This window comes from Vibrio sp. 1641, from assembly GCF_033339995.1.
Lineage (GTDB): Bacteria > Pseudomonadota > Gammaproteobacteria > Enterobacterales > Vibrionaceae > Vibrio > Vibrio alginolyticus.
The window spans coordinates 1-57,671 of the sequence record NZ_JAWOVP010000010.1 but is presented as its reverse complement, the minus strand read 5'-3'; the positions used below and the strand labels follow the sequence as shown (position 1 = coordinate 57,671).

48 protein-coding genes (1 of these 48 running past the window's edge) are annotated in these 57,671 nt (G+C 43.3%); 23 read left to right on the top strand and 25 right to left on the bottom strand.

Translation table 11 applies throughout. The annotated features are described in order from the left end of the window. Both R7Z47_RS17685 and R7Z47_RS17680 read right to left on the bottom strand, forming a co-directional pair. A protein-coding gene (locus R7Z47_RS17685) for a tripartite tricarboxylate transporter TctB family protein (protein WP_170890265.1) crosses the window boundary here: on the bottom strand, positions 1 to 282 show its 5' portion. It extends 213 nt beyond the left edge of the window; the window shows 282 of its 495 coding nt (coding positions 1-282); the start codon lies at positions 280 to 282; its stop codon lies off the left edge, out of view. 238 nt (positions 283 to 520) lie between these two features. Beyond that, complete coding sequence (locus R7Z47_RS17680; protein ID WP_005388181.1) at positions 521 to 1,492, bottom strand: tripartite tricarboxylate transporter substrate binding protein; 972 nt, start codon at positions 1,490 to 1,492, stop codon at positions 521 to 523. Positions 1,493 to 1,758: 266 nt separating this feature from the next. Here R7Z47_RS17680 and R7Z47_RS17675 point away from each other — a divergent pair, with 266 nt between their 5' ends. From R7Z47_RS17675 to R7Z47_RS17630, 10 genes are all read left to right on the top strand, one after another. Next, positions 1,759 to 2,157, top strand: a complete 399-nt coding sequence (locus R7Z47_RS17675; RefSeq protein ID WP_017633774.1) for a GFA family protein — start codon at positions 1,759 to 1,761, stop codon at positions 2,155 to 2,157. A gap of 264 nt (positions 2,158 to 2,421) precedes the next feature. Further along, entirely contained in the window at positions 2,422 to 3,135 is a 714-nt protein-coding gene (locus tag R7Z47_RS17670; protein ID WP_005377279.1) for a GntR family transcriptional regulator, read from the top strand. Between the two features lie 12 nt (positions 3,136 to 3,147). After that, a complete protein-coding gene (gene prpB / locus R7Z47_RS17665; RefSeq protein ID WP_005388185.1) occupies positions 3,148 to 4,044 on the top strand; it encodes a methylisocitrate lyase in 897 nt (298 codons plus the stop codon). Between the two features lie 132 nt (positions 4,045 to 4,176). Then, positions 4,177 to 5,319, top strand: a complete 1,143-nt coding sequence (prpC, locus tag R7Z47_RS17660; protein ID WP_005377283.1) for a 2-methylcitrate synthase — start codon at positions 4,177 to 4,179, stop codon at positions 5,317 to 5,319. Between the two features lie 156 nt (positions 5,320 to 5,475). Further along, positions 5,476 to 8,067: a Fe/S-dependent 2-methylisocitrate dehydratase AcnD gene (gene acnD, locus R7Z47_RS17655; RefSeq protein ID WP_262606990.1), complete on the top strand. Its 2,592-nt coding sequence runs from the start codon at positions 5,476 to 5,478 to the stop codon at positions 8,065 to 8,067. A gap of 9 nt (positions 8,068 to 8,076) precedes the next feature. Further along, on the top strand, positions 8,077 to 9,273 hold the full coding sequence (gene prpF, locus R7Z47_RS17650) for a 2-methylaconitate cis-trans isomerase PrpF (protein ID WP_054575019.1): 1,197 nt from the start codon (positions 8,077 to 8,079) through the stop codon (positions 9,271 to 9,273). A gap of 77 nt (positions 9,274 to 9,350) precedes the next feature. After that, complete coding sequence (locus tag R7Z47_RS17645) at positions 9,351 to 11,228, top strand: propionyl-CoA synthetase (protein WP_170890264.1); 1,878 nt, start codon at positions 9,351 to 9,353, stop codon at positions 11,226 to 11,228. Between the two features lie 189 nt (positions 11,229 to 11,417). Next, positions 11,418 to 11,897, top strand: a complete 480-nt coding sequence (locus R7Z47_RS17640) for a GNAT family N-acetyltransferase (protein ID WP_005377290.1) — start codon at positions 11,418 to 11,420, stop codon at positions 11,895 to 11,897. 191 nt (positions 11,898 to 12,088) lie between these two features. Beyond that, entirely contained in the window at positions 12,089 to 13,420 is a 1,332-nt protein-coding gene (locus tag R7Z47_RS17635) for a trypsin-like serine protease (protein WP_054728521.1), read from the top strand. A 385-nt stretch (positions 13,421 to 13,805) separates the two neighbouring features. Then, the gene (locus R7Z47_RS17630) at positions 13,806 to 15,251 is read left to right on the top strand and encodes a bifunctional NUDIX hydrolase/phosphatase PAP2 family protein (RefSeq protein ID WP_170890263.1); all 1,446 of its coding nucleotides are present in this window, start codon (positions 13,806 to 13,808) and stop codon (positions 15,249 to 15,251) included. A gap of 160 nt (positions 15,252 to 15,411) precedes the next feature. Here the strand turns inward: R7Z47_RS17630 and R7Z47_RS17625 are convergent, their stop codons facing one another. Continuing rightward, positions 15,412 to 16,221: a Cof-type HAD-IIB family hydrolase gene (locus R7Z47_RS17625; RefSeq protein ID WP_017821691.1), complete on the bottom strand. Its 810-nt coding sequence runs from the start codon at positions 16,219 to 16,221 to the stop codon at positions 15,412 to 15,414. 216 nt (positions 16,222 to 16,437) lie between these two features. On the opposite strand from R7Z47_RS17625, the gene queE reads away from it, so the two are divergent. Next, on the top strand, positions 16,438 to 17,088 hold the full coding sequence (gene queE / locus R7Z47_RS17620) for a 7-carboxy-7-deazaguanine synthase QueE (protein ID WP_262606989.1): 651 nt from the start codon (positions 16,438 to 16,440) through the stop codon (positions 17,086 to 17,088). 310 nt (positions 17,089 to 17,398) lie between these two features. Here queE and queC read toward each other — a convergent pair whose 3' ends face one another. The 3 genes from queC to eamB form a co-directional block, all read right to left on the bottom strand. Continuing rightward, entirely contained in the window at positions 17,399 to 18,055 is a 657-nt protein-coding gene (gene queC, locus R7Z47_RS17615; protein ID WP_005377298.1) for a 7-cyano-7-deazaguanine synthase QueC, read from the bottom strand. A gap of 67 nt (positions 18,056 to 18,122) precedes the next feature. Continuing rightward, entirely contained in the window at positions 18,123 to 18,464 is a 342-nt protein-coding gene (locus R7Z47_RS17610; RefSeq protein WP_025768136.1) for a helix-turn-helix domain-containing protein, read from the bottom strand. 308 nt (positions 18,465 to 18,772) lie between these two features. Further along, the gene (gene eamB / locus R7Z47_RS17605; protein WP_005388201.1) at positions 18,773 to 19,357 is read right to left on the bottom strand and encodes a cysteine/O-acetylserine transporter; all 585 of its coding nucleotides are present in this window, start codon (positions 19,355 to 19,357) and stop codon (positions 18,773 to 18,775) included. A gap of 112 nt (positions 19,358 to 19,469) precedes the next feature. Here eamB and R7Z47_RS17600 point away from each other — a divergent pair, with 112 nt between their 5' ends. Further along, on the top strand, positions 19,470 to 20,369 hold the full coding sequence (locus R7Z47_RS17600; RefSeq protein ID WP_005388203.1) for a LysR family transcriptional regulator: 900 nt from the start codon (positions 19,470 to 19,472) through the stop codon (positions 20,367 to 20,369). Between the two features lie 426 nt (positions 20,370 to 20,795). Here the strand turns inward: R7Z47_RS17600 and R7Z47_RS17595 are convergent, their stop codons facing one another. The 4 genes from R7Z47_RS17595 to R7Z47_RS17580 form a co-directional block, all read right to left on the bottom strand. Then, positions 20,796 to 21,407: a hypothetical protein gene (locus R7Z47_RS17595; protein WP_262606988.1), complete on the bottom strand. Its 612-nt coding sequence runs from the start codon at positions 21,405 to 21,407 to the stop codon at positions 20,796 to 20,798. A 194-nt stretch (positions 21,408 to 21,601) separates the two neighbouring features. Then, the gene (locus R7Z47_RS17590; protein WP_054579510.1) at positions 21,602 to 22,531 is read right to left on the bottom strand and encodes a LysR family transcriptional regulator; all 930 of its coding nucleotides are present in this window, start codon (positions 22,529 to 22,531) and stop codon (positions 21,602 to 21,604) included. 145 nt (positions 22,532 to 22,676) lie between these two features. Continuing rightward, positions 22,677 to 25,817 carry an efflux RND transporter permease subunit gene (locus R7Z47_RS17585; RefSeq protein WP_054579511.1) on the bottom strand — a complete coding sequence of 1,047 codons (3,141 nt, stop codon included), beginning with the start codon at positions 25,815 to 25,817 and terminating at the stop codon, positions 22,677 to 22,679. A 12-nt stretch (positions 25,818 to 25,829) separates the two neighbouring features. Then, positions 25,830 to 26,999: an efflux RND transporter periplasmic adaptor subunit gene (locus R7Z47_RS17580; protein ID WP_054579512.1), complete on the bottom strand. Its 1,170-nt coding sequence runs from the start codon at positions 26,997 to 26,999 to the stop codon at positions 25,830 to 25,832. 378 nt (positions 27,000 to 27,377) lie between these two features. On the opposite strand from R7Z47_RS17580, the gene R7Z47_RS17575 reads away from it, so the two are divergent. After that, the gene (locus tag R7Z47_RS17575; protein WP_017821684.1) at positions 27,378 to 28,301 is read left to right on the top strand and encodes a LysR family transcriptional regulator; all 924 of its coding nucleotides are present in this window, start codon (positions 27,378 to 27,380) and stop codon (positions 28,299 to 28,301) included. Between the two features lie 140 nt (positions 28,302 to 28,441). Beyond that, positions 28,442 to 29,416, top strand: a complete 975-nt coding sequence (locus tag R7Z47_RS17570) for a porin (protein WP_033906143.1) — start codon at positions 28,442 to 28,444, stop codon at positions 29,414 to 29,416. A gap of 610 nt (positions 29,417 to 30,026) precedes the next feature. Here the strand turns inward: R7Z47_RS17570 and R7Z47_RS17565 are convergent. Continuing rightward, complete coding sequence (locus R7Z47_RS17565; protein ID WP_031781266.1) at positions 30,027 to 30,371, bottom strand: DUF3316 domain-containing protein; 345 nt, start codon at positions 30,369 to 30,371, stop codon at positions 30,027 to 30,029. A gap of 461 nt (positions 30,372 to 30,832) precedes the next feature. On the opposite strand from R7Z47_RS17565, the gene R7Z47_RS17560 reads away from it, so the two are divergent. The 4 genes from R7Z47_RS17560 (at position 30,833) to R7Z47_RS17545 (ending at position 34,632) form a co-directional block, all read left to right on the top strand. Then, entirely contained in the window at positions 30,833 to 31,621 is a 789-nt protein-coding gene (locus tag R7Z47_RS17560) for a transporter substrate-binding domain-containing protein (protein ID WP_005377324.1), read from the top strand. A 135-nt stretch (positions 31,622 to 31,756) separates the two neighbouring features. Beyond that, entirely contained in the window at positions 31,757 to 32,704 is a 948-nt protein-coding gene (locus R7Z47_RS17555; RefSeq protein ID WP_005377325.1) for an amino acid ABC transporter permease, read from the top strand. Between the two features lie 14 nt (positions 32,705 to 32,718). Then, on the top strand, positions 32,719 to 33,453 hold the full coding sequence (locus tag R7Z47_RS17550) for an amino acid ABC transporter ATP-binding protein (RefSeq protein ID WP_005377326.1): 735 nt from the start codon (positions 32,719 to 32,721) through the stop codon (positions 33,451 to 33,453). 276 nt (positions 33,454 to 33,729) lie between these two features. After that, complete coding sequence (locus R7Z47_RS17545; protein ID WP_005388906.1) at positions 33,730 to 34,632, top strand: homocysteine S-methyltransferase family protein; 903 nt, start codon at positions 33,730 to 33,732, stop codon at positions 34,630 to 34,632. A gap of 147 nt (positions 34,633 to 34,779) precedes the next feature. Here R7Z47_RS17545 and R7Z47_RS17540 read toward each other — a convergent pair whose 3' ends face one another. Further along, positions 34,780 to 35,772: a zinc-binding dehydrogenase gene (locus tag R7Z47_RS17540; RefSeq protein ID WP_005388905.1), complete on the bottom strand. Its 993-nt coding sequence runs from the start codon at positions 35,770 to 35,772 to the stop codon at positions 34,780 to 34,782. A 345-nt stretch (positions 35,773 to 36,117) separates the two neighbouring features. Here R7Z47_RS17540 and R7Z47_RS17535 point away from each other — a divergent pair, with 345 nt between their 5' ends. Further along, complete coding sequence (locus R7Z47_RS17535) at positions 36,118 to 37,191, top strand: permease (protein ID WP_245398179.1); 1,074 nt, start codon at positions 36,118 to 36,120, stop codon at positions 37,189 to 37,191. Positions 37,192 to 37,289: 98 nt separating this feature from the next. On the opposite strand, the gene R7Z47_RS17530 is transcribed toward R7Z47_RS17535, so the two are convergent. Further along, the gene (locus R7Z47_RS17530) at positions 37,290 to 38,051 is read right to left on the bottom strand and encodes a transporter substrate-binding domain-containing protein (protein WP_086046774.1); all 762 of its coding nucleotides are present in this window, start codon (positions 38,049 to 38,051) and stop codon (positions 37,290 to 37,292) included. 120 nt (positions 38,052 to 38,171) lie between these two features. Then, a complete protein-coding gene (locus R7Z47_RS17525) occupies positions 38,172 to 38,690 on the bottom strand; it encodes a cysteine hydrolase family protein (protein WP_054577005.1) in 519 nt (172 codons plus the stop codon). Positions 38,691 to 38,810: 120 nt separating this feature from the next. On the opposite strand from R7Z47_RS17525, the gene R7Z47_RS17520 reads away from it, so the two are divergent. Further along, positions 38,811 to 39,722 carry a GlxA family transcriptional regulator gene (locus R7Z47_RS17520; protein WP_054579521.1) on the top strand — a complete coding sequence of 304 codons (912 nt, stop codon included), beginning with the start codon at positions 38,811 to 38,813 and terminating at the stop codon, positions 39,720 to 39,722. Positions 39,723 to 39,924: 202 nt separating this feature from the next. Here the strand turns inward: R7Z47_RS17520 and R7Z47_RS17515 are convergent, their stop codons facing one another. The 3 genes from R7Z47_RS17515 to R7Z47_RS17505 all read right to left on the bottom strand — a co-directional run bounded on the left by R7Z47_RS17515 (position 39,925) and on the right by R7Z47_RS17505 (position 42,817). Continuing rightward, positions 39,925 to 40,974 (bottom strand): alcohol dehydrogenase family protein, encoded by a 1,050-nt coding sequence (locus tag R7Z47_RS17515; protein WP_005388897.1) that lies wholly within the window; start codon positions 40,972 to 40,974, stop codon positions 39,925 to 39,927. Beyond that, positions 40,971 to 41,492 carry a TetR/AcrR family transcriptional regulator gene (locus R7Z47_RS17510; protein WP_031781264.1) on the bottom strand — a complete coding sequence of 174 codons (522 nt, stop codon included), beginning with the start codon at positions 41,490 to 41,492 and terminating at the stop codon, positions 40,971 to 40,973. The genes R7Z47_RS17515 and R7Z47_RS17510 overlap by 4 nt, the downstream gene beginning before the upstream one ends. Positions 41,493 to 41,635: 143 nt before the next feature. Then, positions 41,636 to 42,817, bottom strand: coding sequence for an MFS transporter (locus tag R7Z47_RS17505; RefSeq protein WP_017635963.1), 1,182 nt, complete (start codon positions 42,815 to 42,817; stop codon positions 41,636 to 41,638). 159 nt (positions 42,818 to 42,976) lie between these two features. On the opposite strand from R7Z47_RS17505, the gene R7Z47_RS17500 reads away from it, so the two are divergent. Further along, on the top strand, positions 42,977 to 43,861 hold the full coding sequence (locus tag R7Z47_RS17500) for a LysR family transcriptional regulator (protein WP_042523726.1): 885 nt from the start codon (positions 42,977 to 42,979) through the stop codon (positions 43,859 to 43,861). Between the two features lie 115 nt (positions 43,862 to 43,976). Here R7Z47_RS17500 and R7Z47_RS17495 read toward each other — a convergent pair whose 3' ends face one another. Both R7Z47_RS17495 and R7Z47_RS17490 read right to left on the bottom strand, forming a co-directional pair. After that, positions 43,977 to 44,882, bottom strand: a complete 906-nt coding sequence (locus R7Z47_RS17495; protein WP_017635965.1) for a TIGR03571 family LLM class oxidoreductase — start codon at positions 44,880 to 44,882, stop codon at positions 43,977 to 43,979. Between the two features lie 132 nt (positions 44,883 to 45,014). Then, the gene (locus R7Z47_RS17490) at positions 45,015 to 45,920 is read right to left on the bottom strand and encodes a LysR family transcriptional regulator (protein WP_017635966.1); all 906 of its coding nucleotides are present in this window, start codon (positions 45,918 to 45,920) and stop codon (positions 45,015 to 45,017) included. Between the two features lie 112 nt (positions 45,921 to 46,032). On the opposite strand from R7Z47_RS17490, the gene dkgB reads away from it, so the two are divergent. Further along, complete coding sequence (dkgB, locus tag R7Z47_RS17485) at positions 46,033 to 46,833, top strand: 2,5-didehydrogluconate reductase DkgB (RefSeq protein ID WP_053304418.1); 801 nt, start codon at positions 46,033 to 46,035, stop codon at positions 46,831 to 46,833. A 198-nt stretch (positions 46,834 to 47,031) separates the two neighbouring features. On the opposite strand, the gene R7Z47_RS17480 is transcribed toward dkgB, so the two are convergent. The 6 genes from R7Z47_RS17480 to R7Z47_RS17455 form a co-directional block, all read right to left on the bottom strand. After that, on the bottom strand, positions 47,032 to 47,724 hold the full coding sequence (locus R7Z47_RS17480) for an SDR family oxidoreductase (protein WP_262606986.1): 693 nt from the start codon (positions 47,722 to 47,724) through the stop codon (positions 47,032 to 47,034). 106 nt (positions 47,725 to 47,830) lie between these two features. Beyond that, a complete protein-coding gene (locus tag R7Z47_RS17475) occupies positions 47,831 to 48,529 on the bottom strand; it encodes an IclR family transcriptional regulator (RefSeq protein ID WP_017635969.1) in 699 nt (232 codons plus the stop codon). An 87-nt stretch (positions 48,530 to 48,616) separates the two neighbouring features. Then, positions 48,617 to 50,587, bottom strand: coding sequence for a diguanylate cyclase (locus tag R7Z47_RS17470; RefSeq protein WP_262606985.1), 1,971 nt, complete (start codon positions 50,585 to 50,587; stop codon positions 48,617 to 48,619). A 187-nt stretch (positions 50,588 to 50,774) separates the two neighbouring features. Next, a complete protein-coding gene (locus tag R7Z47_RS17465; RefSeq protein ID WP_005377352.1) occupies positions 50,775 to 51,128 on the bottom strand; it encodes a DUF2750 domain-containing protein in 354 nt (117 codons plus the stop codon). Positions 51,129 to 51,303: 175 nt separating this feature from the next. After that, positions 51,304 to 51,918 carry an OmpA family protein gene (locus tag R7Z47_RS17460; protein ID WP_005377354.1) on the bottom strand — a complete coding sequence of 205 codons (615 nt, stop codon included), beginning with the start codon at positions 51,916 to 51,918 and terminating at the stop codon, positions 51,304 to 51,306. Positions 51,919 to 51,920: 2 nt separating this feature from the next. Continuing rightward, the gene (locus R7Z47_RS17455; protein WP_017635971.1) at positions 51,921 to 53,231 is read right to left on the bottom strand and encodes a TolC family outer membrane protein; all 1,311 of its coding nucleotides are present in this window, start codon (positions 53,229 to 53,231) and stop codon (positions 51,921 to 51,923) included. 400 nt (positions 53,232 to 53,631) lie between these two features. Between R7Z47_RS17455 and R7Z47_RS17450 the strand changes: the two genes are divergently transcribed. Beyond that, on the top strand, positions 53,632 to 57,671 hold a 4,040-nt coding region (locus R7Z47_RS17450; protein WP_318130331.1), incomplete at its 3' end, for a tandem-95 repeat protein.

The window sequence follows — 57,671 nt, the reverse complement described above, 5'->3', positions numbered from 1 at the left end:
TAAAAAGGCAATCAGTAACTTCCAATTGAAGGTCAGCACTGCGCCACTTTGTTTATCTGGTTGTCCTGTCACCAGCAATATCAAAGAAAGGCCGACACCAACGTAAGTCAAGATGGTTGGCAGAGTACGTGCGGTGAATGGTTCATACTCATCACCTGGAAACAATGGAATCTGCGAGGTTTGATAACCGTAGCAAAGACAGAAGAGTAGAAAGATCATTGCGCCGACACGGTCACGACAGAGCAAATATTCTTTGGTGAAAAAGTTGGTTGAACGAGACATATTCAACTCCTAACAAAAATAAAAAAGACCGCATATGGACGTTAATGAATAAACTAAACCATTAACAATTAAGCATTTCGCTGCTAGTCGAGCTGCTTTGGGTATATAAACAAAGGAGTGTGCATGCCGATTGTCGACAATGTCCATATGCGGTGAAACTTAGAGTGCAAATACAATGGGGAAATACCAACCTACGTTATTCATTGAGGTTGGTATCTGAGGGACCCCAATTCGATTGTTACTTCAGGAAGCCTAACTCGCGCATTAAGTCACCCATCTGTTGCTCTTGATCTTCAAGAAACGCGAAGAATGCTTTATCCGCTTTATAGTTGTCGATCCAACCATTGCGGTCTCGAACGACTTGCCATTCGTCGGTGTTATACATTTTAGTAAATGCGGCATTCCATTCATCTAGCTTTTCTTGGCTTGTGCCTGGTGCTGCAAAGAATCCACGCCAGTTAGCAAAGACAGTTTCATTACCATATTCGGTGAGAGTTGGAATGTTAGGCGCAGCTTCTAAACGTTTTGGTGCTGTAATCGCTAACACTTTCACTTGCCCAGACTTAGACATTTCGAGTACTTCACCTAGCCCTGTAGAGAGCAGTTGTGTTTCGCCTGAAAGTAGGGCTGCCATGGCTTTTCCACCTGCATCATAGGCAATGTAACGAACTTTACGCGCATCAAAACCTTCACCTTTGAAAGCTGCTGCTATAACCAAATGATCCATAGAACCACGAGCAGAGCCACCAGCAACCTTCACCTTACGTGGGTTTTCTTTAAAAGCTTTAACGACATCTTCCCAAGAGCTATAAGGAGAATCGGCTGATGTAACAATGGCGCCATAATCGGCAACCGTTGCGGCAACAGGAGTCAAGTCGCGGAAAGATTGTGGGAAGATCCCACTGAGCGAGCGAACGACGATCGGTGTTGAGTTCACCATGAGTGTATCTTCTTGACGATCAGCCGTTTCAATCAAATGTGCGATTGCTTTGCCACCGCCACCACCAGATAGGTTTTGAAATGATACGGTTTCGACGATGTCTGATTTTATTAATACATCACCAGTACCTCGGGCGGTCATGTCCCAACCGCCACCGGCACCTCCAGGGATAAGAAAGTGCATTTTTTCAATATCTGCAGCAAGAGCGTTGAATGAAAATGAAGCTGCGATGATTGAAGCGGCGAGCGTTGGTTTGAGTACCTTTAACATGTTCACGTTCCTTATGTTAGCGACTCTATTTAGTTGAGCCTTATTGTTTTTGCTCAGTTGTCATGCCTTGTAAGCGTTAAAGCTGAACTTGGTGTAAAGGTTAATTAAGTGTTAAATATCTGTCTGTAAAAGAGATATAAAGAGAATATTGAGCATTTCGGTTATTTTGTTCATAAAGTTCACGGCGAGAAGTTGGTGTTAGGTCACGCGGCTTTACGCTTTGGTAGGCCATAATAAAATGACGGAAAATGAACGAGGAAAAGAGAATGAAAGGGACGTGTTTGTGCGGCGCAATTGAAGTCATCGCTGAGGTTAAAAATGAGGTTAGCCTGTGCCATTGCTCTATGTGTCGAAAATGGTCGAGTGGCGCACTTCATGCGGTGCATTGTGGGCCTAACGTGACGTTTAAAGGTGGTGAACCTAAACGTTATCAGTCGTCAGACTGGGGAGTGAGGGGGTTTTGCGGTGAGTGTGGCACAAACCTTTTCTACCATTTGTTGCCGACAGGTGAGTACATTCTTTCCGCTGGTTTGTTCGATAACCCAGATTTCAAACTCACTTTAGAGATTTTTACCGATGAAAAGCCAGCTTATTATGACCTCAATTCCGCTTCACAAAAGATGACTTCGCAACAAGTCTTTGATCAATTTGTACCTAAAGAATAGTTTTTTATCCGATTATTGTTCGACAGCTGAGCTTTTAGTTTTTAGATCATAAGCTTAAAGGTTTATAAGTTGTCGACAATATGAACTCACCATTCTTTATTTCTGCTAAAAAAGGCACTTAATGGGCATTTTAGGCCCATTTAAATTACGACCTTAGTCTAAATTGTCGACAATTTACTTGATTGTCGACACTTTGATCGACTACTTTATATTCAGGTTAAGAAATTGTAGACATTTCGATGTCGGTAACAAGAGTATCTGAATATGAACTCTGAGTTGAAAGCTCGTTATAAAGTGCTGGGTTCTGAGAAAGAACACACCAAATCCGAAACGCTGACCGAAACACTGATTGAAGTCATTGTTAATGGCGATGTGAAGCCTGGCCATAAGATATCAGAGCCTGAGCTAGCAAAGAAATATCAAGTCAGTCGTGGGCCTTTGCGTGAAGCATTGATGCGCTTAGAGGGGCTAGGGCTCATCGAGCGAATTCCTCATGTTGGGGCCAGAGTGACCACTTTTTCTCCGGAAAAGCTGATAGAACTTTATGCCGTTCGAGAAGCATTGGAAGGCATGGCAGCAAGGTTAGCTGCGCGACACATTACGCAAGAAGAGCTCTTAAGCTTGGAAATGCTATTGTCGACACATTCCAAGCATATAGACCAAATGGAAGGCGCGTCTTACTTCCATCAACATGGTGACTTTGATTTTCACTATCGCATCATCCAAGCGAGCAGAAACAGTAAGTTAATATCTCTGCTGTGTGATGAACTCTATCACTTATTACGGATGTATCGTTACCAGTCGCCACGTGCGCAATCTCGCCCGAATGAGGCGCTCACCGAACACAAATTCATTTTGGAAGCCATTCGCAATCGCGATGAAGAGCTTGCAGAAATGTTGATGAGAAGACACATATCAGGAAGTCGAAAGCTCATCCAATCTCAAATTATACATACAGAAAGTTTAGACAAAGACTAGAAGGAATTCGTCATGAGCTTAACACCGGGAGCGAAATTCAGACTCGCCATTGAACAAAATAATCCACTACAAATTGTCGGCACTATAAACCCGTATTGCGCCATGATGGCAAAAAACTTGGGTCACCAAGCGATCTACTTGTCTGGTGGCGGTATCGCAAATGCGTCATACGGATTGCCGGATCTCGGTATCACAACATTAAACGACGTTTTGGTTGATGTTGACCGCATTACTAACGCATGTGATTTGCCTCTTTTGGTTGATATTGACACGGGCTTTGGCGGTGCATTTAACATTGCTCGCACGATCAAAGCGATGGAAAAAGCAGGCGCGGCAGCGGTGCACATGGAAGACCAAGTCGCACAGAAACGTTGTGGTCATCGTCCGAACAAAGCAATAGTCAGCCAGCAAGAGATGGTTGATCGTGTAAAAGCCGCGGTTGATGCACGCAATGATGAAAGTTTCGTGATTATGGCTCGTACTGACGCGTTAGCTGTTGAAGGCATGGACAGCGCAATCGAGCGCGCGATTGCGTGTGTGGAAGCTGGCGCAGACATGATCTTCCCCGAAGCGATGAACAAGCTGGACCAGTACCTTCAGTTTTCAAATGCGCTTGAGCAAGCGACCGGAAAGCACGTTCCTATTCTGGCGAATATTACAGAGTTTGGCGCGACACCGCTGTATGGCTGCGATGAGCTAGCGAAAGCAAAAGTGGACATGGTGCTTTATCCATTAAGTGCGTTCCGTGCCATGAACAAAGCTGCTGAAACGGTCTACAAACATTTGCTAGAAGTGGGTAATCAGGAAGCACTGGTTGATTCGATGCAAACACGTAAAGAGTTGTATCAGCACCTGAATTACCACGACTATGAAGACAAACTTGACCAGTTATTCTCTGAAGGGAAATAGCGGGGGAAAAGCAAAAATAGACGGAAGCCCAAGAAAAAGATAATCGGAATTTATCTCATCTAATAACGTGAAATTCATTTGGCTAAAAACACCCCAGAGAGGGAAAAGTCAGACAGAAAAGGAGTTCAAACAATGTCTCAAACTGCAGAAAAGAAAGCAGAATTAGGTGGCGCAGGCCTTCGTGGTCAAAGCGCAGGAAGCACAGCTTTATGTACTGTCGGAAAAACGGGAACTGGTTTAACTTATCGTGGATACGATATTACTGATCTTGCGAACAACGCACAGTTTGAAGAAGTGGCTCACCTTCTGTTACGCGGTCACTTGCCGAATCAACAAGAACTTGATGCGTACAAGACACATCTACTCAGCCTTAGAGGTTTGCCAGCCGAGCTAAAACAAGCTTTAGAGTTGATTCCTGCAAGCGCACACCCAATGGACGTAATGCGCACGGGTTGTTCTGTATTGGGTAACCTAGAGCAGGAAATGAGCTTCGAGGAGCAACTGAAAGCAACCGAACGTATGCTTGCCTTGTTCCCTGCCATCATCTGTTACTGGTACCGCTTTAGTCATGATGGCGTGCGTATCAACACCGAGGATCAGACTGAAGATTGCATCGGTGGTTACTTCTTACGATTACTTACAGACAAAGCGCCATCTGCGCTGCACAAACAAGTGATGCATTGCTCGCTCATTCTTTATGCTGAACATGAGTTTAATGCTTCTACATTCGCAGCACGCGTTTGTGCATCAACGTTGTCAGACATCCATTCTTGTATCACGGCAGCAATCGGTACGCTTCGTGGACCACTTCACGGCGGTGCGAACGAAGCGGCGATGGAAATGATTGAAGATTGGCAAACGCCCGACGAGGCGGAAGCGAACATCATGAAAATGCTAGCCAATAAAGACAAGATCATGGGCTTCGGTCATGCGATTTATCGTGAAAGTGACCCTCGCAACGCCTTAATAAAACGATGGTCCAAAGAGCTATCGAAACAAGTTGGTGATACTCATCTATATGCGGTTTCTGAGCGTGTTGAATCAGTGATGAAGCGAGAGAAAGGTCTGTTCTGTAATGCGGACTTCTTCCATGCATCGGCTTACCACTTCATGGACATTCCAACCAAACTATTTACCCCAATCTTTGTGATGAGTCGTTTAACGGGCTGGGCTGCACATGTTTATGAACAGCGTGCCAATAACCGTATTATTCGCCCAAGTGCCGATTATACGGGCCCAGATCATCAAGAATGGGTGCCTATCGAGAATCGCTAGCGCGAAGGTTAACGAGGGCATTATATGCTTTGGTTGACCACCTCCTTCCTTTGTCATTCTTTCTAACAGAGGAAGGAGATCCTCTCATCACTGTGTTTCTGGAGCAATGGAAAACCTTGATGAAGGCAAGATGTAAAGACTGAATGGAAGCAAACCATGAACACAAATATTAATACCCAATATCGTAAGCCGCTTCCGGGAACTCAACTGGATTATTTTGATGCACGCGAAGCCGTCAATGCCATTTCTCCTGGAGCCTATGAAACACTCCCTTATACCTCTCGCGTGCTAGCTGAGCAGCTGGTCCGCCGCTGTGACCCGAACACATTGACAGATAGCCTGAAACAGTTAATAGAACGCAAACGCGATCTTGATTTTCCTTGGTATCCAGCACGCGTTGTTTGTCATGACATTCTTGGTCAGACCGCTCTAGTCGATTTAGCGGGTCTGCGCGATGCCATTTCAGATCAGGGCGGCGATCCTGCAAAAGTGAACCCAGTGGTTGAGACACAATTGATCGTTGACCACTCTTTAGCGGTTGAACATGCGGGCTTTGACCCTGATGCCTTCGACAAAAACCGCGCGATTGAAGAGCGCCGTAATGAAGACCGATTCCACTTTATCGAGTGGTGTAAAACAGCGTTTGAAAACGTCAGCGTGATTCCAGCTGGGAATGGCATCATGCACCAAATCAACTTGGAAAAAATGTCTCCTGTGGTACAAGCAAGGCAGGGCATTGCCTACCCAGACACCTGTGTGGGTACGGACAGTCACACACCTCACGTAGACGCTCTTGGTGTTATTGCGATAGGTGTCGGTGGTCTGGAAGCAGAAACCGTCATGCTTGGCCGACCATCAATGATGCGTCTACCAGATATTGTCGGTGTCAAACTGACGGGTAAACGTCAACCGGGCATTACCGCAACGGATATTGTCCTCGCGATTACTGAGTTTCTGCGTAATGAGCGTGTGGTATCTTCATATCTTGAATTCTTCGGAGAAGGCGCACGTGATCTAACGATCGGAGACCGCGCAACGATTTCAAACATGACACCAGAATACGGCGCAACAGCTGGCATGTTTTATATTGATGAGCAGACCATCAATTACTTGAAACTAACTGGTCGAGATGAAGAACAAGTTGCTTTAGTAGAAAATTACGCAAAACAAACCGGTCTTTGGGCAGACGATCTTGATAGCGCAGTTTATGAGCGCGTACTTGAGTTCGATTTATCATCAGTTAGCCGTAACTTGGCTGGTCCGTCAAACCCTCATCGTCGTTTACCAACTTCTGAGTTGGCACAGCGCGGTATTTCTGGAGCGTGGGAAGAGAAAGAAGGCGAGTTGCCAGATGGTGCAGTGATCATCGCTGCTATTACCTCATGTACGAATACCAGTAACCCAAGAAACGTGGTTGCTGCTGGCCTTGTGGCGAAGAAAGCCAACGAACTTGGTCTTGTACGTAAACCGTGGGTGAAATCGTCTTTTGCTCCGGGTTCTAAAGTTGCACGCTTGTATCTGGAAGAAGCGGGCTTATTACCAGAGCTAGAGAAGCTTGGCTTTGGCATTGTTGGTTACGCATGTACAACTTGTAACGGTATGAGTGGTGCGCTGGATCCAAAAATCCAACAAGAGATCATCGACCGTGATTTATATGCAACAGCGGTGCTTTCTGGTAACCGTAACTTTGATGGTCGAATCCATCCGTACGCCAAACAAGCTTTCTTGGCTTCACCACCATTGGTTGTCGCTTATGCACTAGCCGGTACCATTCGTTTTGATATCGAGCGCGATGCGCTTGGCACGGACCAAAACGGCAAACCAATTTATCTCAATGATTTGTGGCCAAGCGATGAAGAGATCGATGCAGTTGTCGGTACTCATGTTAAACCAGAGCAGTTTAAGCAAGTTTACATTCAGATGTTTAAGCTGAATGATCAAGAGCAAAATCCCAACCCGCTGTACGACTGGCGTCCGATGAGTACCTATATCCGCCGACCACCGTACTGGGAAGGTGCGCTAGCGGGAGAAAGAACATTGTCTGGTATGCGTCCATTGGCGATTCTGGGCGACAACATCACCACTGATCACTTATCACCATCCAACGCGATTCTCGCAAGCAGCGCAGCAGGTGAATACTTAGCGAAAATGGGTGTGCCAGAAGAAGATTTCAACTCTTACGCGACTCACCGTGGTGACCACTTAACGGCGCAACGCGCGACCTTTGCTAACCCGAAACTATTTAACGAAATGGTGAAAGAGAACGGTGAAGTGGTTCAGGGTTCTCTGGCGCGAATCGAGCCGGAAGGTCAGGTTGTACGCATGTGGGAAGCGATTGAGACCTACATGAACCGCAAGCAACCACTGATTGTTGTTGCAGGTGCTGACTATGGTCAGGGTTCATCTCGTGACTGGGCAGCAAAAGGCGTTCGATTGGCTGGTGTAGAAGCAATCGTTGCAGAAGGCTTTGAGCGTATTCACCGAACTAACTTGGTTGGCATGGGCGTGTTACCACTGCAATTTAAGCCGGGTGTTAATCGCAATACATTAGAACTGGATGGTACTGAACTGTATGACGTGGTTGGTGAAATCAAGCCGGGTGCAGATTTAGCCTTGGTTATTACACGTAGCAATGGTGAGAAAGTCGATGTTCCGGTCACCTGTCGCTTAGATACCGCTGACGAAGTTCACGTGTACAACGCGGGCGGTGTTCTGCAGCGTTTCGCGCAAGATTTCTTGGCACAATAAGGAGTGCGTATGTCAAATAATACTCCGAATCAAACAAGCCAAATAAAAGTGCCCGCGACGTACATGCGTGGCGGCACGAGTAAAGGTGTCTTTTTCAACCTAGAGGATTTACCTCAAGAAGCGCAAGTGGCTGGAGCCGCACGTGACAAACTGTTGCTACGCGTTATTGGCAGCCCTGATCCTTACGCGAAGCAAATTGATGGCATGGGGGGCGCGACGTCAAGCACCAGTAAAACAGTGATTGTTTCGCGCAGCAGCAGAGCCGATCACGATGTTGACTACTTATTTGGCCAAGTGTCGATCGACAAACCATTCGTCGATTGGAGTGGTAACTGCGGCAACTTGTCTGCCGCTGTCGGTCCTTTCGCCATTCATGCTGGTCTGATCCCACAAGACCGTATTCCAGAAAATGGCATTGTGACGGTGCGTGTTTGGCAGGTGAACATAAGCAAAACGATTTTGATTCACGTGCCAATCGTCAATGGTTTCGTCCAAGAAACCGGAGAGTTTGAACTCGATGGTGTCACGTTTCCAGCGGCAGAGATTCAAGTGGATTTTGTTGATCCTTCCGATGGCGAAGGAAGTATGTTCCCAACGGGCAACTTAGTTGATGATTTGGTGGTGCCGGATGTGGGTACGTTCAACGCGACCTTTATTAACGCGGGCATACCAACCATTTTTATTGATGCTGAATCGATAGGATATCAGGGCACCGAGCTGCAAGACGATGTCAACAACGATGACACAGCATTAGCGATGTTCGAATCCATCCGCGCATATGGCGCGTTAAAAATGGGCCTGATTTCTGATTTAGAAGAAGCTCAAACACGCCAACATACGCCGAAAATAGCGTTTGTTTCTAAACCGAAAAGTTACCTGTCTTCAAGTGGTAAAGCCGTTAATGAGTCGGATATTGATGTGCTCGTTCGCGCGCTGTCGATGGGCAAGCTACATCATGCAATGATGGGAACAGCAGCCGTTGCTATTGCTTCTGCTGCGTGTGTGCCCGGAACGTTAGTGAATTTAGCCGCTGGTGGCGGTGAAAAAGAGTCCGTGACTTTTGGTCACCCGTCAGGAACGTTAAAAGTTGGGGCACAAGCGAAGCAAACTGAGCAGGGCTGGGTGGTGCAAAAAGCCATTATGAGCCGAAGTGCGAGAATACTGATGGAGGGATTTGTGCGTGTACCCTTCTATGTCTTCGATTAAAAGAGACGATCTTTGGATTAAAAGAGCGATCTTTGAGTAGAACGAGAGCAATGTCAGGACATACTGGAGGAAGCAATATGTCTTCATACGAAAAAGAATACTTATGGGCGAAGAATGAACCGGAGAGTTTTTGGCGCGCTCAAGCGGAGAATCTCGATTGGTTTGAATCTCCTAAAACTATCTTGAAATCTGATGAAAACGGCATAGAACGTTGGTTTCCAGATGGTGTAATGAATACGTGCTGGTTAGCATTAGATTACCATTGCGAGCAAGGACGCGGTGATAATACTGCACTCATTTATGACTCGCCAGTGACAGGTCGTAAAGCCACGTACACCTATAGCGATCTACGTGACCAAGTAGCAAAAATTGCTGGCATGCTGTCTGCTCAAGGTGTTGAAAAAGGCGACCGAGTCGTTATTTATATGCCGATGATCCCAGAAGCCGCAATGGCGATGCTTGCCTGCGCGCGTTTGGGGGCGATTCATTCCGTAGTATTCGGTGGTTTTGCACCTAATGAGCTTGCTGTACGAATTGAAGATGCAGAGCCGAAAGTGATCATGACGGCGTCGTGCGGGATTGAGATCAACAAAGTCATTCCATACAAACCAATGGTAGACAAAGCCATTATGGACAGCCGTTGGAAGCCTGAGAAAGTGTTTGTTTTCCAACGTCCAGAGTGCGACGCTGAGCTAAACCAAGAAAGAGACTTAGATTGGCAGCGAGAGTACAAACAAGCGCTGCCACATGGTTGTGTTCCGGTGTTAGCAACCGATCCGCTCTACATACTTTATACATCGGGCACGACAGGTAAGCCGAAAGGCGTTGTGCGTGATAACGGTGGCCATGCTGTCGCGATGAAGTACTCCATGAGCGCAATCTATAACATTCCTCAAGATGGCGTCTTTTGGGCGGCATCTGATGTGGGCTGGGTAGTAGGGCACTCTTACATTGTTTACGCCCCACTGATTCACGGTTGCACTACTATCCTATTCGAAGGCAAGCCTGTTCGAACACCGGATCCTGGCGCATTTTGGCGAGTGTGTGATGAATATAAAGTAGATGCGTTGTTCTCTGCACCAACGGCGTTTCGTGCGATTAAGAAAGAGGACCCGGAAGGCGAGCACTTAAAACAGTACGACTTGTCGAATCTGAAAAACATCTTTATGGCGGGAGAACGCCTTGACCCTCCGACACTGGAGTGGGTTCAGAGCAAAGCGGACAAGCCCGTTATTGACCACTGGTGGCAAACCGAGACGGGCTGGGCCATCGCTGGCAACCCGACAGGTGTCGAAATGATGCCAGTTAAAGCTGGTTCTTCGACGAAGCCCATTCCGGGTTATCAGGTCGAAATTCTGAATGAACTTGGAGAGGCTGTCGGGCCTAACCAACAAGGCTTTGTCGCATTAAAACGTCCGCTACCACCAAGTTGTCTGCCAACGGTTTGGCGTAATCATGACCGTTTTGAAACTGGTTATCTTAGCCAGTTCCCAGGCTACTACGTGTCTGGTGATGGTGGCTATCTGGATGAAGACGGTTACCTGTTTATTATGGGACGTATTGATGACGTGATTAATGTCGCGGGACACCGATTGTCGACAGGTGAAATGGAAGAAATAGTAGGAGGCCACCCAGCGATTGCAGAATGTGCGGTGGTCGGTATCCACGATGATCTAAAAGGTCAGCTTCCACTTGGTTTTGTTGTACTGAAAGACGGCGTCAAAGTGGATGAGCTAGACCTTGAAGGTGAGCTTGTTGGCAAAGTGCGTAGTGAGATAGGTGCAGTTGCTTGCTTCAAGCATGCGTTGGTTGTAGACCGTTTACCGAAAACACGTTCAGGTAAAATTTTGCGTCGAACTATACGTCAAATAGCTGATGGTGAAAAATACACCGTTCCGTCAACGATTGATGACCCAAGTAGCTTGAACGAAATTGAGCGAGTGCTACGACGCTGAGAAAAACTCAATTCTAACTAACCCCTGATCCTCGAACTCTGTTGGTTGGTTCTGCCTCTGTACGTTTATTAAGTGCAGGGGCCTTTTTGTTGTTCAAACAGTACAAACGTATCGTGAAAGCATTTGTGACTTGCCAATACGACGTTTTCCTCACAAACTACAGCCATTCCATTTTTAGTGACCCTTTGTATGACCACGTTTGCGATTAAACCTGCGTGTTTTAGCGACCTAGAGTTGCTCAACGATCTTATGTTCGAGCTTCATGATGAGCATCATCTTCAATCTCCTGAGCTTTTCAAAACGGCAGAGGAGATAGAACAAGAAAAAAGCATTGCTCGATATATTGACGACCCTGAGTGCCTTGTTTACGTAGCAAAACAAGGAGATGAAATTATTGGCTTTATCTCTGGTCACTTCTGTGAACTTATTTCTACCGTCAGCCAGCCAGTTATGATGGGAAGTGTGGATGAGCTCTATGTGCTGCCTGAATATCGAAAACAAGGTACGGCGCAGGCATTGATTAATAAAATTGAGTCAACGTTCTCTGATTACGGTGCAAAACAGATGTTTGTTGAAGTATGGCATTTTAACCAGGGCGCAATATCTTTGTATGAAAAACAAGGATTTGCACATCATATCCACTATTTAAGAAAACCGCTGAACGAATAATCGTATTTAACTTTAATATTGTGATTTAGGTTCATTCGAATTGAAATCATTCAGTTCGTCAATAGACTTTTCTCTATAAGTTGCTCGCAATGTTAATAAATTGATATGCACCCATATTGGTATCGGCGTTTTTGTCTGCTTGTTTATTAGTAGCACGAGGATCGTGCTTACAAAAACAAGAGGACAATATTTTGAAACTAACAAAATCGTTACTTGCTTTAGCCGTTTTGCCAATGTTCGCAAGTGCTGATGATTTGTCACAGACGCAAAATCACACTATCCAACCCCAGATCGTAGGCGGAGTAACTGCCGACCCACGTGACTGGAAATTCTACACCCAAATTGTTAGTCGTTATGGTAACCGATCGTATTGTGGGGCCAGTTATATCGGGAATGGTTACGTCCTGACTGCTGCACATTGTGTTGAGGGTGATTCTCCGAGTCAGATTGCGGTTAAAATCGGTGGCGTTGTTTATAACGGTAGTGATGGTGTTCGTGCAAACGTCAGTGAGATCCATATGCACCCGGCATATCGCCGCGCGACGCTTTCTCATGACCTCGCGGTATTGAAGCTCGACTCTGTGCCTCAAGGTGTTTCTTCAGTTGAGATTGCGAATGGTAGTCTAACGCAATACGCGAGCATCGGAGATTGGCTTAGTGTTGCTGGCTTAGGGCGAACTTCTGAAGGAGGAAGCTCTCCGTCTCGATTGCAAGAGGTTGACGTCCCACTTGTGTCGGATATGACTTGCCGTCAAGCCGGTGGCAACTACACAACGGTTGGAGAAGTGTCATTCTGTGCGGGTATTCCTCAAGGTGGGATAGATTCTTGTCAGGGAGATAGTGGAGGTCCAATCGTCATTAATCGCAGTGGTGTAATTACTCAACTTGGTGTGGTCAGTTGGGGAATAGGTTGTGCTCGTCCTGGTATGTATGGGGTTTATAGCGATATCGCTGCTATGCGCAATTTTGTCGATGGTGTTATCGGAACAGCAACACCACCAAAAGAGAATGTTTCTGTTGGATACACCACTGAACAGACACTGGCATCATTTAATGTTGGGGAGTTACAGCAACATAGCTTTGTTATCCAGAATTCAGGGAACACCACGTTCACTGTGGAAAATGTTCGCGCGTTTGCTTCGGGTGTTACTGATGCAGCTGTTATCGCCAATGATCAGTGCTCTCAGGCGACGTTAGCAATGAATGCAAGTTGTCGTGTTGATGTTGAATTTGGTGCTACTCAGAGCGGAGAAGCAAGAGTGGCTTTGAACTTCAACGTTGATAAGACCAGCACACAATACCAAGCGTTAGTATCCGCTCAAGCGAAAACGGTGACAACGCCTCCCACAGATAGCTGTAAAACTGTATGGCAAGCCAGCTTAGTGTATCTCAAAGGAGATACGGTTACTTGGAATGGTAAAGTTTGGCAAGCGCAGTGGTGGACTCAAGGTGATAATCCAGCAGACTCAGGGCCTTGGGGTGTTTGGCAAAAAGTAGGCGATGCGAATTGCAAGTCTAACTAACTATCGGGCCAGTGAATTTGATTCGTTGACCATGAGATAAGATTCATTCTTGGTTTCAACGATCAGTACATAGTTATTATAACTGGGGTTTATTGTTTGCGAATAATAAGCCCTTTTTTATTGTGTCAACTATGAGAACCCACAAAATGTGTATGACTTTGTCCTGACGTTATCTTTATATAACTGGCAGAATTGCGATCAACATTTTATGTTTTGTCTGATCTTTGTCAGGTTTGCATTAAATTATTCTCCAGTGAGCGTTGAGATCGGGTTTTACGCGATCAACTCAGTTTGGCATAACTCGTTACTTAATTTTTGTCGAAAAAGATAAGATTAACTGCCATGATTCATTGGTTATCATTATGTTTATTTAAGGTCATATTTTGTGTTGAGACAGCTGTTATTACTCATCCTTTGTTTTATTTTGTTACCTGTTTCACCGATCTCTACGGCTAAAGCCACTGCGAGCGAAGTTAAAGGAGCGCTCTGTATTGTTCGCGCTGATGACAAGTTAGTGCTAGTTCATGAAGTATTAACGGATAAGATTTCTCTACCTGGCGGAACCATCATTGATGGTGAGTCTCCACAAGTTGCTGCTCAACGAGAAACGTGGGAAGAAACCGGTATAGTGGTTACGGTTGGAGAGGAGCTTGGCAGAACGGACACTGCGGTTTTTTACGACTGTATATCAGACTCTGACATTATCGCTTTTTCTATGAATAATTCTTTAGGTGGAAATGAACTGCCTATTTGGTTTGCCCCTCATTATGGAGTAGAAGTTGCGTCAGCGATGTTGCTTAGCCCATCTGAATTACCATCATCTTTATATCGTTATCCTGAGCAATGGCCACAAGCCACTCAGTTTTTTGATCAAGCTACCAAGCAATCAGTATCTTATGTGACTCAGTTGACCGAATCCGCGCCTTCATTTCGTCAGGTTGAATTGGCGTGGCTGATAGATTTACAGAGTTGGGTAGGGGCGTTGTCAGAAGCGAGTTACGAGGTAGCTAGTCAGATCTCGAAACTGGTTATAGACCTGACAGAACCGACGGTACTACTCTTTCTATTTCCTTTTGCCATGATGCGCTTTGGTAGCCGGTTTGTGTACCGACTCTTTTTTGCAATTAGTGCAACGTCGCTTATGGTGCTTGTCGCTCAACAAGGCTTTTCGTTACCGCGCCCACATGTCTATATACCAATGATGGAGTTAACGCACAGCTTTGGCTTTAGTTTTCCTAGCTTGCCTATCGCTGTGTGGTTTTGTGTGCTGACGTTCTTGTTTCATAGAACCCAGTATTTTGGTTTGAATGGAACAACGGCAGTCTTCGTGTTCATCACTCTTACTGTGGTGTTAGGTAAGTTTTTCCTCGGCAGTGCCTTTATTTTAGATATGTTATTTGGCGCGCTGTTAGGCAGCTTGGTGGCTTGGCATGTTCTTCGACTGGAGACAAATCAAGATGTGAACGTTGATAAAGTTCTAAGCTCAAAAGGCGTCTGGTTCATTATGACTGCGGCAACATCGGTCATCTCTGTCATCTGGCCATTACCTGTGTTTGGTCGCTGGCTAGCAATTTTAATCACTGCATCAGCGTTGGTCATGACATTTAAAGAGTCGAAAGCACATTTAGATACTCGGCAGATGATCTTTGTAACGCTGGCATTGTTGCTTGTTGATCAACTCTATTTGTACTCGGCTAATATCGTATCGTTTAGCGGTTTGTGGTCATTAGTCTTGTCGACGTTACATTATCCATTATTAATGTTGTTATTTATGCTGCTTGCAAGGAAGCTGACTTGTGAAAACCAACCGAGCAAAACGTTGCTAGATTGATGGCTGTATTTGTTATCTATTAGTATTTGAGTAAAAACAAAGCCTTGCATTACAGCAAGGCTTTTACACGTTTAGTCTACGAACAACGCCGCTTGCCTATCTTGGACGGCTAGGGGTGTTAAACGTAAGAAGCTTAACGCAACAGACATGGCGGAAAGGGCTATGCATTGAGCACGAACTTTTCTATAGCTTTAGCGACACCGTGCTCATCATTACTTGCCGTAATGTAGTCAGCGATTTGCTTGGTTTCTTCCATTGCATTTGCCATCGCGATACCAAGGCCAGCGTATTTCAGCATGTGGTGGTCATTTTCTGCGTCACCCATACAGATAACTTCTTCAGGTTTAATTCCCAGATACTCGGCAATTGCGGCAACACCAATACCTTTGTTGCTCGCAGGGTTAAGAAACTCAAGGAAAAACGGAGCGCTTTGAACAACCGTAAACGCTTCGCGCATTTCAGCTGGCAGTGCTGCTATAACTTCTGTTAGTTTGCTTGGCTCTGCAACCATCATAGCTTTGATGATTGGATGATCGTCTTCTAGTGATTCGAAGTTCATCTCGGTGACATTTAAGCCATTTATCTTTGCTTCAATATCGGTGTAAGGGTTGTGTTCGTTGGTGATTAAACCATGAACTTGACTAAAAGCATGGACGTACGCACCTAGCTCTTCGGCTTTTCGCGCCACCAATTTTGCAGCTTTACCATCTATGATTTGCTGGTGGATGATGTCGTTTGTGCCTACGTTCTTGACCATCGAACCGTTGTAGTAAAGAACAAAATCTCGATCGGAATGGATATTCAGTTCGTCGAGCTTGTCTTGCATTCCTTCTAATGGGCGACCAGAAGCGAGAACGACAGTAACGCCTGCTTCTCGAGCTTTTGCGATCGCTTGTTTGTTTTCTTCAGAAATGGCTTTATCACTATTGAGTAGCGTGCCATCCATATCTAGTGCGATCAGTTTATACATCATTTCTTACCTTAAAGTTTTTTGGGAGCTGTCAGTGAATAAGGCTTGGTTTAACGTTAACCAGAAACCTATATTCATTACGCTATGAAACTACAAAATGGTCTATTTTAACAATTAATTTTTGGTTTAAATTGACCTAGACACGCGTGTCCATTATGGTCTTCGCCTCGAAATGTTATGAGTTGAGTGAGTTCTGCGTTGTATAAGCTAAATGAGATGTTTGAAACCATCCAAGGGGAAGGGGTTTTCACTGGAGTCCCTGCTGTTTTTGTTCGGCTTCAAGAGTGTCCGGTTGGTTGCTCATGGTGCGATACCAAACAAACGTGGTATGCAGATGAGAATGATCAACGTCAAATAGGCGATATTCTGGTGAAAACGGAAGACTCTCCGACGTGGTGTGTTGCATCTGCCGAGAACATCGTAGAGCAATATCAACAGCAAGGCTTTAATGCTAAGCATATCGTGATTACTGGTGGAGAGCCTTGTATTTATGATCTGCGCCCTTTAACAAAGGCGTTTGAAGATATGGGGTGCCAATGCCAAATTGAAACCAGTGGCACATCAGAAGTGATTACTTCAAAAAATACGTGGGTGACAGTGTCACCAAAAGTAGCAATGAAAGGTAAATTACCAGTGCTTAATAGCGCGTTAGAGCGGGCAAATGAGATTAAGCATCCAGTCGGCACCCAGAAAGACATCGACCACCTTGATGACCTTTTAGCAAATGCGAACGTAGCGGCTGAGACTATCATTGCACTACAACCAATTAGCCAGAAGCCTCGTGCTACGCAATTGTGTATTGATACGTGCATTGCCCGCAATTGGCGTTTGTCTGTTCAAACTCATAAATATTTGAGTATTGCTTAGACGAGAGACTCGTCATCATTCGAGGTAGCTTTTCTATCTAATCCCGGTTTCGCGAGTAATGCCGTTGGTAGCTTTGCTATCGAAACATTGTCGATATATCTAAGCAATTTATAGCGTTGTAAAAGCTAAGCAGTGTTGGCTGTTGTGGTGTAGTGCTATCTTTGGTTCGACAATCGTTTCGCATTTAATTGATGCCACCAATCTGGCGGCATCAATTAAAAGCTCTGTTGGCTGGAGTTTCACGCTGAGATAAAACGTTTAGAAGCTAACGCAAAAGGTTTTATCCCAGCGCTATTACCGCTAACAAAGACTATTTGCTCGCTAAGTATTCTTCTAAGCCGCTTTGTCGCAGTAGGCACGCTGGGCATTCACCACAGCCTTTACCAACGATTCCGTTGTAACATGTTAACGTATTGTTTTGGACAAACTCCAACATATTGTGCTTATCAGCTAGAGCCCAGGTCTCTGCTTTAGTAAGCCACATTAACGGAGTCTTAATGTTGAAGGCTTTATCCATACCTAAATTGCAAGAGAGATTTAGAGAGCGAATAAAGTTGTCTCGGCAGTCAGGGTAACCACTAAAGTCTGTTTCGCAGACTCCCGTAATGATGTCTTGAATGCCGAGCTGGTAAGCATGGATACATGCGTAAGTAAGAAAGAGAATGTTTCTCCCTGGAACGAATGTATTGGGTACGTTAGCGTCGCTTAAGTCATTAGATACCGGAATGTTGTCTCTTGTCAGCGAGCTTATCGCTAACTCATTAATTGATTTTACATCCAGGACTTTGTGGCTTTTGATGTTAAGTTGCTTACCTAATTCGATAGCGATATCTATTTCATCTGAATGACGCTGGCCATAATCAAACGTTATAGCATGAACTTCATCATATGTATTTAATGCATCGATTAAGCAGGTCGTAGAGTCCTGCCCACCGGAAAAAACCACAAGTGCTTTTGTTGTAGCCATGTTGAACCCTTAGTTATGCTCTTTGATTCTTTGGTATTGATACGTATTCTTAGGCGTTTAATCCCAATTACGTACTCGACTTGTTCGTAGCGATTGCGTCCGCAATCAACTGGGCTGTGCTCTCAAGCACTCTTTGCTTGTCATCATTTGACAGCTTGTGGAGATTCACAGCAAGTTCAGCGGTGATTTCATCTTCACAAAAAAAATAGTTTAGAGGTACGTTTAGCTCATCTGCGATAAGTTTGAGCGTTTTTACGTCGGGAGTATGGCGCTCCCTTTCGTATTGGTTCATCCTTGCACTTGCAGAACTATCATCCATGCCGATACGGATGCCCAGTGCTTTTTGGGACAGATTCGCTTGTTTACGCGCATGCTTAAGGCGGGCTGGGAGTGGGTTATTAAACAACACTTAAAGTTCATACGAAGGACTTGGATGACTAAGATTATCTTAGTTTTTCTGATTTGTGTATACTAAGTAATGCTTAGTTATTGCCGAGGTCGCCAAGGCCGTGTCTGTATAACTAAAAAAGATTTCGCATCTTTAGGTTGATTAAGTGACGTTGAATCTACTTCTTCAAAAACTGCCGTATGAAGGAGTGGGAGGAGCGAGTAAGGGCACGAGAAACCGCAGCGATTTGTAGAGCAGAATTTGCTCTTCACATAAACGTAGTCGTCTAAGTTGAAGAGCAATATTGTTCTTGATGATCAACTATATACTTAAGTAAATAACTGTGTCGCACAATAGATCAGAGCTGCTGCTAAGCTCATATTGATGACTTTGCCATATCTCTGGAATTGCGATTGAAGTAGCTTTCCTGCAACGGCCCAAACTACGTTGCTAAGAAGTGCGATCAAAGCAAGAATGAGGCTAGTCGCTAAGATCCAGTAGATATTCTGAGTGTGGGGCAGTACGAACGTAGAAATAGAGGTAATTCCATAAAGAATGATTTTCACATTAACGAACTGCAAACCGAAACCTGTTAAGAAACTGATACCTTTAGAATTATCCGATGAAGTTTTGATCTCACTCGTAGCAAGCCCCCAAGCCAACCAAACAATATAAGCTGCTCCAATCCATGTTAGCCAAGGTGTAATCACGGGCAAGAGGCTGATCATGTTATACGTGAAAGCGCCACAAAGTAGCATCAAAACAACATAGCCACAAAACATCCCCGAAATCACTTTTGTTGAGCGTTTTAGTCCATATTGCGTCGCGATGCTGAGCGATAAAATGTTGTTTGGCCCTGGTGTAATTGAAGTAATGATTACGTAAGTAAAAAATGCGGTGTAGATGGCGGTCATCTCTATCTCTCCTGTTTTTACTGCACTATACTTCGCTACAATTGATTAAAAAATTGAATAAATTAAAACTTAGACTTTTAATTTATTGAACTGTTGGTTGTGGAGTCTAGTCATGAATCTAAAACGCTTTCTTACTTTTAAAGCTATTGTTGAAGAAGGATCGTTTCTAAAAGCGTCACAGAAGCTTTATTGCACGCAATCAACCGTCACCTTTCAAATCAAGCAGTTGGAACAAGATCTGTCTCTGCAGCTGTTCGAAAAAATAGGGCGTAAGATGGTTTTGACTCAAGCAGGAGAAAAGATACTGCCTTACGTCTATGAACTGGCGCGAGTGATGGAAAATATTGAGGGAACAGCACAGCAAGAAAACTCGGAGCCGACCGGTGAATTGAAAGTGCTGATTGCTGAGACTCAACTTGCTTATAAGATGGCTAATGTTTTAAAAGAGTTCAGGATCAGAGCGCCCAATGTCCGACTCTCTCTGCAATCACAAAATTGCTATCAGATTCGAGATGAGTTGATAGCGGATAAAGCTGATTTAGGTGTGTTTTATCGAGTCGGTAATGACGATACGCTCAAGGTCCACGAGTTTGAGCAGGAGCCACTGGTATTGGTTGCTTCACCGCTTTTAAAAGGGCTAGATTTAAAGAAGAGAGAGCAACATATTGATTTAGGGTTTATAAGCAATGGCCCTAAGTGCCTTTTTCGACAGATGTTTGAGAGCATTATTCAAGAGCGTGATATTAGCATCGACAACATGATCGAACTTAGCAGTATTAATACGATCAAAAATTGCGTTGAGAGTAATATTGGTATCTCTTACTTACCTCGTTTTACGGTTGAAAAAGAGTTGCAAGAGGGCAGTTTACAAGAGCTTGAGTTCACCGAATTTTCACAGATGATCAAGCCACTCTGCGCTTATCATGCTGGGAAGTGTGTGACGCCGGCGATGGAAGTCTTTATTGATTGTATGCGTAACGAGTATGAACGGTTTTCTACTCAGAGTCGGTGATCTTTAATATGTTCTATCTGACATAGTTTCGTTTTTACTCCTTTTTATTTTTTAAGTGACCACTTCTAATTTATTGATTTTTTTTGCTTTGTTGTGAATCCGACTGTTGTGGGATGATAAATGGGATCTGATGTGAAGAGCTATTTATTGACGGAAAGAGATAAGATATCAAAACGACGGCGTGTGATAACTAGATTAGATAAGGTTACATAATTAACAGTGTAATAAATGCCATTCTTTATGGATTATTTTCAACGAGACTTAATTGTTACGGTTCGTTATTATTAACTCGTTAACGCATCCATTGCTAGGAAGTTAACTTACGCATATTGTTTTTTTCATCATTTGCAGCAAATATAATTTGCTGCTTTTTTTTAACCAAAAAGTTCAAAGCTTGAACTACAAGCTCTGAACTCTTATTTATACTTAGTGATTTTCTACTTTAATAAGTAAAACACCGTTTAAAAGTATCGCGTAACCTAGTAACTCTAAGCTTTCTTCAACCAAGTTTTTCACATCTCTATTGTATGAGTTCCCCATGAACTCGACCCAAAAATCACCATACCCTGCAAAGCGTGAGAATAAGAAAACAATGAAAAATCCAATTGTTAATGTCGTGAAGCTAGAATGAGAAATGAAAAGTTTTACCTCATTTTTTATGTTAACTATATTATTAAAACAAAAATAACAGACTGAGACTATTATAATCCAAGCAGGATACTTCCATGAACCGTGAGGGAAATACTGCTCTATGTGGTAGTCCATTTCTCTAACGAATATAACCATAAAAAATGAAGAAATTATTACTAATATGTGTTTGAGTTCAAGATATTCCTTAGATTTATACAAACACATTAACGATGAAAAAAGCACAAATGCTATTTGAGTCATTTCTATAAGAGAGTTCTCCGATGTGCTTTTGTCCATTTGTACGCTAAAATAAATCGTTGCTAACGTATAAATAACCAAAAAAATAAGATAAGATATTTTATATACTAACAAACTAGTGACCGAGGTGTGTTTTTCTTTAATATACATCGTAACTCGTATAGGTGATGGATTTGTTAGTATTATAAATCAAGAATTTTTTATATTTAGTGAATTAAGCGCCATTTAGAATGGAACTTAATTCACCTAACATTAAACTTCGATGAATATTAAACATTCCTGGTTTAATTTATTGATTTTATTTTATTTTTTATTTTCTGCTAATTTTGGTTAAATAGAATCACTTAGCTTTTATTGAAATGCTTTTCCCATACTGGTGGTATGCCAATTTCTTCTTGAACGATATCAATGAATGCCCTAACCAATGGTGATTGCTGACGGTGTGAGTACATGGCATAAATATCACCAAAATCTTGAGTTTCATATTCTGGTAAAAGTTGAACTAAATTAGAAGACTCTAGGTTGTTAGGAAGCATAAATTGACCTATGAGTGCTGCGCCCAGACCTGACTTTACGCTTTCAATTATTAGCTCAGCTTCATTGACCATGTATGATCCTGATATTGGGTATGTATCTAAACCATCTGATTTTTCTTTGTCGTAGAATTTAAGTTTATCGACAATAAAATTACCATTTGAATAAATAATAAAAGGTAGCTTAACTAACTCATCAGGCGTTTCTGGGTTACCATGTTTTTCAATTAAATTTCGAGAAGCAATGATTGCAGTCGTATTTTTTGCTAATTTTCTTGCTACCATTGATGAATCCCTCATAGGTCCGATTCGAAAAGCAATATCAAAATTACTTCTAATCACGTCTACATGAAGATCATCTAGCATTAGTTCAACACTTGCTTTTGGGTACTTATGTAAAAACTTCTCTATCGAAGGTTGTAGATAGAGTTTTCCAAATAATGTTGAGCTTGAAATTCGTACTTTCCCTGAAGGCTCAGTCTGAAAGTTCTCCGCTATTTGTTGAGTATCATCAAGGAGTTGAGATATTTGGTCTGCTTTTTCAACTATTTGCTTGCCGACTTGTGTTAATGAAAGAGAGCGAGTTGTTCTGTTTAATAGCCTAACGCCTAAGTGCTCTTCTAACTGCTTGATATGTTTAGATAAAACAGAGCGGTCGATATTCATCCCATCTGCTGCTTTTGCAAAAGATCCAGCTTTAGAGACTTCTAAAAGCAGGTGTAGTTTATTTGCTAAATCCACAATGTTTATCCAAGTTAGATATTAGCGTATTAGTTTCATGTATAACTACTGCTCTGTCTAGAAATTATTAATATACTTAATAACCAAAAGAAAAGGGAGCAATAGCTCCCTTTATTATGAATTTAAATGAGTATTTATATTATGGTTATAGTGTTTGACGTTTTTTGTTTCGACTCACTAACATGTAGAAAACAGGTGTGAGTAGTAATCCAAATACCGTTACGCCTACCATACCCGAGAATACGGCAATACCCATTGCTTGTCGCATTTCCGCTCCGGCCCCTGTACCAATCATTAATGGAATAACACCAGCGGTAAATGCAATTGATGTCATTAGAATCGGTCGAAGACGTAAACGACATGCTTCCAAAATCGCTGATAAGGTATCTTGGCCATTGTCTTTAAGTTCTTTAGCGAACTCCACCATCAAGATGGCATTTTTACACGCTAGAGCCACAAGGACAATCAAAGCAATTTGTGTGAATATATTGTTGTCACCACCAATGAACCAAACACCTGCTAGTGCAGAAAAAATGGTCATAGGAACGATCAAAATGATAGCGAATGGCAGTTTTAAACTCTCGTACTGCGAAGCTAGCACCATGAAAACTAACAAAACAACAAGTGGGAATATATACACCATCGTGTTACCAGCCAAAATCTGCTGGTAGGTTACATCAGTCCATTCATAAACCATTCCCTCTGCTAGGTTTTGATCCAGTACTTCCTCAATAGCCGTTTGGGCTTGATCTGAACTGTAACCAAAAGCAGGACTGCCGTTTAGTTCTGCACTAGGGTAGCCGTTATAGTGCATCACGCGGTCAGGCCCAATCGTGGGTATGATCTCCAGTACAGCGCCGAGAGGAACCATTTGTCCGGCAGCATTTCTTACTTTGTAGTTAAGTATTTGGTCAGGTTCGAGACGATAGTTCATGTCTGCCTGGGCATTCACTTTGTATGTTCTACCAAACATATTGAAGTCATTGACGTATAATGATCCTAAATAAACTTGAAGCGCATCAAAAACCTGCTCTAGAGGAACACCTTGCAGCATCGCTTGTTCACGGTCTATTTGGATGTCCATCTGCGGCACTTGTATACGAAATGTGGAATATAATCCCATCAGCTCGGGTCTTGTTGATGCCTCACTTATTACCAAGTTCAATTGCTTGAAGAGCTCATCAAACCCCTTGTTCGCACGGTCTTCGATTTGAAGCTTAAAGCCGCCAGTTGAGCCAAGTCCTTGGATTGGTGGTGGTGGAAAAATCGCAACGAAGGCTTCATCAATGATTGAAAAGCTCTTATTCAAAGATGCAACAATCGCATTTGCTCCGAGAGCTGGATCATTTCGTTTATCGAAGTCCTCAAGCGTAACAAAAACGATGCCACTATTCGGACTGTTAGTAAAACCATTAACCGATAAGCCTGGGAAAGAAATCGTTTGTGCTACGCCAGGTGTTGCCAGCGCGAGGTTTTCCATTTCTTTAATAACGGACTCTGTTCTATCTAAACTTGCTGCATCTGGAAGTTGGGCGATCGCAACTAAATACTGCTTATCTTGTTGAGGAATGAATCCACCAGGAACCGCTTTGAATAGAGAAACCGTTCCCCCGAGTAACGCAATGTATACCACCACAACAACAAGGCTAAAACGAATCAGCTTCTTGACCAGAGCTTGATATTGGTTCGAGCTATACTCAAAAATTCTATTGAATGGCGCAAAAACATACTTACCAAAAACCGCATCCAATAGCTTGGTTAGCCGATCGGGTTTTGCGTTCTTATCTTGTAATAGCAGTGCTGATAAAGCAGGCGATAACGTCAACGAGTTAATTGCTGAAATAATCGTCGAGATCGTAATTGTTAGTGCGAACTGCTTATAAAACTGACCGGATAACCCTGTAATAAAGGTCGTCGGGATGAACACCGCACATAATACTAAAGCAATTGCAATAATTGGCCCGGTAACTTCGGTCATTGCTTGTTTCGTTGCTTCTAGTGGTGCAAGACCATTATGGATGTTCCGTTCCACGTTTTCGACGACGACAATGGCGTCATCGACGACGATGCCTATGGCGAGAACAAGCCCAAACAACGAAAGCGTGTTAATCGATACTCCAAGCATTTGCATTACGGCGAACGTACCGATTAATGAAACAGGCACCGCAATGATAGGGATGATAGACGCGCGCCATGTTTGCAAAAACAAAATGACTACGACAACAACAAGTACAATTGCCTCTAGCAGAGTATGAACCACCGCGTCTATCGAACCACGAACAAAGACGGTCGGGTCGTAGGCTATTTCATATGAAACTCCAGCTGGAAAGGCTGTTTGTAAACGGTCCATGGTTGAACGAACCTGATTAGATAGCTCAATAGCATTAGCACCAGGGCGCTGGAATACGGGCATCGCCACCGCTGGTTTACCATTTAACAAGGCGCGCAGTGCATAAGAGTTTTGACCTAGCTCTACGCGTGCAACGTCTTTAAGACGTGTCAAAGCCCCTGTTTCGTCAACTTTTACTACAATGTCGTTGAATTCATCAATATTCTCCAAACGGCCCTTTACGTTCAACAAAACTTGGAATTGGTTTTCATTAGCGGCTGGTTGCGCACCTAATGAGCCTGCTGCCACCTGTTGGTTTTGAGATCGGACGGCTGAGACAACGTCCATTACGGTTAGATTTCTAGAAGCGAGCTCATCTGGATTTAACCACAAGCGCATTGAGTACTCATCACCACCGAAAAGGCGCACATCACCAACGCCTCCGAGCCGAGCTATCTCATCTTTCAAGTTTAAATTAGCGTAGTTAGCTAAATAACTGACTTCACGGCTAGAATCTGGAGAATATATATGCACAACCATAGTGAGATCAGGAGAGGCTTTTTCGGCAACAACTCCTAACCGTTGGACTGCTTCTGGTAATCGGGGCAAAGCTGTAGTGACGCGGTTTTGAATTTGAACCTGAGCTTTGTCCAAGTCCGTACCTAAAGCAAAGGTTACGGTCAATGTCATTCTGCCGTCACTGGTTGCCTGCGAAAACATATATAACATGTTTTCTGTACCATTAATTTCTTGCTCCAGAGGCGTAGCAACTGTTTCTGCGATTACTTTTGGGTTCGCACCAGGATAGTTTGCTGTAACTACCACTGTAGGAGGGACAACCTCTGGATATTCACTCACAGGCAACTGTAAAAGTGAAATTGCGCCTACTATTAATATCAATAGCGATAACATAGAGGCAAATATGGGTCTTTGAATAAAAAAGTGTGCAAATTTCATTCGGTTGTCTTCTTAGTCTTGAGCTAAACGTTTGTTTGGCAACGATGTTGAGTTTGAAGCCATAATCAATGAAGTGTTGCTAATATCTAGCGTGACATTTTTTGGTGTGATTTTGCTATTTGGGCCAACTTTTGCTGGGCCATTTACCGCAATAACTGAGTCGGCGTTCAAGCCATTCTCGATGGCACGAAATGTTCCGTAACGTTCGCCTAAGGTTACGATGCTGTATTGCAACGTATTCTCTTCATTGAGTGTTAATACAAAGCGGTTTTCTAGATCTGTGCCAATAGAACGCTCTGGAACGAGAACTCGTTCAACTGGTTTGGTTGTTGATATCTGAACTCGGCCAAACGATCCCACTTTTAAGTTTGATTTTGTTGCATCGAATACCGCTCGAACCTGCAAAGTACCGGTGTTTTCGTTGATGGAGTTGTCGACAAAGTCAACGCGTCCAAAAAACTCCTGCCCATTTTGTCCAGATAGTTCAAGACGAGTAGGTAAGTTAGAGTCGGCATTGATTGTCGAGAAGTAACGGTTCCAAGTTCGCTCATCGACATCAAAGTATGCATATACCTGATCGTTAGAGACAATGTTTGATATAACGCTTTGATTTGCGTTTACATTGTTTCCTTTAGTAATGAATGCTCTTGAAATAGTGCCGCTAATAGGGGCATATATCTTCGTAAACTCAAGATCTAACTTTGCGGATTCTAACTGAGCACGCAAAGCCATTAGTTCTGCAGAGCGTTGCTTTACTGCGGTATCTCGGGCCTCTGCTTGTTCCGCTGAGATGGCTTTTCGCTTAACCAGTTGAGCGGCTCTCTTTTGTTCGTTTGCTGCTTGCTCTAGCGCAGCTCGAGCACTCTTAACTTGCGCTTCAAGTCGTGAGACCTGAGCTTTGAAGGTTCGATCATCAAGAGTGACAAGTAAGTCGCCTTTGTTGACACTCTGTCCGTCTTTGAACTCTACCGTTTCAATAACTCCGGAAACGCGTGGCATTAAAGAAACTTTCTCTGGTGCTTGAAGCCTTGTTGTAAAGGTGAACCACGATTGAACGGGCTCATAGATGACTTTGGAGACGTCTATCGTAGGTAAGGGAGTATTAGGTTGTTTGGTTATCTCTTCGTCTGCACAAGCAGCTAAAACGGATAAAAGGCCAATGCCGAAAACTTTCTTTAACATTTGTCGCGCCCTAAATGATTCTGTTCATACTAAAAGGAACGGCATTGTATTCATTGTACCTATGGGTAAATAGGCCCTCAGCGAACATAGAGTAGTGATAAAAATGCACGATTAAATATTGGTCAAAATGCTCGCTTTTTGGTTTGAAAAAGGTCAGTTTAGGGTTTTCAAGACGTGGAGTATTGTTAAATGTAATAAGCCATAATAGATAGGAATAACTAAACAGAAGCTAAAGATAGCGACGAAAATTAAAGCTTTTTTAATTCGTGCATTATTTGCAATTCACTGATGCAATTTGAACCATAAAAAATTGAAATTAATTTTGTAAAATCCATTTCCCATCACATAAAGAATAAAAACTAAATAAGGAATTGTGCAGTGGATCTCGCAAGCCAACTTGAATTACTACTGGATGTCTCTGAATACGGAACTTTTGCTAAGGCTGCTGACAGAAATCATATAGATCGTTCAGCTTTGTCAAAACAGATCAAAAAGCTAGAGGATGAATTGGGCTTACGGCTGTTAAACCGTTCCACGCGTTCGCTATCCCTGACCAATGCAGGTGTTGAGATGGTGGCGCAAGCCAAGAAAGTAAGAGAGGTTCTAACCGAAACTCGTAGTATTGCTGCTACATTTCAGGATGAACCGAAGGGTAACTTGAAAATATCAAGCTCCACTTTCTTTGGCAGAGCATACTTAAATCAGGCAGTTAAAGAGTTTATAAAACAGTACCCAAACATTACTGTAGAGCTGCTGCTCGATGATAATCGAGTCGATGTTATCCACGAAGGTTTTGATGTTGTGTTTCGTATCGGACCAATCCGAGAGTCCAACATGATAGTACGTAAGTTGGCAAGCAATAATATGGCACTGGTTGCATCGAAGAGTTTTATTGACAAGTATGGAACCCCGAGCTCTCCAGAAGAGCTTATAAAAATGCCAGCAGTAATATACTCTAATGCTAACTTTAAGGCGGATAAGCTACGTATAGCGCCAAGCCAGTCATCAAGCGACGTTAGAACGTATAATATCAACGGGCAGTACTTCGTGAATGAAACTGAGTTAATGCTCGATGCCGTAAAATCTGATCTAGGGTATGCTTTAATAGGGCAGTTCTTTCTTCAGGAGAGTTTGAGTAAACAAGATCTTGTACAGTTGCTTCCTGATTATAATCTTCCCGCAATAGGGGAAATATATGCAATGTATACTCACCGAAATCAACAACCATTAGCCAAACTGTTCATTGATACTGTTCAAAAAATAATAGGAACGCCTCCTGTTTGGATGGATTATCTCGACTAATATGAGTACTAGGACATAATGTTTTAGATTGAGGGCTTGTTTATATTTATCCATAGAATATGGTTGAATTTGCACTTTAAAAATAATTGCCACTGTTCATAATTTCACTCGATTCAAACAACACAAGTAGTGGTAATTAAATGAAAATGACAAGAACGTCGATCGCAATCGCAGCACTTTTTTCTGCAAGTGCTGCAAATTCAGCCGTAGTTTATGAAGATCAAGAATCAGTATTAAATATTCATGGCCGAGCGCAAGGGATGTATTATTTCTCTGATGATAAAAATGCAGACGGAGATAATAGCTACATTCGTGTAGGACTTGCAGGTGAGTCTAAAATAAATGAAGATCTTTATGCCTTCGGCTTATATGAGTTGGAATTTAAGTCTAATCGCAGAGATGCTGATGGGATTGAAGATGATGAATTTGATATCCGAAAAGGCTATGTAGGAGTTGGTGCAGATTACGGAACAGTAAGTTATGGACGTCAATACGGTGCGGTCACTTTAGTATCTGACTACACGGATATTTTCCCGGAGTTTGGTAATGAAGCTGCTGGCGTAAGTGCGGATCTATATGGTACCGGTCGCTCCGATTCAGTATTTAAGCTAACGACAAGCTATGAAGGTTTGAATATTCATGTTAGCTATCAGGCTGAAAACGATGAAGTGTCAACAGATGCAGCCTCTTATGGTGCGGCGGCGGACTACAAGTTGCCATATGGCTTCAAAGTTGCGCTTGGTTACAACGAAGGTGAAGGGCAATCGGGTGCAGAAGATGCAGAGCTGCTAACGGGTGCTATTGCATTTGAATACGACAAGTTTTATGCCTCTGTTTTATACAGTGATGGTGAAAACTGGGCTAAAGATGGTTCTGAAAGTAATATTGATTACACCGGTATTGAAGCAGTTGCCACTTATGAAGTAACAGATAAGCTTTGGGCACTAGTTGGCTATAACAATCTAGAGCGTGATGATGAAGATGTCGTCGATTACTACTCACTAGGTGCAGAGTACGATTTGACTTCTAATTTTAAAGCACTAGCAGAATACAGAATTACAGATGTAGACAATGAAGACGATATTCTTGCAATAGCTGCGAGATATTCATTCTAAAAAATTAATAAATATAAAAAGCCTGAAACTATTTTCAGGCTTTTTTATTTATCGGTGTAATTTTATAAGTGCTGATTTTCATCCATATATAATGGATTATATTGATCGTTACTTGTTAAAGTGTTTTGGATATAATTGTTTTGTTAGCTAGTCCACTGCTAGTTTTCATTTTCATATTTTTTTGATGATGATTTTTTTCTTTGGCAACAAGAAGTGTCTTGTTGCCTTTTTTTATTTTCACGCTTTATGGTTAATTAAAACAAAAAGAGTTTTTTATATATTGCTATAAACGAGAAAAATATAACGACAATTGTCAATCTTAGGTTGAGTTAATCTTCATAAAAAAGTGAACTCAATTTCAAGGGTCTTTTTCATTTAAGTGATGTGGAATCCATATGGCGAACCAAGCGAATGACAAAGCGCCAAACGACGAAATGTATCTCAATGAAGATTGGAAAAATGATTTTTATGTAAAACGATAGAGGTAGGGATTGATACTGTTTACGTAAGGAGAGAGCGATTTATGAAAAGCAGTCGTTTCAATGTGATTAGACACCTTTACTTTCTTAAAATAGGAAGGGCTCTAAGAAAGTAAAGGTGCAGATGATTTTTAGTTTTTACCGCCGTCACTTGTTCTGAAGTGATAATCGAAGTTTATGATTGCACGATATTTAACTTCATCACGGTTAAGTGCGTATTCTTCAACTCTCACCTTACTATCATCGATTGCAATATCACGAGGGAAACCGCTTCCAATGATGTTTAGACGATTTCTAAGTTCATGTTTTGATAGAGTTTGGTATTCATCGACAAGATCAAACGCAGAGCTATAAGCGGCATCTTTTGTCATAAAGTCATTGAGAACAACTTTGTTTGTAGAGTGTTCGACATGAATACCAGCAGTAGCAGATAAACTGAATAATAATAGTGATGAGAGCGTCATTAGTTTTTTCATATAGTCACCTTTTTATTTGTATTACAAAGTCAAGATGTCCAACGAATCCTTGTTAATATCTCTCGACAAAGGTGATAGTGCCATTATAGAAATGTGCTGTACATCACATTTGTGACCATTGACTATGGAAGAATTGTCAACAATAAAACTCAAGCACTTTTGACATTACGGTCAATCTGAAAAAGCGAATATCTGTATGGTTTCGTTAATAATTAAACCACTCTCGGAAACGCTGACTATTCAGTCAAAGCGTATGTTTCTTGTCGTTATAGTGACCTGCCTACAACTTAATCACTTAATGCATGCAATTCAATTGCAATGGCTTGGTATAGATTTTCATTCAGATCTTCCAGCTTAGTAACGATCCTAAAAATTCTAGTGATTAAAAAGTCATTGTTTGTGGTTTTTTATTCTATTGTCGTGTATAAAAAAACTTTACAACAAATGATAAAGGAATATCCATGAAAAAGTTATTGTGTTTTGCTGCACTGGGGTTAGCTGTTTCGACGACGGTTAATGCAGACCCAATTTTAGACGACATCAAAAGTACAGGGGAGCTAAAAGTCTGCTTTGATTCTGGGTATATGCCTTTTGAAATGACAGCAAAAAATGGGCAGTACATCGGGTTTGATATCGATTTGGGTAAGCAAATGGCGCGTGCCATGGATGTTAAGTTTGTTCCGGTAAACACTTCATGGGATGGCATTATCCCAACACTGTTGACTGGTAAGTGTCACATGATTATGGGCGGGATGACTATCACACCTATGCGAAATACTCAGGTGAATTTCGCTGATCCCTATGTGGTTATTGGCCAATCCATTCTCGTAGATCTCAAACATGAAGGTAAAGTGTCTAGTTACCGTGATCTCAATAGTCCAGAATATGTTGTTGCAACTAAGCTTGGGACAACGGGTGAGCAAGCGGTAAAACGATACCTTCCGAAAGCTAAGATAAATCTATACGAAACTCAGTCTGAAGCGGTACTTGAGGTTGCCAACGGAAAGGTAGATGCGTTTGTTTATGACTTTCCTTACAACTCTATTTATGTGGCGGAAAACAAAGGGCAGTTAATGCACTTGGCTAAACCGTTTACTTACGAGCCTTTGGGTTGGGCTGTGCCGCAAGGAAATCCAGATACGCTTAACTTCTTAAACAACTATTTACGTCAAATTAAGGGCGATGGAACTTACGATCGCATTTACGATAAGTGGTTTAACGACGATAAATGGTTAAAGCAAGTTAAGTAATCATTTTGTTATTGTAGAGGAGCGGCTAGCTTCTGGCTCGGTTCATCGCCAACCAAACGGTTCGCGCTGTGAAGCTAACGCTTTTCTTTATTCAAATACCCAACCAACTTTAATCAAAGTCATTCTCGGAATCACATGCAAAATAACTTTAAATCCCTATTGTGGAACGCTGTTTTTGTTCTTGTTTTGCTATCAATTTGCGGTCTTGTCTATCTGTCAGGTAAGCGAATCGATTACAGCTGGAATTGGGAGCGTGTCCTTCCTTATATTGCCACTAACGCTGCTTCATCCATTACCGCGCCTGTCGATGGGAACATCATTCTCGACGAGAATAACCAACTGGCTCTGGAGAGTATTCATGGTGATATTGTTCTTGAACTAAGCCAATATAAGTCTGTGGACGTCTATGAAGGTGATCTTATTTTTGAAGGAGATACCTTAGCAACTATAAAAGAGTGGCGCTCTGGCCCAATTTTAGATGGTGTTGTGACGACCATTAAAATCTCACTCTGGTCACTTATCATTGCTCTAGCGTTAGGCTTAGTTGTTGGACTAATGCGCATATCCAGCAATCCGGCATTAAAAAAGCTGGCGCTTGTTTATGTCGAGGTCATTCGTGGAACGCCTCTTTTAGTACAGATTTTTATCGTTTACTTCTTTATTGGTACTGTGCTTGACCTTGAGCGTTTTACTGCGGGAGTGATAGCGCTCTCCGTGTTTACCGCCGCTTATGTCGCAGAAATTGTGCGGTCAGGAATCCAGTCAATCCCAAGAGGACAAATGGAAGCGGCGCGTTCACTAGGAATGAATTATCCCAAAGCGATGATTTATGTCATTTTACCTCAAGCGTTTAAGCAGACATTACCTCCCTTAGCCGGGCAGTTTATCAACCTGATAAAAGATTCCTCACTTGTCTCCGTGATTTCGATTACTGATCTGACAAAAGCGGGCAGGGAAGTCGTAAGTGGTAGTTTTGCCCCATTTGAAGTTTGGTTTACCGTAGCGGCCCTTTATTTGCTTCTGACTAGTACCTTATCTTGGGCAATACAAACGTTAGAAAAGAAATTGGCAGCAAGTGATTAATGGTGGAGTCATTAATGGAATACATTATTTCAGCAAAAACAATTAATAAAATTTACCCTAATGGCTGCCATGCGCTCAAGGACGTATCGGTAAATGTAGAAAAAGGGGAAGTGATTGTCATCGTAGGACCGTCAGGTTCTGGTAAGTCAACATTCTTACGGACGATTAATCAATTAGAGACAATAAATAGTGGGTCTATAATCGTAGATGGTATCGATATGTACCACAAATCTACGGATATCAATAAACTACGCGCTGATGTGGGCATGGTATTTCAAGGCTTCAACCTTTTTCCACATAAAACGGCGATAGAGAACGTCATGTTGGCACCTTTAAAGGTTTCTAAACGTGACCCTGAATCGGTGAAGAAAGAAGCAAAAGATTTGCTTTATAAAGTTGGTCTGTCGGAGAGAATGGATAATTATCCTAATCATTTATCAGGCGGACAGCAGCAGCGCGTCGCAATCGCTCGTGCGTTAGCAATGAAGCCCAACATTATGTTGTTTGATGAACCCACATCAGCACTAGACCCTGAAATGGTTGGAGAAGTTCTTGATGTGATGAAAGATTTGGCCAAGGACGGAATGACCATGGTCGTGGTTACTCATGAAATGGGTTTCGCAAAAGAGGTCGCTGATAGGGTGTTGTTTATGGAAGATGGTGAGCTTTTGGTTTCTGACTCTCCTGAGCGATTTTTTGATAACCCCTCCAATCCTAGATTACAGAAGTTTTTATCTAAGGTCTTATAATAAAAAGAAAATTTGATTGAGGGTTAGTCCCTCAATCACTTCATGCACTATTGTGGCTCGTAACGCCCGCCTCGCCGAGAGACATAGATAATGGGCTTTTTACTCGAAGTTAATGGCGATAACATTATCTTGGTCCGAATGAAAGGTCTGGTAAATACTAGAGTGTTTAATCAGCCATTAAGTTTTTGTTCACTTTAAACATAACAATTTCATTTTGAATTGATAAAAATTGTGTTTGAATAGAGCTTATGGATGTTTGGCGGTATGGATGTCTAAATGAAGAAAGTAACAATTTTAGATGGTGGCATGGGGCGAGAGTTAAAACGTATTGGCGCCCCTTTTTCTCAGCCGCTTTGGAGTGCACAAGCGCTAATTGAATCACCACAACATGTAAAAATGGCCCATGAGAATTTCATAGACGCTGGCGCTGAGATTATCACTGTTAACAGTTATGCATGTGTTCCATTTCACTTAGGAGAGGAACTCTATGCGAAGCGAGGGACTGAATTAGCAAAATCTGCTGCTAAAATTGCCAGAGATGTAGTCACCAGCTCTAACGATAGAGTGCTCGTTGCGGGTTCTCTTCCTCCTGTAATGGGGTCTTACAGGCCTGAATTATTCGAGCCGAAAAGGGCACTGGAAGTGGCTTCTGAGTTATTTGAAGCTCAAGATCAATATGTTGATATTTGGTTAGCTGAGACCGTGTCTAGCCTCGCTGAAGTTGAAGTTCTATCAATAATTTTAGCCAAAACAGATAAGCCCAATTATATTGCTTTCACCTTAATGGATGAGCCTAACTCTTTGGCTCGTCTTCGCTCAGGGGAATCTCTTAAAGTCGCGGTTAATACGCTGTTGAAAACAAATGTTTCAGGTATCTTTTTCAATTGCTCTATTCCTGAAGTTGTCGAGCAAGCGATCATAGATACACAAGCAGTATTGAGTGAGTCAGGTAGAGAATTGACGATAGGTGTTTTCGCAAATAGCTTTGCTCCGATAAAGCAAGCGCACCAAGCCAACGAGACCATTCAGGAAGTTCGTCATTTCTCTCCGACTGAATATCTTGAGTATGCTAAAAAGTGGCATGCGCAGGGAGCAAGCATTATTGGTGGTTGCTGTGGGATTGAACCACGTCATATTAAATTGCTAGCGACTTGGAGAGACACTCTCGAAAACGCCTAATTTTGGTGAAGCGCAGGGAAGTATGGCAAGAGGTTTTGTTTTTCATTCATCGTTATAGACAAAATAAAGGTCTTTCATATCTGGCAAAGTAACAAGATGCTTTAACTTGCTCATTACTTTGCCAGTTTGCCTCGAGATCTTTATTAATTATTTTTGGTTCAGATTAACGACAATCTTTCCAACTGTTCTCTGATTTCGCATGTCCAAGAGTGCGTTACCTACATCCTCTAAGCCGATGACCTTCAGTTTCGGTACTTCCAATTCTCCATTTTCTAATAGCTCAGACACTTCCTTTCCGGCATTAACGATACTTGCAAACCCTCTCTCGCCAAAGACATGACCAGAGCCCAAACTTATTTGGTGGAAGCCCAAGCCTTTTAAGAAGGCATCTGGATATTGAGAAGGGTCGACAGTCTTGACGAGCTCCACCATTTCTCCCTCAAAGGTTAACACCGAGGCTGCAATTCGGTCGTTATCACCGCCTACACAATCGAGTGCAACCTCAACGCCATGATTTCCGGTAATGTCCATTACTCGCTGAACTACATCTTCATGATGATAATCAATCATATGGGTTGCTCCTAACGAGGACAAATATGCGTGATTAGCTTCTGAACTAGTAGCAATGATCTGTTCAACACCAAATGTCTTTGCTAACTGAATAGCAAAGCCTCCAACGCCGCCAGCACCTCCGGCGATAAAAATGCTGCTTCGATTTGAAATATCGAGCTTGTCTACCAAAGCGCGATATGCTGTCCAGGCTGCGCAAGGTGTGGATGCTGCCACTTCAACTGAAACCTGAGGGTGCTTTATGAGCGTTCTTGAATCATGGATAGCAAATTCAGCGAATCCACCGTGATGGCGTCTCATGTTTCCGTGATACAACACCTTATCGCCAACCTTCCAATCAACGACCGCATCGCCTACAGAGACTATTTCTCCTGATACGTCTAACCCGCCAACAAAATTGTTATCCATGTTAGTGACCATGTCTGACCAATAATGAATTTTTGCATCGACAGGGTTCAAACCAACAGCGTTAACTTTAACCAATACATCAAATTGGGTTTCTAGTTTTGGTGTAGGTAATTCGGATAAAGAGAAAGTATCGTTATCTCGTTGGTAAGTTATCGCTCTCATAGGTTTCCTTATTATTAAGAATGGTCGAAAGTCATACTAGCTCAGAGCGTGGTGCTGCAATAATTATCGTTTTTTCTTATTTTGATAATTTTAGGTTATGTTTGATAAAAAGGATTCGAGATGCTCTGAAATTATCATCGACAACCAGTCTGCATAGCTAACGACATGTAACTTTATGATAAGTAATGACTAGTTTTATTATTCCATTTTTATGGAAATATTTTGTTGATCTTTTGTTTTGCGATTCTATAATTCCAGAAGTGTCGAAATAAAGGCTTGTCTATCAGGTAAGCTTGTTAGCGAAAAATGACGAGGAGAGTAAATGTGAATACAGAAATTATAACTATGGCTAAAGAAGCGCTGGATATGTTTGCGTTTCTAGCAACCGAACTTATCATCTTATTTCTGGCAATTAGCTACATTGTCGGTGTGTTGCAAGATTTTCTAACGCCAGAAAAAATTCAATCTATTCTCAGCTCGAAAAAGGGTAAAGGTTACTTCATTGCTGCGTTGCTAGGTTCGATTACGCCTTTCTGTTCGTGTTCGACCATTCCTTTCTTAAAAGGCTTGTTGCGTGCAAGAGCTGGTTTTGGACCTATGATGGTGTTCTTATTTGCAAGCCCGTTGCTTAACCCAGTGATTATTGGTTTGTTTGTGGTGACTTTTGGTTGGAAAGTTGCGGTATTTTACTTTGCTATCGCGATGTCAGTATCAGTGGTAGCAGGCTATGTACTTGAAAAACTAGGGTTTGAACGTTACGTCAAACCAGAAGCATATCAAGCGGTAGGTTCTTCTTCGTGCGGTACTTCTTGTGGCGATTCAAGCAAGAAAAAAGAAGAAGCGAGACCAGCATCAAGCTGTGATACCAGCGCCTGCAATGAACCTACGCCAGTTGCGGCGAAAACATCTTGTTGTGGTGATGCACCAAAACCTGAACCTAAAGTGGAAGTGTCTTGCTGTTCATCTGGCGGTAGTGCAACAGCGACAGTCGTGGAAGAGAAAGAGCCTAGCCGCTGGGTACGTATTTGGCAATCAACTTGGAAAGACTTTAAGCAAGTGTTCCCTTATCTCATGATGGGCATTGCGATTGGTTCATTTATCTATGGCTTCATCCCGACGGAGTTCATTGCGGAGTTCGCTGGTGAAGCGAAGTGGTACGCGATTCCGGTCGCAGCAATCATTGGTATTCCATTGTACATCCGTGCAGAGGCGGTCATTCCACTTAGCGCGGCACTAGTACAAAAAGGTATGGCTCTTGGATCTGTTATGGCGCTTATTATTGGTAGTGCTGGCGCAAGTCTTACAGAAGTGATTTTGTTGAAATCAATTTTTAAGAACCAAATGATCGCTGCCTTCCTAATCGTTATCTTAACGATGGCCATGGGAGCCGGTTACTTATATAGCTGGGCTTTTTTATAAAAATAACCCTCGGGCGATTGCTCGAGGGCTCTGTTTTTGTCGCCATATAGGGAAAGGGAAGTTTCCTATACCGCGCAGACTATAAAAAAATAACGAGGTTACTCGTAAATACTATAGGAGAAATACTTGCTGGCGATGGTTTTATGCTTACCGCTCTGGATCAATTTTTGTATTCCGCTATCGAGTAATGCTTTTAATTCTTTGTCTTGTTTTCTCACTGCTACGCCAATGCCACGGCCGAACCACTTTTCCTCTGTAAACGCTGGTCCAGTAAAGTGATAGCCTTTACCTTGTGCAGTTTCAAGAAAACCAGCACTTAAACCGATTGAGCCGCCAAATACAGCATCTAACCGTCCATTGAGTAGATCGGTAAATGCCTCATCGAACGTACCATAACGACGAATATCAATATCTGGATACAAGGCAGAAAGGTACTTATCACCAATTGTGGCTCTTTGAACTCCAATAGATAAACGATTTAGGCTGCCGTCATCCATGTTGATTTCTCTATCATTTTTCATTACAAAACGAGTCGGTACTTTTGCATAAGGGACGGTGAAATCGACTTTCTTTTCTCGTTCTTCTGTGATTGTCATTGCAGCAATAATCGCATCGTTCTTGCGACTAAGGAGAGAAGGGATGATGCCATCCCAATCCATTTTTGAGATAACGCACTTTACTTCTAACTCTTTGCATAACGCGTTAGCGAGGTCGACTTCAAACCCTTCTAGCTTTCCCTCTTTTGTCGTCCAGCTAAATGGGGGGTAAGCCCCTTCAACAGTGAAGCGAATTTGTTTCCACTCTTTCGCATGGCTGAAAACTGAAAATAAGCTAATAAACAATACGACTATCCATTTCATAAACGTTTCCTTGTAACTATTTGGAAACCAATGTTTAACACAAAGTAAGCAAATATCAATGGAAGTGCATATATGTGTGACCTTTCGCCCGCATTGTGTGAGCGAAAGGTTTTGCGTGTATTACAGCTTATCTTCAATAGTTACGAGGGGAACTCTCGTTGAGACAGCGTGAAGTGCAATGTTGTGAATCATTTCATCGACCGTGGTACAGCTATCCATTAAGATAGAAACATCATACTTGTCCGCAGATTTTGAAATAGCAGTATGTGTCACGCAGTTTTGTGTCATCATTCCGCATACAAGTAACTCCGTTACATTTTTGCTTGCCAATACTTCTTCTAAACGTGTTCCTTCAAAGCTATCTGCGAAGTGCTTTACCACGATTTCGGAATTCGGCGCTAAAGCAAGAACTTCTGGGTGAATATTGGCACCGTCGCTGCCTTCATTGAAGAATGGGGCAATACCCATGTCAGGATCTGCAATATGCTGAATATGAATCACAGGAATGTTTTGCTCATTGGCTTTAGTTATTGCTCTCTTAACATTGTCTAAAGTTGATTCTGTATTCCATAAAGGAAACTTTCCTTCTGGGAAATAGTCGTTTTGCAAATCAATTACAAGTAGGGCTTTTTGAGTCATTTTCTTTTCCTTTTATTCAGGATCATTGCGGTACGAATAATATAAAGACTTTTAGCTACCTTCTTTAGAGTCTAAAATGACACAAAAGAGTCAAAAAGCGACACTTGAAGATAATTGAAAATGAAAATAGCACTCGTTAATTACCCAGATAGCTCGCAAGCCTCCGTATATGGTTTAAGCGAACTCTTCGAGATGGCAAACCGTGCGGCGGCTAAATTGGGCGTTGATGTGCACTTTGAAGTAGAGATATTGGATCACTGGTCAAACACGCACTTCGATGTGAAAACAGCGGTAATGATTCCGCCTAGCGGCACTGGTCAATATTACTTAGAACCAGAGCCAGAGCTACTCGACTGGTTAAATGTCCAATATAGTAAAGGTGCGATTTTAGCCTCCGCCTGCGCTGGTACTTTTATTCTTGCTCAAACCCAGTTGTTGACCAATAAGTCTTGTACGACACACTGGGGCTTGGCTCCTTCATTAGCGAGTCAGTTTCCCGATATCCACGTAAGACAAGAAGCCATCCTTATTAACGAAGGAACGATCATTACGGCTGGGGGTATGATGTCATGGGTGGATTTAGGTTTGGAGTTGGTTTCCTTATTTGCGTCACCGGCAGTAATGCGCCTGTTAGGAAAAATGTTGGTTATTGATACTGGTCCGAGAGAGCAACGCTTTTATCAACAGTTTACCCCAAACTTCCAACATGGTGATGAGGTAATTGTTCAACTACAGCACTATATAAACGATCATTATCAAGGAAAACTGAGCAATAAAGAGCTTGCAGAGTTGAGTTGTTTAACAGAAAGGACATTGCAGCGACGCTTTAAAAAGGCGACAGGTTTCAATGTTAACCAATACATACAAAGCTTAAGAGTCCAAAAAGCTTGTGATTTACTTGAGTCGACAACCCTAACATTTGACGCAATATCATTTAGAGTGGGTTACCAAGATGTGAGCGCGTTCAGGAAAATATTTAATAGGATCGTAGGTTTAACACCAAAGTCGTTCAGATCTCGGTTCTGTTCATAAACGCCAGAAGTAAGATAATGTTGGTATTAAACATTTATAACTCAGAAACAAACACATATTTTTACAAGCTGGCTTAGCGTGATGAAAAGGGATAACAAGCTAAGCCAACCGTAGCGCACTCCTAATTACTGAACATTTTGTAGAATGCTTAAAGGGTTCTCAAATTACAATGACTTGTATAGGTCTTTGTTAATCACAAAAGCTATGTGATTTCCAAAACCAGTTTCCCAATATGTTGCTTGCGTGAAAATACTTCTTGCGCTTGACCTATCTGGTTCAAGGGAAATGACTCCGCGACTAAGGGACGAATTGCGTTCTGTTCGATATAGCGAACCAAGTTACCGAATACTTCTGGTGCCAAAACGGTACAACCAAATAACGCTAGGTCTTTAAGGTAAAGAGTTCTTACATCCAGCTCGACAATTGGGCCGCCTATGGCGCCGGAAACAGCGTATCTTGATCCTGGCTTTAGTACCTGAAGAAATTGTGGCCACTGCTCTCCTGCGACCAAATCAATCACTACGTCAACGCTGTTTTCTCCGAGAGTCGCTGTTAAATTTGCATCGCGAGGGATAACTTGGTTTGCTCCTAATGCCGTGATCTGTTCTTTCTTTTCTGGGCTGGCGATAGCAATGACGTATGCTCCACGCGCCTTCGCCAGTTGGATTGCGGCAGAGCCAACACCACCGGATGCCCCTGAAATCAGTACGGTATCACTCGCTGTGACATTAGAGCGGACAAGCATGTTCTCGGCAGTTGAATAAGAACAAGGGAAGGAGGCCAAATCGATATCCGATAAACTACTATTCACAGCAAATGCATGTTTACTGTCAACAACAGTGAACTGAGCAAAGCCACCATCACATTCTGAACCGAAGTACCAAGGCGAGCTAAGTGCTTGACTGTTGAAGCGCGTAATACATGGTTCGATAAGCACACGCTGACCGATTCGTGATGGGCAGATATTCTCACCAACAGCGACGATGGTACCGCATACATCGGCACCTTGGATTCGAGGGAGAGATAGCGCGTCTCCTGACCAACTTGCATCCATGCTATTGGCGTCGTTTTTAGAATACCATGCTGTTCGGGTATTGATGTCGGTGTTATTGACTCCGGCGGCGGCAACTTGGATCAATACATCATCAGGCGAGGGGACTGGCACAGGTAGATCATCGCGGTAACGAAGCATATCTGGCCCACCATGACCGATAAGTTGGACGCCTTTCATGACTTTCGGGATTGTGGTCATTTATTGTTCTCCTTCATTAGTTCTAGCAGAGTGTGTTCAGCGGATGCAAAGGCAGCGTGACCGAGAACCGGCCATGCGTTGGATAGACCTTCATGTAACAAGAAGAGTGTGGTTGCGAGGTCTTCTCGCTGACTTAGTTGGCCCATAAGCTGACGGACCGCCAATTTGTGTTGTTTTACTGCTTGATTAATCGATAGATTTTCTGGATAGGCTGCTAATGCATTGATGGACATGCAGCCATTCGGTGCAAACTCCTTCATCCAATCCTCGAGGCGAGTGAATAGGTGTAATACAGCCGGTGTTCCATTGGCAGGGGCGTCTTCGAGCAAAAAACTCAAATACCTTTGATGGCGATGCTCGAGAGCTGCAACAATCATCGCTTCCTTGGAGGGGTAGTATTTGTACAGGGTTCTCAGGCTGACTTCGCAGGCGTTTTTGAGTCGGGGCACACTCGGCTCGGCGAAGCCATACTGACTGAATGCTTTTTCTAGGCTTGCTGCGATTTTTTCTTTCACTATTTGATACACCAGGTAGAACGTTTGTTTTACCTAAGGGTAGAATAAACTTTCTACCTCAGTCAATGGTGTATTTAAACTCTGTATTGAAAGCCCGACGTAATGCCGGGCTAATTTAAGTGATTTTTATAGATTCGGAACGTGAATCAGTGTGCCGTTGCGTGCTGCTCTCCACGCTTGTCTAGCATTCCGCTGAAACGGGTTAGTAGTAGAGCACCTAATACTACGATCGCGCCAATCCAAGGTGTGTGCATCAGCCCAGCATTGGCCACGATAAGGCCACCGCCCCAAGAACCCAGTGCAATACCTACGTTAAATGCAGCAATGTTGAGACCAGAAGCGACGTCGACTGCATCAGGTGAATATTTCTCTGCTAGTTTGACAACATAAACTTGAAGTCCTGGAACGTTACCAAAGGCAAAGGCACCCCAGACAAGAATGGTCACTACTGCAGAAATTGGATTAAATGCTGTGACACTAAACACGAGCAATACCACAATTAGGCCCGAGAAAATCGCTGTCAGAGCTTTGATTGGCCCCATAGAGTCGGCCATCTTTCCGCCCCAGATGTTGCCGAATGCGACTGATACACCATAAACCAACATAATTAGGCTGATAGCGCTAGAGCCAAACCCCGAAACTTCTTCCAAAATAGGAGCCAAGTAAGTGAAGGCTGTGAACGTACCACCGTAACCGAGCGCGGTGATTGCGTACACCAAAAGTAGACGAGGCTGAGTCAAGACTTTTACTTGCGATGACAGCTTGGTTGCTGGTGGTTGTTTCAGATTACTCGGCACTAGCAGAGCGCTTCCTATCAGTGCGATGATTCCAAGGATCGCGACGATTAGGAAGGTTGCCTGCCAACCAAATGTCTGGCCAATCCAGGTGCCAAGTGGCACGCCCGTCACTAGAGCTACGGTGAGACCGGTAAACATAATAGCAATTGCGCTAGCGGCTTTTTCTTTTGACACTAGGCCAGTGGCGATAGTCGAGCCGATCGAAAAGAACACACCGTGTGCAAGCCCGGTCAGTATCCTTGCTGTAACTAGTGTGTTGTATCCAGGTGCTTGCCAGGCTAACAGATTGCCAAGAACAAACAGTGCCATAACAGAAAGCAGAACGTACTTTCTTTTCCAGTTACCAGTCAGCGCTGTTAAAACGGGAGCACCAACCGCGACACCAAGTGCGTACAGGCTAACTAAAAGACCCGCTGAAGGTAATGATACGTTGAGGTCGGAGGCCATAGTCGGTATCAGACCGACAATTACAAACTCCGTGGTTCCAATAGCAAAGGCGCTAAGCGTCAATGCAAGTAAAGCTAAAGGCATAACAACTCTCTCTTAAAATCATTGAATATGAATGGATAAACGAATAGCCCGTCTCCATGTCGTGTATTATTAAAGAGTTATTCGTTGCGAAAAATGGTGTTTATTACAAAATACTTTTGTTATAAATGATTAAAATGCGCAGTTAAGAAAGGGGATGAAATGTTAACCCGATCAGATGAATTAGAGATTCTCATGGCAGTTGTGGATAGTGGTGGATTTTCTTCCGCTGCTGATGCACTAGGTATTCAAGTCGCTAGGGTATCTCGTGCGGTTAGTAAAGTTGAATCACAGTTGGGGGTAACCTTGCTGAATCGCACGACACGCAGAGTGGAAGTTACTGAGGAAGGGCATCAGTTTGTTGAAGCGGTTCGCTTAGGTTTACTACAAATACAGCAAGCTGAAGAAGAGATCATCACACGAGGTGAATTACCCAAGGGGCGCTTAAGAGTTGATGCCGCTAGCCCATTTGTTTTACATCAACTCGTGCCGTTAATTCAGCCATTTAAAGAGGCTTATCCTGATATTCAACTCGATCTTACCTCTAATGAGGGTTTTGTGGATCTATTGGAAAAAAGAACCGATGTGGCGATACGTATTGGACGATTATCGGATTCAACACTGCATGCTAAACCTTTAGGAACAAGCCCACTATTTATCGTTGCCACGCCTGGTTATTTATCTAAACGAGGTTTCCCTGAAGCGGTGGGCGATTTGCGCAGTCATAACTTGATCGGTTTTTCTGGCGCTAAAGTGTTAAATCAGTGGCCATTACGAGGGTTTGAGATGATAGAGCCTGATATCCTATCCAGCAGTGGTGAAACGGTTAGACAGTTAGTGCTGGCAGGGAACGGCATTGCATGTTTATCTGGCTTTATGGTGAAAGATGATCTTGATTCTGGACGGTTAGTGGCATTGTTTGAATCGGAAAAAATCACAAATACTGGACGAGAACAGGTCAATGCTGTGTTCTACAAATCTTCTTCAGTCTCTAAGCGTATTTCCGCGTTCATCGACTTTATTCAACCAAGACTTACTTTAAAATAACACTATTATTGTTGTTTTAACAAAAGAATTTTGTCGTTATTGCAGCTTTTGTTTTTCCAACTGCCAAGCCTAGCGTGCCACCCCTTAGTAAGGTGGCACATATTTTTATTTGATCTTAGTTAAAGCGTGGCAACACGTACTGAGCGATCTGCTCCATTGATTTATCAATTGGTTGGCTATTACGACGGAAATGCAACCCGATGTGATTGACTCCTGCTTCTTGCATTTTTTCTAGCTCATCGCTCAAGCCATTGACTCCGGCCCGGATACCAAAATGATGCCGAACGACTGGTGCATTTGGGTTATCGACTAAATCAAGATGAATAAAGCTGGCGTAGGGTTTGTTTCCCGCTACGGAGCGCCAAAGTGCAACGCGGTGTTCATGATCATCAGGTGTGCCTGGGTAGGCGAGCCAGCCGTCTAGGTTTTCTCCTATCCATTGTGGACTTTGCTGCGCTAACCCTGCGACATAGATAGGAATATCAGCAAACTCGGGTAATAACTGTAGATCGTTACCCAGTTTATCATTTTGCGTATCTTTCAAAATCTCTACACTTTCTCGAAAAGCTGAGCCACGGCTGTCAAAGTTGGCATTAAAAACGGGATATTCACTAGGGCGGTCTCCACTAGCCACACCGAGTATCAGGCGGTCACCACTTAACTCGTTGATGGTCGCAGCGGCTTTTTTCACTAGCCAAGGTTGTCTTAACGGTAATACTATCGCTGCTGTCCCTAGTAGAATGTTGTCGGTGCACGCAGAGAGATAGCCAAGATAACTGAACGGTTCATAAATTTGTGCCGCGTCTCCAAAGTTAGGGTCGTACAACGGGACATCTCTCACCCACGCTACGTTAAAGCCTAACTTATCGGCTAACATAATACGCTGTTTATGTGCACTCATGTCTGGTACGCCGAATGGTTTTCGTTGGAGCAGGCGTTTTGTCTGGCCTTCTTGGGTCCAGTCATTATCTAGGGGGAGCTCAACACCGATGGTGAATCTGTTACTTAAATCTTTATGCATTATGAAGCCTGACTATTACTTTGAGTACTAGGAGGCAAGGTGCCTCCCTGATATTCAGGACACTATGAGATTTTTGTTGTGAGAAAAAGCGGCAAAAAGACAAAAGTGTTTTGCCACAAACAGCGGTGGTCTTTAAAGGAACTGGTGGTTCTCTACCTTGATTTCTTGCTTGATGAAGTCAATAAAAGAGCTGATCCGGCGTGAGGTACTGGCATTTTTGTAATACACCGCATGAACTGGCTGTTCGACATTATGCGTGTGTTCACTAAGCACGCCCACTAAGCGACCAGCTTGTCGGTCAGAGTAGGTCATAAAGTCAGACAGGCAAGCTATCCCCGCACCATGTAAGGCTAAACATCTTAGCGTCTCGCCATTATCAGATCTTAGGCTACTCATAATACGCAGAAGTTTGTTCTTATCATCCATGATCGGCCATTCCTTAAGATACTCCGGCTTGTTGAATCCAAGTAGCTTGTGATTGAGTAACTGATCTATTGAGGTTGGAGTACCATGTTGTCTTAAATACTCTGGACTCGCGACGATTCGAATCCGACTTTTACCAAGAAATATCGCGCGCATGGTTGAGTTTTGTAGCTCACCGATACGAAAAGCAACATCGGTTTTTGTTCCCAAAAGGCTAATATTTTCCTCATTGGAATTGAGATCGATTTCGACTTCTGGATACAAGCTCTGATATTTAGCAATGTGCGGCGTTAGTACGTGCAGTAAGAAGGGGGTAGCTGCGTTTATTCGTAGGAGGCCAGAAGGCTTATATTTCTGGCTTTTCAGTTGTGCTTCGGCATTCTCTACTGCTTCTACAATATGTCTGACTTTATCGAGGTATATCGTTCCTTCATTAGTAACATCTAACTTACGGGTTGTGCGATTTAACAAGGTCGTTTCGAGTTTGGCTTCTAGCCGAGATACCGATCGACTCACCGCCGAGACGGTCATCGATAACAGTTCAGCCGCAGAGCTGATTGAACCCGTATCGACCACGGCCATAAAGGTGCGCATTTCATCTAGAGTAGCTTTCATTGTTGAATATATTTCAAATTAGATTTGAGTATTGTTAACTTTACGGAAAGTTTCTTGCGGCGTAAAGTTTTGCTTCGAATCAACTATAAAATCGATAATTCAGGAGATTTAGATGAAAGTACCATCATTTGGCGTCGGCACGTTTCGTTTAGAGGGTGAAGTAGTTAAGGATTCAGTCCGTAATGCGTTAGAAGTGGGTTACCGCGTAATTGATACTGCACAGATTTACGGTAATGAGGCAGAAATCGGTGAAGTATTGACACAGTCCGGTATTGCACGTGATGAGCTATTCATTACGACGAAGATCTGGGTTGATAACATGAACACGGAACAACTCATTCCAAGTCTAAAAGAGAGCTTAGAAAAGCTAAATACAGATTATGTGGATTTGACCTTGATCCACTGGCCTGGCAATAACAATAACTTGAACGAATACATGGCTTCATTACTTGAAGCTAAATCGCAAGGCTTAACCCGTAATATTGGCGTATCCAACTTTAATATTGACTTGTTGCAACAAGCGATAGAAGTGGTCGGTAAAGAGAATATTGTTACTAACCAAATCGAGCTTAGCCCTTATTTGCAAAATCGTAAGTTGGTCAGCTTCATGCAGGAAAACGATATTCAGGTAACGTCTTACATGACCTTGGCATATGGGAAAGTACTTGGGGACCCAACTATTGCAGGTATTGCTGAGGACTATCAGGCCACGCCAGCTCAAGTCGCGCTTGCTTGGGCTTTGTCAAAAGGTTACGCGGTGATCCCGTCTTCAACTAAACGAGAGAATTTAGCAAGTAACCTGAAAGCACTTGAACTTAATCTGAGTGAAGAGGCGATTGCAAAGATAGATGCGTTGGAAAGAAATGGCCGCGAAGTAAACCCTGAAGGGCTAGCGCCTGAGTGGGATGATTGAGTGAGTTTCACAGGAAATCATTGCCTAAATGACACCTCTGCAATCGCTGACTTCCTCAGCGTTTGACGGTAGTACAACACCATAGACGATAACGGCTCGCTTGTCTGACGATAGTGCGAGCTTTTATCTTTTTGGCCTATTAGTTTACTGTATTCTCCCGGCCTTCAATTTGGCCGGGAGACGTCATTTAGAGAACAGTTACCATTCGATTGTAGAGCCATCAAATACGCGGAAGCTTCCGGATTGCTCAAGTGTTAGCTGTTCTGCGACCGAAACAATGCCTGCAACACTTTCCTCGGCAGAAAAGGTTGCGTCCTCACCGCCCATATCGGTTTTTACCCAGCCGGGATGAACTGCGACAGTTTTTACTCCTTGCGATTCGAGATTGCGTGCTGCTGATACTAGAACCTGATTAAGCGCTGCTTTAGATACTCGATAACTGTACATGTTACCTGAACTGTTATCGCTTAAACTCGCAACTCGGGTTGAGATTCCCACGATGGTTTTGTGCTGACTTTTCGCAACGTTGTCTTGTAGGGCTTGAATTAGCAGGGCAGGTGCGACGGTATTTATGTTTAGTACTTCTAGCCATTTTTTCTGGGTCATTTCGCCAAGCTTTGCACACTCTTCGCCTAATACACCTGCATTAAGAATTAAATGATCGAGCGGACGATCCGCTAATTGAGTGGCTAACTGATCGATATCTTGTTGGTTAGTGACGTCTAGAGCCATCAGTTGAAGTTGATTGGGTTGGGTTACTAGTTCATTGAGCTGCTTAGCATTTTCTGGTGAACGACAAGTTGCGATAACTTGCCAACCTTTTCCAAGGTAGTGGCGGACAAATTGCAAGCCTAAGCCACGGTTAGCGCCAGTGATCAATACAGTAGACATCGCTTCTCCTACGTTGTTGAGTTGAACAACGACTATATTAGAGGCGACGTATAAGCATGTAATCAAAACAGTACAAAAATGGCCTAGGATTCGACATTGTCAAATCTTAAAGTTTAAGAAAGATGCTGGCAAAGTGTTTTAGCCTAGTGACCGTCAGTTCGGAGGCAGCACCGCTAACACCTGCAACAGCAACGACTTTACCATCCAAGTAAAGGGGGATCGCTAAGCAATTGAGGTTTGGCTCTGCCTCTTCTAAATCGAGTGCGTAACCTGATAATACAACCTGATTAAGTTCAGTTTCTAACGTGGGGGATATTTGGCTTTCAAGGCGCAATGTTCGGCGAAGCTCATCATCAAAACTAAGAAAAACCTTGCCGATCGCAGATGTTGTGAGTCCTTCTCGTTTCCCTCTCGGGCTACGGATAGTAAGAGGGTTATCCTGCTCTATAGCATCGATATACAAGTACTCTTTAGCGCCACTTTGTACAGCGAGGTAAGCAGTGTTGTTAGTCATTTGGGCCATTTTTTTCAGCAATGGAACAAAATGTTGTCGGATAGCTTCGTTTTTTTGTTCAATCGGCTTAGACAGTTCATAGCATCTAAACCCTAGGCTGTAGCTATGGTTGTGTTTGGATACATATCCAAGAGAGTGTAGAGTCGCAAGTAACCCGTGAACAGTCGTCTTATTTAACTGGATCGCATTACTGATCGTCTGTAATGATAGGGGAGACTCACTCATCGAGAGCAACTCGAGGATTAGAAAACCTCGCTCTAGAGACTGAATGTTTTTTCTTGCCTTGGGCACAAAGACTCCTTGATGATGGTGTTGCATCTGAATGGCTTACTGATGCTTCCACCTATAACAAACCACTACGCTGGTGGTTTGGTTTTATTAGAGAATATACTCAGCACTTAAACTGATCGGCTCGTTGTATGCATCCACAAGGGAGTTTTTTCCTTGCTTCTTAGCATTGTATAACGCTTGGTCTAATATCGAATAGAGCTCATCAAAGTTGGTGAGTGGCATTGAGGTTGATAGATAGGCCAGACTCGCAGATATATTCAATTGATGGTTATTAAGCGAATGTACACTCTTTTCTGAAATTGTTTTATGCAGACTTTGTATTCTAAAGGGAACGTCAATCTCATCGACGTTTTTCAATAGCAAGATAAACTCTTCTCCACCTAAACGACCCAAGTACTCTCCCTTATTAAGTTTAGCTTTAAGCGCTTTGCATACCTGTTGTAGTACTAAGTCGCCAGTCGGATGACCATACTGATCATTAATCGCCTTAAAGTCATCTAGATCGATTAATGCTAGAACGTAGCGGAAGTCTCCTTCCGCTTTGGAGGTGTGGCTTTTAATCGTCTCTATAATTGCCGCTCTGTTTAATGCACACGTTAAGCTGTCTATTTTGGCTTTTAAGCGTGTTTGTCGCTGAACCATCAATGCCAGAGCGAGGAGAATCAATAAACAGAAAACAACAAAATTATAAGTGCGTTGTTGGTCTGTGAGTTTTTCAAACTGGTACTGACTTAGAAGAGTTTCGTTGTTCAACTGCGCGACTTGTAGATCATATTCATACTCTTTTTTAGTGAGATCTAGTGCCTCTAACGCCTTGATATTACTCGCGTCTCGGTTCGTTAGTTCAATCGTCGAGTAGGCCTTGTGATGCTCCAGCGCCTTTTTGTAATCATTTTGAGCTTGGTATGCTTTTGAGAGGAGTAATTGGGCTTGCGCTTGCAATAAGGGCCTAGCGTTTTTTACCGCTAATCTTAACGCAATTGTACCGTGTTCAATCGATTTTTCGGGTGTATGGTTCTTTAAATATGCCAATCCAGCAGCCAAATGACCCTCTGTTTCAAGGTGCGTATTCTCATAAGTTTGGGCAATGTTTAATGCTCTTCCAATGTAATCTACCGCGGTATTCAATTGCCCAGAATCGGCCAAAGCAGCAGATAACCCTAAATAGGTCAACCCTTGCCCGTATGGATAATGAAGTTGTTCGAGAATCGTTAATGCATTTTTGTAGTGGCTGATGGACTTATCGAGTTCTTTGGATTTTCTGTACATCGCTCCTAGACTATGTTCGACTTGCGCAACTTCAAGAGGTGTCCCTTCATCTTGGCGAACCAGTAAGGCTTGAATGAGATATTGCTCTGATTGTTCAAATTGCCCCAGCTCTGCAAGTAAATTGCCGATGTCATTGTAAATCCCTGAAGGATCGCTTTGCGTCGACATGTTGGCCATCAACTGTCGATACAAACTTAAGGCTTTTTCATAGTCACCACGGTAATTGTAGTTATTTGCTACCACGCGCAAAGCAAGATCAACAGGGAAGTTTTCTTGATGCTTATGATTTAAGTGGCTCTCTATGGATGAGCAATAAAAGTTTGCTTTGTGATAACGACCTTGTTGATTCAGCGTATAACAAAGTTGATAGTTCATCAGAGCCTTGCCTTCGGAATCGGATATTTTCTTCATTGTCTGTCGCAAAGAAGAAAAGCTATCTACTGAGGCCTCGTAACTACCATGCTTACGTTCATTTAAGGCAAGAATATATTCTGATTCTAATTGAGAAAAATGGTTGTCTAAGACTTGACTGCTGCCGTAGTAAGGCTGATTTATGTTTGACATATATTCATAAATCAATCCACTTACGTAGAGCTTTTCGCTGTCCGATTTCGCTGTATGGTAGCGATCTTGAAGCATGCTCAATGCCGACTCAGGGTTGCTTCGTAGTGTGGTTTGGTAGACAGAGTGCCACTGTGTGATATTTTGGTTTGGTTCAATATCTTGAGTGTCGCTTGCATATACTGGAGTGAGCAAAAGTGACGCAAGCAAGGGATAGAGCACGCGCATGTTTAAACGAGCCTTTAATTTAAGGTGCCTTTAAAGTTGAGTTATCATAGCGCTTTTAACGCATCAGCGTTGTGATTAAGTTGGGTGTACTAAGAAAAAGAGTAGTAAAACTATGCACTTGGTCGAGATATTGAAAGAAGAGGCATAAAAAAGAAAGACCTCAACATAAAGTTGAGGTCAGAAATCTTTAATCAATGTAAAGCTTTGCTAGATCTTGAGGCTCCATTTCTTTGCCTTCTAACTGATCGTTCCAGTTAGTTCCAACAAGAACACCATCTTCAGCAAGAGTCAAAAGCCAATCTTCAACAAAGATATCTAATGGGATTTCTAGTACAGTAAAATCTGCCCATTCTTCAACATTATGTGCTTCTGCATCTTCTTTAGAAGACCAGAAAGGCATGACTTCGCTGTTTTCGAATTCAGTTGAATCGCAAGATAGCCAACCTTCTTCATTGCGTAAACCCCAAACCAATTGGTTTTCTTTCGTTTCTGCAACAAAAAGGTCAAGGTTCGCTTGGATATCTGATGTAAGTTTGCTCATTTCAAAACTCTCGTTGTTATGACGTGGCTAGAGTAACACTAAAGTGCCGATTCCTAAAGCATAATACGGTTGTCGAAATGAGTAAAAATAAAGGAGCCGAAGCTCCTTTTCTGAGGTTAAGTATTCACTCGTTTTTGTTTGCTTTGTGCTTGCAGAGCAAACAAAAACAGGTACTTTACCTTTCTGGAAGAGTTGTGAATATTGTCCACTCTCTTTTTATCTCGCCTTTGTAACCAACGACTGATGCGGTTACTCGACGATTTAAAGCATGGCTGACTTCATCGGTCCCTTGTTGTGCTAAGTGAGTGTCACCAAAACCAACAATGCGGACTCTACTCGGTTCGATGTCGTAGCTTAGTAGGGCTTCACGGACATTGCGTGCTCGTCTTTCAGAAAGATCTTGGTTATGCTTTGAACCGCCAACTTTACTAGCATAGCCGTGCAGCTCTATCGAAGTAGTAGGGTACTCTTTTAAAAAGTCGGAAAGCTCTCGGACTTGTCTTCTGAAGACTGGATTGATCTCATCAGAGTCGTTAGCAAAAAGTATCCGCACTTGCATGTTATCTGATGCTTTAATGTATTCTCCACAACCGTCGTTGTCGACCTCTGAGCCTTCAGGTGTACCTGGGCACATATCTCGAGCATTGATGACACCATCGTTATCGTCATCTTGCAAATCTGCTATTTGTTCTGCATTTGGTACAGGACGATACTCATATTCGTCTTCAGCAACAACGTGTTGAGTGATGGCGAGCATACCCAATGCAAATAGAATCTTCACTGGTTTCATGATCAGTACTCCACCTTTTCATTCCATTCTGTAGGTACATCGACACGCAAGGCATTTAACAATTGGCCAGTCGCGTTCATAACGCGGTACTTGGCGTACTGCTCTGAGTATCGAGCATCTAAGTAGTTCTTTCTCGCTTCGAAAAGTTCGTTTTCAGTATTTAACAAGTCCAGCAGAGTGCGTTTTCCAATGCGATACTGCTTTTCGTAGGCGATGACAGTTTCAGAGGCCGAATCTACGTGATCCGCTAGGAACTCTTTTTGTTGAAGTGTTAAATCTAACGCACTCCAAGATAGACGAAGACCTTCTTCTACTTGGCGGTATGCACGTTCTCTTAGGTCTTTTGCTTTATTTAGTTGGTAGGCAAAACTTTCAGCGTTGGCTACGTCACTACCACCGTTAAAGAGGTTGTAACGCATACGTAACATTGCTGTTGTCTCTTCGCTGCTTCCTTCGATACCGCTTGCATCATCACGCCATGTTTGAGCCGCTTCTACCGATATCGTTGGGTAGTAAGTTCCCTTAGATTGCTTGTATTGGAACTTTGCAGAGTCCACATCAGCTACCGAAATTTTGATTACTGGATGTGACTCGAATGCCAAGTCAATCGCTTCATCGATGGTGTAGGGAATAAAGTTTTGGTCCGCTCTTGGGAAAATCAATCCTTGTGGTGACTGTCCGACAAGGCGTGTAAAGGTGGTGTGGCTGTCATATAAGTTGTTCTGAGCTGCCACCAAGTTACCGTGAGCCTTTGCTAAACGAGCCTCTACCTGGGTTAGGTCTGCTGTAGAACCGATACCTGAGTTAACTCGCTTTTTAATGTCTTCATAGATCTTCTTATGCACTTTCAAGTTATTCTCGGAAAGTGTCAGAATTTCATAAGCTTTTACTGAGTCTAAATAAACTTTCGCGACCTCTAAAGCGGTGTCTTGGGCATCAGCTAGAAGTTGATAACGTACCGATTCAGCATCAGCTGCTGTTCGATCCATATCATTAAGTGTCGCTGAGCCATCCCATATTAGCTGGGTTAGTGTCACGGTGGCTTCTTTTCTTGTCAGATCGGTTGAATCTCGCCCTGACTCTGCAGGTTTGATTCCTTCGTAACCGATACCGGCATCTAAGTCTACGGATGGGAGGTAAGCACCACCAGATGCTTCATTCACATACTGCTTGCTAACGAATTCATTGAACGCACTTTTGATGTCAGGATTGGTTTTTAATGTGTTTTCAACCGCTTGCTCTAGCGTTTGCCCAAAAGCATGACTAGCGGTGAACATACCAATACAAAAGGCGTTGGCACGAGTCCACTTCACTGTGATTCTCCTAGATAATGGTAAAAATTCTCGAGGTGATAGGGCTTATAAGTGGAATACTTATAAGGGCGTCAATAATTTAGCGCACAATAACATTAATATGCGATGAAGTAACCTGTTGATTCGCTGTTCATTTGTTTCAATTTTGATAAATCAACCTACTAAATCTGCCTAAAAATTGAATTAAGATCTCAAATTAAACATGGAGGTAATGGCTAGAAACGAGAGTCCAGATTTTAATAAAATAAAACACTTATGCATCTGGATTCTTATTGATGTATGACACATAATTACTTTATTGAGCATCAAATTGCTGTTATTGCACTATATATTCGGGCAATATATAGCAAATTAGTATTGTTAGTCAAAAACTTGACAGTTATTTAGGGTTAAGGTTTATATGGATCGTACAGCATTAGTGCCACTCGGTAATCAAGTCGTCGTAATAGGTTTGGATGGGCAGCTGAGAGTCCTTGCAGAAGGACAGCAGCCTCTACCAGGTGAAGTGATAGTGGCAATGACAGATGCTGCGCCTCAAGACCTGAAAATTCAGCTTGCTCAAGAGCAAGGTTTAAAAGATATTTCAGACGATGTAGCACAGATTATTAGTGCTATTGAGCAAGGTCAAGACCCTTCTGCTATTGATGAAGAACTCGCACCTGCAGCGGGTGAAAATAGTGGCTCCAGTTTGCAAAATAGTGCCACGATTGTACGAGATGGTACTGAAGTGCTAGCCTCAACAAACTTTGAAACTATTGGCCTAGAATCCCTCGGCTTATCTGAAACACAAGCGTTGACCTTAAATGACTTCTTCACAACAGGTATCGAGACAAGTGGGGATGGCTCAAGTAAGCCACTTACTAATTCTCCAGTGACATTAAGCGCTGTTGAGGAAGATAGCGATCCAATCACGATAACTACTGAAGAATTACTATCGAATGTCAATATTGATGATGCCGATACTCTTGTCATTACAAACGTCACTATTGAGAGTGGGAATGGCACCTTAATTGATAACAGCGATGGCTCTTGGACTTACATCCCAGAAGCTGATGATGACACTGAAGTGTCATTCTCCTATGACATCATTGATGATGATGGTGGTGTTATTAATGGCACTGCTAACTTAGATATTACGCCTGTTAATGACGCGCCAATAGCAACTAATGATGCGATTCAAACTGACGAAGATTCCCTGGTTGTAATTGATGTGCTCGCTAACGACAGTGATATTGAAGGTGATGATTTAATCATTACCTCTGCTTCTGTACCAGAAGAGCAAGGTATCGTTGAGATTATCGATGGTAAGCTTGTTTTCACTCCGGCTGAAAATTTCAACGGTAATGCAACGATTAGCTACACCATCTCAGATGGTGAGTTAGAGGATGAAGCTCAAGTTTCGGTAACAGTAAACTCAGTTAACGATGCGCCTATTGCCTCTAATGATACAACAATTACAGAGGAAGATAGCTCAGTAACGATTGATGTCCTGCCAAACGACACCGATATTGATGGTGATAAGCTGTCGATTGAATCAGCGTCTGTGCCGAGTGACCAAGGTTCTGTCGAAATTATTGATGGAAAACTGGTGTTCACACCGGCTGAGAACTTCCATGGTGACGCTGTAATCTCTTACACCGTGACCGATGGTTCGCTGACTGACCAAGCGACGGTCAACGTCACCGTAAATGCGGTGAACGACACGCCTGTGGTTGAAACCAGCATTGCAGACCAAGCCTTGGCGGAAGACTTTACGCCATACAGCATCGATCTAAATACCGCTTTCAGCGATGTGGATAACGTGGATGGCGAGTTAACGTTTAGCGTCTCTGGCAACAGCAACGTGTTGGTGTCGATTGAAAATGGCATCGCGACCATTAGCCCAACGGCAGACTGGAACGGCTCTGAAGCGCTGACCTTTACTGCCGCCGATCCAAGCGGCGAGAGCGTTAGCCAAACGGTGAACTTCACAGTGGCGCCTGTGGCGGACATCGTGGCAGATAAAGCGACGGTTGTGGAAGACACACCAACCATCATCAAGGTTTTAGGTAACGACACGTTCGAAGGCGACGACAAAGTGGTGTCGCTGGATAGCAATAACGGTCCAGCCAACGGCACGGTCTCGGTCAACCCGGACGGCAGCGTCACTTACACGCCAAACGACAACTTCCACGGTACAGACAGCTTCACGTACATCGTTACCTCCGGTGGGGTATCGGAATTCACCACGGTGAACGTCGATGTCACGCCAGTCAACGATGCGCCAGTGGCAAAAGATGATACCGCTGTCACTGACGAAGACACGCCAGTGACGATTGATGTCCTACCAAACGATACTGACATCGATGGTGATACGTTAAGCATTGATTCGGCGTCTGTGCCGAGTGACCAAGGTACAGTTGAAATTGTTGACGGCAAGTTGGTGTTCACACCGGCTGAGAACTTCCATGGTGACGCTGAAATCACTTACACCGTTAGCGATGGTGCACTGACTGACCAAGCGACGGTCAACGTCACCGTGAATGCAGTGAACGACACGCCTGTGGTTGAAAGCGGCATTGCAGACCAAACCTTGGCAGAAGACTTTACGCCATACAGCATCGATCTGAATACCGCTTTCAGCGATGTGGATAACGTGGATGGCGATCTGAGCTTCAGCGTCTCTGGCAACAGCAACATTCAAGTGGCGATCGTCAATGGGATTGCTACGTTCACTCCAACGGCAGACTGGAACGGCTCTGAAATCCTAACGTTTACGGCCACCGATCCAAGCGGTGAAAGCGTCAGCCAAACGGTGAACTTCACAGTGGCGCCTGTGGCGGACATCGTGGCAGATAAAGCGACGGTTGTGGAAGACACGCCGACCATCATTAAGGTTTTAGGTAACGACACGTTTGAAGGCGACGACAAAGTGGTGTCGCTGGATAGCAATAACGGTCCAGCGAACGGCACGGTCTCGGTCAACCCGGATGGCAGCGTGACCTACACGCCGAATGACAACTACCACGGTACAGACAGCTTCACCTACATCGTCACCTCCGGTGGGGTATCGGAGTCCACCACGGTGAACGTCGATGTCACACCAGTCAACGATGCGCCAGTGGCAAACGATGACGCGGCAACAACACAAGAAGATACCGCTGTCACGATTGATGTCCTACCAAACGATACTGACATCGATGGCGATACGCTGTCTATCCAATCAGCGTCTGTACCTGAAGCACAAGGTAAGGTTGAAATTGTTGACGGCAAGTTGGTGTTCACACCGGCTGAGAACTTCAATGGCGATGCTAAAATCACTTACACCGTCACCGATGGTTCACTGACCGACCAAGCGACGGTTAACGTCACCGTGAATGCGGTGAACGACACACCTGTGGTTGAGAGCAACATTGCAGACCAAACCTTGGCGGAAGATTTCACGCCATACAGCATCGATCTAAATACTGCTTTCAGCGATGTGGATAATGTGGATGGCGAGCTGAGCTTCAGCGTTTCTGGTAATAGCAACATTCAAGTGGCGATCGTCAATGGTATTGCTACGTTCACTCCAACCGCGGACTGGAACGGCTCTGAAATCCTAACGTTTACGGCCACCGATCCAAGCGGTGAAAGCGTCAGCCAAACGGTGAACTTCACAGTAGCGCCTGTGGCGGACATCGTGGCAGACAACGCGACGGTTGTGGAAGACACGCCGACCATCATTAACGTCCTAGGTAACGACACGTTCGAAGGCGACGACAAAGTGGTGTCGCTCGATACCAATAACGGTCCAGCGAACGGCACGGTCTCGGTCAACCCGGACGGCAGCGTGACCTACACGCCGAACGACAACTACCACGGCACAGACAGCTTCACGTACATCGTTACCTCCGGTGGGGTCAGTGAATCCACCACAGTGAACGTCGATGTGACGCCAGTGAACGATGCGCCAGTGGCAAACGATGATACCGCTGTTACTGACGAAGACACGCCAGTGACAATTGATGTCCTGCCAAACGACACCGACATTGATGGCGATACGCTGTCTATCCAATCGGCTTCCGTACCTGAAACACAAGGTACAGTTGAGATCGTTGACGGAAAACTGGTGTTCACACCGGCCGAGAACTTCCATGGTGACGCCGAAATTACTTACACCATCACCGATGGTGCACTGACCGACCAAGCGACGGTCAACGTCACCGTGAATGCGGTGAACGACACGCCTGTGGTTGAAAGCAACCTCGCAGACCAAACCTTGGCGGAAGATTTTACGCCATACAGCATCGATCTAAATACCGCTTTCAGCGATGTGGATAATGTGGATGGCGAGTTAACGTTTAGCGTCTCAGGCAACAGTAATGTCAATGTCTCAATAGAAAATGGCATTGCTACGTTCACTCCAACCGCAGACTGGAATGGCTCAGAAACCCTAACCTTTACCGCCACCGATCCAAG

Bases quoted from the DNA above. Each gene is read 5' to 3' on its own strand.
- R7Z47_RS17680 (WP_005388181.1), bottom strand. From the start codon at position 1,492: ATGTTAAAGGTACTCAAACCAACGCTCGCCGCTTCAATCATCGCAGCT.
- R7Z47_RS17675 (WP_017633774.1), top strand. From the start codon at position 1,759: ATGAAAGGGACGTGTTTGTGCGGCGCAATTGAAGTCATCGCTGAGGTT.
- R7Z47_RS17670 (WP_005377279.1), top strand. From the start codon at position 2,422: ATGAACTCTGAGTTGAAAGCTCGTTATAAAGTGCTGGGTTCTGAGAAA.
- prpB (WP_005388185.1), top strand. From the start codon at position 3,148: ATGAGCTTAACACCGGGAGCGAAATTCAGACTCGCCATTGAACAAAAT.
- prpC (WP_005377283.1), top strand. From the start codon at position 4,177: ATGTCTCAAACTGCAGAAAAGAAAGCAGAATTAGGTGGCGCAGGCCTT.
- acnD (WP_262606990.1), top strand. From the start codon at position 5,476: ATGAACACAAATATTAATACCCAATATCGTAAGCCGCTTCCGGGAACT.
- prpF (WP_054575019.1), top strand. From the start codon at position 8,077: ATGTCAAATAATACTCCGAATCAAACAAGCCAAATAAAAGTGCCCGCG.
- R7Z47_RS17645 (WP_170890264.1), top strand. From the start codon at position 9,351: ATGTCTTCATACGAAAAAGAATACTTATGGGCGAAGAATGAACCGGAG.
- R7Z47_RS17640 (WP_005377290.1), top strand. From the start codon at position 11,418: ATGACCACGTTTGCGATTAAACCTGCGTGTTTTAGCGACCTAGAGTTG.
- R7Z47_RS17625 (WP_017821691.1), bottom strand. From the start codon at position 16,221: ATGTATAAACTGATCGCACTAGATATGGATGGCACGCTACTCAATAGT.
- queE (WP_262606989.1), top strand. From the start codon at position 16,438: ATGTTTGAAACCATCCAAGGGGAAGGGGTTTTCACTGGAGTCCCTGCT.
- queC (WP_005377298.1), bottom strand. From the start codon at position 18,055: ATGGCTACAACAAAAGCACTTGTGGTTTTTTCCGGTGGGCAGGACTCT.
- eamB (WP_005388201.1), bottom strand. From the start codon at position 19,357: ATGACCGCCATCTACACCGCATTTTTTACTTACGTAATCATTACTTCA.
- R7Z47_RS17600 (WP_005388203.1), top strand. From the start codon at position 19,470: ATGAATCTAAAACGCTTTCTTACTTTTAAAGCTATTGTTGAAGAAGGA.
- R7Z47_RS17595 (WP_262606988.1), bottom strand. From the start codon at position 21,407: ATGTATATTAAAGAAAAACACACCTCGGTCACTAGTTTGTTAGTATAT.
- R7Z47_RS17585 (WP_054579511.1), bottom strand. From the start codon at position 25,817: ATGAAATTTGCACACTTTTTTATTCAAAGACCCATATTTGCCTCTATG.
- R7Z47_RS17580 (WP_054579512.1), bottom strand. From the start codon at position 26,999: ATGTTAAAGAAAGTTTTCGGCATTGGCCTTTTATCCGTTTTAGCTGCT.
- R7Z47_RS17570 (WP_033906143.1), top strand. From the start codon at position 28,442: ATGAAAATGACAAGAACGTCGATCGCAATCGCAGCACTTTTTTCTGCA.
- R7Z47_RS17565 (WP_031781266.1), bottom strand. From the start codon at position 30,371: ATGAAAAAACTAATGACGCTCTCATCACTATTATTATTCAGTTTATCT.
- R7Z47_RS17560 (WP_005377324.1), top strand. From the start codon at position 30,833: ATGAAAAAGTTATTGTGTTTTGCTGCACTGGGGTTAGCTGTTTCGACG.
- R7Z47_RS17555 (WP_005377325.1), top strand. From the start codon at position 31,757: ATGCAAAATAACTTTAAATCCCTATTGTGGAACGCTGTTTTTGTTCTT.
- R7Z47_RS17550 (WP_005377326.1), top strand. From the start codon at position 32,719: ATGGAATACATTATTTCAGCAAAAACAATTAATAAAATTTACCCTAAT.
- R7Z47_RS17545 (WP_005388906.1), top strand. From the start codon at position 33,730: ATGAAGAAAGTAACAATTTTAGATGGTGGCATGGGGCGAGAGTTAAAA.
- R7Z47_RS17540 (WP_005388905.1), bottom strand. From the start codon at position 35,772: ATGAGAGCGATAACTTACCAACGAGATAACGATACTTTCTCTTTATCC.
- R7Z47_RS17535 (WP_245398179.1), top strand. From the start codon at position 36,118: ATGGCTAAAGAAGCGCTGGATATGTTTGCGTTTCTAGCAACCGAACTT.
- R7Z47_RS17530 (WP_086046774.1), bottom strand. From the start codon at position 38,051: ATGAAATGGATAGTCGTATTGTTTATTAGCTTATTTTCAGTTTTCAGC.
- R7Z47_RS17525 (WP_054577005.1), bottom strand. From the start codon at position 38,690: ATGACTCAAAAAGCCCTACTTGTAATTGATTTGCAAAACGACTATTTC.
- R7Z47_RS17520 (WP_054579521.1), top strand. From the start codon at position 38,811: ATGAAAATAGCACTCGTTAATTACCCAGATAGCTCGCAAGCCTCCGTA.
- R7Z47_RS17515 (WP_005388897.1), bottom strand. From the start codon at position 40,974: ATGACCACAATCCCGAAAGTCATGAAAGGCGTCCAACTTATCGGTCAT.
- R7Z47_RS17505 (WP_017635963.1), bottom strand. From the start codon at position 42,817: ATGCCTTTAGCTTTACTTGCATTGACGCTTAGCGCCTTTGCTATTGGA.
- R7Z47_RS17500 (WP_042523726.1), top strand. From the start codon at position 42,977: ATGTTAACCCGATCAGATGAATTAGAGATTCTCATGGCAGTTGTGGAT.
- R7Z47_RS17495 (WP_017635965.1), bottom strand. From the start codon at position 44,882: ATGCATAAAGATTTAAGTAACAGATTCACCATCGGTGTTGAGCTCCCC.
- R7Z47_RS17490 (WP_017635966.1), bottom strand. From the start codon at position 45,920: ATGAAAGCTACTCTAGATGAAATGCGCACCTTTATGGCCGTGGTCGAT.
- dkgB (WP_053304418.1), top strand. From the start codon at position 46,033: ATGAAAGTACCATCATTTGGCGTCGGCACGTTTCGTTTAGAGGGTGAA.
- R7Z47_RS17480 (WP_262606986.1), bottom strand. From the start codon at position 47,724: ATGTCTACTGTATTGATCACTGGCGCTAACCGTGGCTTAGGCTTGCAA.
- R7Z47_RS17470 (WP_262606985.1), bottom strand. From the start codon at position 50,587: ATGCGCGTGCTCTATCCCTTGCTTGCGTCACTTTTGCTCACTCCAGTA.
- R7Z47_RS17465 (WP_005377352.1), bottom strand. From the start codon at position 51,128: ATGAGCAAACTTACATCAGATATCCAAGCGAACCTTGACCTTTTTGTT.
- R7Z47_RS17460 (WP_005377354.1), bottom strand. From the start codon at position 51,918: ATGAAACCAGTGAAGATTCTATTTGCATTGGGTATGCTCGCCATCACT.